Annotated in this window: 49 protein-coding genes and 4 pseudogenes (2 of these 53 cut by a window edge); 26 read left to right on the top strand and 27 right to left on the bottom strand. The window is 71.9% G+C overall.

The window, feature by feature from the left end; translation table 11 throughout:
* Both ABZ948_RS01020 and ABZ948_RS01015 read right to left on the bottom strand, forming a co-directional pair.
* Positions 1-990 carry the 5' portion of a 3-deoxy-7-phosphoheptulonate synthase gene (locus tag ABZ948_RS01020; protein WP_359756073.1) on the bottom strand. Its footprint begins 183 nt before the window's first position, so the window shows 990 of its 1173 coding nt (coding positions 1-990); its start codon is at positions 988-990; its stop codon lies beyond the left edge, outside the window.
* Between the two features lie 29 nt (positions 991-1019).
* On the bottom strand, positions 1020-1508 hold the full coding sequence (locus ABZ948_RS01015) for a PhzA/PhzB family protein (protein ID WP_359756072.1): 489 nt from the start codon (positions 1506-1508) through the stop codon (positions 1020-1022).
* Positions 1509-1878: 370 nt separating this feature from the next.
* On the opposite strand from ABZ948_RS01015, the gene ABZ948_RS01010 reads away from it, so the two are divergent.
* The 5 genes from ABZ948_RS01010 to ABZ948_RS00990 all read left to right on the top strand — a co-directional run bounded on the left by ABZ948_RS01010 (position 1879) and on the right by ABZ948_RS00990 (position 6104).
* Positions 1879-2361, top strand: coding sequence for a helix-turn-helix domain-containing protein (locus tag ABZ948_RS01010; protein WP_359756071.1), 483 nt, complete (start codon positions 1879-1881; stop codon positions 2359-2361).
* On the top strand, positions 2358-2870 hold the full coding sequence (locus ABZ948_RS01005) for an ImmA/IrrE family metallo-endopeptidase (protein WP_359756069.1): 513 nt from the start codon (positions 2358-2360) through the stop codon (positions 2868-2870). Before ABZ948_RS01010 ends, ABZ948_RS01005 begins: the two co-directional genes overlap by 4 nt.
* On the top strand, positions 2867-4099 hold the full coding sequence (locus tag ABZ948_RS01000; protein WP_359756068.1) for an MAB_1171c family putative transporter: 1233 nt from the start codon (positions 2867-2869) through the stop codon (positions 4097-4099). Before ABZ948_RS01005 ends, ABZ948_RS01000 begins: the two co-directional genes overlap by 4 nt.
* A 128-nt stretch (positions 4100-4227) precedes the next feature.
* A complete protein-coding gene (locus ABZ948_RS00995; RefSeq protein WP_359756067.1) occupies positions 4228-5091 on the top strand; it encodes a hypothetical protein in 864 nt (287 codons plus the stop codon).
* A 260-nt stretch (positions 5092-5351) separates the two neighbouring features.
* Positions 5352-6104, top strand: coding sequence for a response regulator (locus ABZ948_RS00990; protein ID WP_359756065.1), 753 nt, complete (start codon positions 5352-5354; stop codon positions 6102-6104).
* A 2-nt stretch (positions 6105-6106) separates the two neighbouring features.
* Here ABZ948_RS00990 and ABZ948_RS00985 read toward each other — a convergent pair whose 3' ends face one another.
* The gene (locus tag ABZ948_RS00985; protein ID WP_435857439.1) at positions 6107-8683 is read right to left on the bottom strand and encodes an AMP-binding protein; all 2577 of its coding nucleotides are present in this window, start codon (positions 8681-8683) and stop codon (positions 6107-6109) included.
* A gap of 221 nt (positions 8684-8904) precedes the next feature.
* Between ABZ948_RS00985 and ABZ948_RS00980 the strand changes: the two genes are divergently transcribed.
* The 3 genes from ABZ948_RS00980 to ABZ948_RS00970 are packed head-to-tail and all read left to right on the top strand — an operon-like array spanning position 8905 to position 12635.
* On the top strand, positions 8905-9951 hold the full coding sequence (locus tag ABZ948_RS00980) for an iron ABC transporter substrate-binding protein (protein WP_359756062.1): 1047 nt from the start codon (positions 8905-8907) through the stop codon (positions 9949-9951).
* A 33-nt stretch (positions 9952-9984) separates the two neighbouring features.
* Positions 9985-11586 (top strand): ABC transporter permease, encoded by a 1602-nt coding sequence (locus ABZ948_RS00975; RefSeq protein ID WP_359756061.1) that lies wholly within the window; start codon positions 9985-9987, stop codon positions 11584-11586.
* Positions 11583-12635 carry an ABC transporter ATP-binding protein gene (locus ABZ948_RS00970; RefSeq protein ID WP_359756059.1) on the top strand — a complete coding sequence of 351 codons (1053 nt, stop codon included), beginning with the start codon at positions 11583-11585 and terminating at the stop codon, positions 12633-12635. Before ABZ948_RS00975 ends, ABZ948_RS00970 begins: the two co-directional genes overlap by 4 nt.
* Before the next feature lie 12 nt (positions 12636-12647).
* Here the strand turns inward: ABZ948_RS00970 and ABZ948_RS00965 are convergent, their stop codons facing one another.
* Both ABZ948_RS00965 and ABZ948_RS00960 read right to left on the bottom strand, forming a co-directional pair.
* On the bottom strand, positions 12648-12884 hold the full coding sequence (locus tag ABZ948_RS00965) for a hypothetical protein (protein WP_359756057.1): 237 nt from the start codon (positions 12882-12884) through the stop codon (positions 12648-12650).
* 10 nt (positions 12885-12894) lie between these two features.
* The gene (locus ABZ948_RS00960) at positions 12895-13860 is read right to left on the bottom strand and encodes a TerC family protein (protein WP_359756056.1); all 966 of its coding nucleotides are present in this window, start codon (positions 13858-13860) and stop codon (positions 12895-12897) included.
* A gap of 221 nt (positions 13861-14081) precedes the next feature.
* Here ABZ948_RS00960 and ABZ948_RS00955 point away from each other — a divergent pair, with 221 nt between their 5' ends.
* Positions 14082-16421 (top strand): bifunctional serine/threonine-protein kinase/ABC transporter substrate-binding protein, encoded by a 2340-nt coding sequence (locus tag ABZ948_RS00955; protein ID WP_359756055.1) that lies wholly within the window; start codon positions 14082-14084, stop codon positions 16419-16421.
* A 30-nt stretch (positions 16422-16451) separates the two neighbouring features.
* On the opposite strand, the gene ABZ948_RS00950 is transcribed toward ABZ948_RS00955, so the two are convergent.
* Together ABZ948_RS00950 and ABZ948_RS00945 are read right to left on the bottom strand one after the other, a co-directional pair.
* Positions 16452-17000 (bottom strand): DUF1360 domain-containing protein, encoded by a 549-nt coding sequence (locus ABZ948_RS00950; RefSeq protein ID WP_359756053.1) that lies wholly within the window; start codon positions 16998-17000, stop codon positions 16452-16454.
* On the bottom strand, positions 16978-17958 hold the full coding sequence (locus ABZ948_RS00945; RefSeq protein WP_359756052.1) for a Rieske (2Fe-2S) protein: 981 nt from the start codon (positions 17956-17958) through the stop codon (positions 16978-16980). Before ABZ948_RS00945 ends, ABZ948_RS00950 begins: the two co-directional genes overlap by 23 nt.
* 269 nt (positions 17959-18227) lie before the next feature.
* On the opposite strand from ABZ948_RS00945, the pseudogene ABZ948_RS00940 reads away from it, so the two are divergent.
* Positions 18228-19940: pseudogene (locus tag ABZ948_RS00940) on the top strand (ATP-binding cassette domain-containing protein); the annotation flags it as partial.
* A 60-nt stretch (positions 19941-20000) separates the two neighbouring features.
* Here the strand turns inward: ABZ948_RS00940 and ABZ948_RS00935 are convergent.
* Positions 20001-20300, bottom strand: a pseudogene (locus ABZ948_RS00935) (hypothetical protein); the annotation flags it as partial.
* Here ABZ948_RS00935 and ABZ948_RS00930 point away from each other — a divergent pair.
* A complete protein-coding gene (locus tag ABZ948_RS00930) occupies positions 20190-20423 on the top strand; it encodes a hypothetical protein (RefSeq protein ID WP_359756051.1) in 234 nt (77 codons plus the stop codon). The pseudogene ABZ948_RS00935 and the gene ABZ948_RS00930 sit on opposite strands and share 111 nt — an antisense overlap.
* 194 nt (positions 20424-20617) lie before the next feature.
* Here the strand turns inward: ABZ948_RS00930 and ABZ948_RS00925 are convergent, their stop codons facing one another.
* Positions 20618-21943, bottom strand: coding sequence for a phosphatase PAP2 family protein (locus ABZ948_RS00925; protein ID WP_435857442.1), 1326 nt, complete (start codon positions 21941-21943; stop codon positions 20618-20620).
* Between the two features lie 160 nt (positions 21944-22103).
* Positions 22104-22340: pseudogene (locus ABZ948_RS00920) on the bottom strand (LysR family transcriptional regulator); the annotation flags it as partial.
* On the opposite strand from ABZ948_RS00920, the pseudogene ABZ948_RS00915 reads away from it, so the two are divergent.
* Positions 22329-22589 (top strand): annotated as a pseudogene (locus ABZ948_RS00915) (EamA family transporter); the annotation flags it as partial. The pseudogenes ABZ948_RS00920 and ABZ948_RS00915 sit on opposite strands and share 12 nt — an antisense overlap.
* 98 nt (positions 22590-22687) lie before the next feature.
* Here ABZ948_RS00915 and ABZ948_RS00910 read toward each other — a convergent pair.
* Both ABZ948_RS00910 and ABZ948_RS00905 read right to left on the bottom strand, forming a co-directional pair.
* Positions 22688-23761, bottom strand: coding sequence for a LacI family DNA-binding transcriptional regulator (locus tag ABZ948_RS00910; protein WP_359756047.1), 1074 nt, complete (start codon positions 23759-23761; stop codon positions 22688-22690).
* 101 nt (positions 23762-23862) lie between these two features.
* Entirely contained in the window at positions 23863-24420 is a 558-nt protein-coding gene (locus ABZ948_RS00905) for an AAA family ATPase (RefSeq protein WP_359756046.1), read from the bottom strand.
* Between the two features lie 261 nt (positions 24421-24681).
* Between ABZ948_RS00905 and ABZ948_RS00900 the strand changes: the two genes are divergently transcribed.
* A complete protein-coding gene (locus tag ABZ948_RS00900; protein WP_359756044.1) occupies positions 24682-26178 on the top strand; it encodes a vanadium-dependent haloperoxidase in 1497 nt (498 codons plus the stop codon).
* Between the two features lie 51 nt (positions 26179-26229).
* On the opposite strand, the gene ABZ948_RS00895 is transcribed toward ABZ948_RS00900, so the two are convergent.
* On the bottom strand, positions 26230-26880 hold the full coding sequence (locus ABZ948_RS00895) for a peroxiredoxin-like family protein (protein ID WP_359756042.1): 651 nt from the start codon (positions 26878-26880) through the stop codon (positions 26230-26232).
* A gap of 151 nt (positions 26881-27031) precedes the next feature.
* Between ABZ948_RS00895 and ABZ948_RS00890 the strand changes: the two genes are divergently transcribed.
* Both ABZ948_RS00890 and ABZ948_RS00885 read left to right on the top strand, forming a co-directional pair.
* Positions 27032-27631, top strand: coding sequence for a TetR/AcrR family transcriptional regulator (locus tag ABZ948_RS00890; protein WP_359756116.1), 600 nt, complete (start codon positions 27032-27034; stop codon positions 27629-27631).
* Between the two features lie 209 nt (positions 27632-27840).
* Complete coding sequence (locus ABZ948_RS00885; protein WP_359756041.1) at positions 27841-28965, top strand: alpha/beta hydrolase; 1125 nt, start codon at positions 27841-27843, stop codon at positions 28963-28965.
* Between the two features lie 45 nt (positions 28966-29010).
* Here the strand turns inward: ABZ948_RS00885 and ABZ948_RS00880 are convergent, their stop codons facing one another.
* The 4 genes from ABZ948_RS00880 to ABZ948_RS00865 all read right to left on the bottom strand — a co-directional run bounded on the left by ABZ948_RS00880 (position 29011) and on the right by ABZ948_RS00865 (position 36189).
* Positions 29011-29751: a class I SAM-dependent methyltransferase gene (locus ABZ948_RS00880; protein WP_359756039.1), complete on the bottom strand. Its 741-nt coding sequence runs from the start codon at positions 29749-29751 to the stop codon at positions 29011-29013.
* 41 nt (positions 29752-29792) lie between these two features.
* Positions 29793-31136, bottom strand: coding sequence for a M1 family metallopeptidase (locus tag ABZ948_RS00875; protein ID WP_359756038.1), 1344 nt, complete (start codon positions 31134-31136; stop codon positions 29793-29795).
* 77 nt (positions 31137-31213) lie between these two features.
* Positions 31214-35068 (bottom strand): Pls/PosA family non-ribosomal peptide synthetase, encoded by a 3855-nt coding sequence (locus ABZ948_RS00870; RefSeq protein WP_359756036.1) that lies wholly within the window; start codon positions 35066-35068, stop codon positions 31214-31216.
* Positions 35069-35322: 254 nt separating this feature from the next.
* Positions 35323-36189, bottom strand: a complete 867-nt coding sequence (locus ABZ948_RS00865; protein ID WP_359756035.1) for a GyrI-like domain-containing protein — start codon at positions 36187-36189, stop codon at positions 35323-35325.
* Positions 36190-36336: 147 nt separating this feature from the next.
* On the opposite strand from ABZ948_RS00865, the gene ABZ948_RS00860 reads away from it, so the two are divergent.
* Positions 36337-36720 (top strand): VOC family protein, encoded by a 384-nt coding sequence (locus ABZ948_RS00860; RefSeq protein WP_359756033.1) that lies wholly within the window; start codon positions 36337-36339, stop codon positions 36718-36720.
* A 60-nt stretch (positions 36721-36780) separates the two neighbouring features.
* Here the strand turns inward: ABZ948_RS00860 and ABZ948_RS00855 are convergent, their stop codons facing one another.
* From ABZ948_RS00855 to ABZ948_RS00825, 7 genes are all read right to left on the bottom strand, one after another.
* On the bottom strand, positions 36781-37659 hold the full coding sequence (locus ABZ948_RS00855; protein ID WP_359756032.1) for a helix-turn-helix transcriptional regulator: 879 nt from the start codon (positions 37657-37659) through the stop codon (positions 36781-36783).
* Positions 37660-37704: 45 nt separating this feature from the next.
* Positions 37705-38544 (bottom strand): DNA alkylation repair protein, encoded by an 840-nt coding sequence (locus ABZ948_RS00850; RefSeq protein ID WP_359756031.1) that lies wholly within the window; start codon positions 38542-38544, stop codon positions 37705-37707.
* A 75-nt stretch (positions 38545-38619) separates the two neighbouring features.
* The gene (locus tag ABZ948_RS00845) at positions 38620-38868 is read right to left on the bottom strand and encodes a hypothetical protein (protein WP_359756029.1); all 249 of its coding nucleotides are present in this window, start codon (positions 38866-38868) and stop codon (positions 38620-38622) included.
* 145 nt (positions 38869-39013) lie between these two features.
* Positions 39014-40132, bottom strand: a complete 1119-nt coding sequence (locus ABZ948_RS00840) for an LLM class flavin-dependent oxidoreductase (RefSeq protein ID WP_359756027.1) — start codon at positions 40130-40132, stop codon at positions 39014-39016.
* Positions 40132-40656 (bottom strand): SRPBCC family protein, encoded by a 525-nt coding sequence (locus tag ABZ948_RS00835; RefSeq protein WP_359756026.1) that lies wholly within the window; start codon positions 40654-40656, stop codon positions 40132-40134. Before ABZ948_RS00835 ends, ABZ948_RS00840 begins: the two co-directional genes overlap by 1 nt.
* 114 nt (positions 40657-40770) lie before the next feature.
* Positions 40771-41268, bottom strand: coding sequence for a winged helix-turn-helix transcriptional regulator (locus tag ABZ948_RS00830; RefSeq protein WP_359756025.1), 498 nt, complete (start codon positions 41266-41268; stop codon positions 40771-40773).
* 85 nt (positions 41269-41353) lie between these two features.
* Complete coding sequence (locus tag ABZ948_RS00825) at positions 41354-41749, bottom strand: RidA family protein (protein WP_359756115.1); 396 nt, start codon at positions 41747-41749, stop codon at positions 41354-41356.
* Between the two features lie 96 nt (positions 41750-41845).
* Between ABZ948_RS00825 and ABZ948_RS00820 the strand changes: the two genes are divergently transcribed.
* Both ABZ948_RS00820 and ABZ948_RS00815 read left to right on the top strand, forming a co-directional pair.
* A complete protein-coding gene (locus ABZ948_RS00820) occupies positions 41846-42859 on the top strand; it encodes a helix-turn-helix transcriptional regulator (RefSeq protein WP_359756024.1) in 1014 nt (337 codons plus the stop codon).
* A 91-nt stretch (positions 42860-42950) separates the two neighbouring features.
* Positions 42951-43712, top strand: coding sequence for a DUF899 family protein (locus ABZ948_RS00815; RefSeq protein ID WP_359756022.1), 762 nt, complete (start codon positions 42951-42953; stop codon positions 43710-43712).
* A gap of 90 nt (positions 43713-43802) precedes the next feature.
* On the opposite strand, the gene ABZ948_RS00810 is transcribed toward ABZ948_RS00815, so the two are convergent.
* Complete coding sequence (locus ABZ948_RS00810) at positions 43803-44363, bottom strand: peptidoglycan-binding domain-containing protein (RefSeq protein ID WP_359756020.1); 561 nt, start codon at positions 44361-44363, stop codon at positions 43803-43805.
* Between the two features lie 204 nt (positions 44364-44567).
* Positions 44568-46013: a GH1 family beta-glucosidase gene (locus ABZ948_RS00805; RefSeq protein WP_359756018.1), complete on the bottom strand. Its 1446-nt coding sequence runs from the start codon at positions 46011-46013 to the stop codon at positions 44568-44570.
* 191 nt (positions 46014-46204) lie between these two features.
* On the opposite strand from ABZ948_RS00805, the gene ABZ948_RS00800 reads away from it, so the two are divergent.
* The 4 genes from ABZ948_RS00800 (at position 46205) to ABZ948_RS00785 (ending at position 51263) form a co-directional block, all read left to right on the top strand.
* The gene (locus tag ABZ948_RS00800) at positions 46205-47761 is read left to right on the top strand and encodes a glycoside hydrolase family 43 protein (protein WP_359756017.1); all 1557 of its coding nucleotides are present in this window, start codon (positions 46205-46207) and stop codon (positions 47759-47761) included.
* Between the two features lie 233 nt (positions 47762-47994).
* Positions 47995-49290 (top strand): MFS transporter, encoded by a 1296-nt coding sequence (locus ABZ948_RS00795; RefSeq protein ID WP_359756016.1) that lies wholly within the window; start codon positions 47995-47997, stop codon positions 49288-49290.
* Between the two features lie 48 nt (positions 49291-49338).
* Entirely contained in the window at positions 49339-50337 is a 999-nt protein-coding gene (locus ABZ948_RS00790; RefSeq protein ID WP_359756014.1) for an aldo/keto reductase family protein, read from the top strand.
* A gap of 65 nt (positions 50338-50402) precedes the next feature.
* Positions 50403-51263: an aldo/keto reductase gene (locus tag ABZ948_RS00785; RefSeq protein WP_435857436.1), complete on the top strand. Its 861-nt coding sequence runs from the start codon at positions 50403-50405 to the stop codon at positions 51261-51263.
* A 51-nt stretch (positions 51264-51314) separates the two neighbouring features.
* On the opposite strand, the gene ABZ948_RS00780 is transcribed toward ABZ948_RS00785, so the two are convergent.
* Entirely contained in the window at positions 51315-52331 is a 1017-nt protein-coding gene (locus ABZ948_RS00780) for a LacI family DNA-binding transcriptional regulator (protein ID WP_359756012.1), read from the bottom strand.
* Between the two features lie 138 nt (positions 52332-52469).
* Between ABZ948_RS00780 and ABZ948_RS00775 the strand changes: the two genes are divergently transcribed.
* The 4 genes from ABZ948_RS00775 to ABZ948_RS00760 all read left to right on the top strand — a co-directional run.
* Positions 52470-53381, top strand: a complete 912-nt coding sequence (locus ABZ948_RS00775; RefSeq protein WP_359756010.1) for a LysR family transcriptional regulator — start codon at positions 52470-52472, stop codon at positions 53379-53381.
* Between the two features lie 139 nt (positions 53382-53520).
* Positions 53521-54690 (top strand): CaiB/BaiF CoA transferase family protein, encoded by a 1170-nt coding sequence (locus ABZ948_RS00770; RefSeq protein WP_359756009.1) that lies wholly within the window; start codon positions 53521-53523, stop codon positions 54688-54690.
* Positions 54691-54709: 19 nt separating this feature from the next.
* Positions 54710-55486 (top strand): crotonase/enoyl-CoA hydratase family protein, encoded by a 777-nt coding sequence (locus ABZ948_RS00765; RefSeq protein WP_359756008.1) that lies wholly within the window; start codon positions 54710-54712, stop codon positions 55484-55486.
* Positions 55487-55493: 7 nt separating this feature from the next.
* Positions 55494-56093, top strand: the 5' portion of a protein-coding gene (locus ABZ948_RS00760; RefSeq protein WP_359756007.1) for an acetoacetate decarboxylase. 147 nt of this gene lie beyond the right edge of the window; 600 of the gene's 747 nt are visible here — the first part of the coding sequence; the start codon lies at positions 55494-55496; its stop codon lies beyond the right edge, outside the window.

Below are 56093 nucleotides of genomic sequence, written 5' to 3'. Positions count from 1 at the left end.
CTCCTGGAAGCGCGCCACTTCCTCCGAGATCGCCGTGACCCGGCGGGTCTTGGTGCCGCCCGGCGCCGTGACCGTGTTGCCGTGCATGGGATCGGTGAGCCAGATGACGGGGTGTCCCGCGCCGCGCACGGCTGCCACGAGGGGAGGCAGGCACGCGGCGACCCGGTCGGATCCCATGCGTGCGATGAGGGTGAGCCGGCCCGGCTCGCGCAGCGGATCGAGCCGTCGGCACAGGGCGAGGAGTTCGTCCGGGGTGGTGCGGGGCCCGACCTTGCACGCCACCGGGTTGATCACGCGGGAGAGCAGGGCGACGTGGGCACCGTCGACCTGGCGGGTGCGTTCTCCGATCCAGGGCCAGTGGGTGGAGCCGAGGAACAGGCGGCCCTCGTCGTCCTCGCGGAGCAGGGGCAGTTCGTAGTCGAGCAGGAGTGCCTCGTGGCTCGTCCAGACCGGCGGCGCCATGAGGGGGTCCTCGGCGGGCCGCCGCCAGCCGAGGTGTCCCATGATCTCCTCGGCGGCCCGGTAGCCGGCCAGGAGACGGCGCGGGTCGGGGCGCCTCGCGTCCGGATCGGGTTCGGGGGCGTTGACCAGGTGGCCGCGGTAGGAGGTGACCTCCCAGCCGTTCAGGGTCTCGGTGGGGCGGGAGCGGGGCTTCGCGAACTGGCCGGCGATGCGCCCGGCCCGCACGACGGGCTTGGCCGTGCTCAGCCGCAGGGTCCCGGCCAGCACCTCCAGGAGGGCCGCCTTGCGCGCGACGTCGCCGTGCGTGCGTTCGCCGGGGTCTTCGGCGCAGTCTCCGGCCTGCACCACCAGGGCCTCCCCGGCGGCGACCCGGGCGAGCAGTGCGCGCAGGGTGAGGAGGTCTGCGGGGCGTACGAGTGGGGGGCGGCCGGCCAGTTCCGACCGTGTGCGGTCCGCTTCCAGGGGGTCGGGCCACTCGGGCTGCTGTAACGCCTCGAGGCCGCGGATGTCACTCAGGACTTCCTGCACAGGGGTCTCCAGACAGCGACGGGACGAGGTCAGGTGGGGATGCCCGCGCGCTTGATCTCCGGTACGGGGATACCGAGTGCGCGCAGCTGCTCGAACGGGTTCATGAACTCGCGCTGCCGTTTGATCTTCCCGTCCGCCAGCTCGAAGGAGTGCAGGAAGTGGTTCTCGTAGTAGCCCTCGGGATAGCCGTCGAAGAGGATCTTCCCGTGCCCGTCGCACTCCACCCACAGGTGGTTGGGGTCCTGCGTCTCGAAGATCTGGACGTTGTACCACTCCCAGTCGGGGAAGCACCGCAGGGACCACACCGCGTGCTCGGCGAGCCTGTCGCGGCCGGTGATGGCGATGGGCGCCCCGGTGTCGGTGGTCCACAGACCGCCGACGCCGTCCTCCGTGAACAACAGGTGCCGCTCCAGCCGGTCCTTGCCCTTGGTGTTCATGTACCGCTCGACCGTCGCCCGGTTGAGCCGGCGGAGTTCTTGCCGGTCGGTGAAGCCCTGGGACTGCGCGACGTCCGACATACGTGTCCTCCAACGGGTGAGGGGAAAGGAATGCGGGGGTGGCGCCGTGCACTAGAGGTGCGGAGGGACGGGACGGCCCGACCGGCGGCGGAGGAGCGTCGACGGCCACACTCGTGTGGCTGGGCCACAGCCGCTGATCTGCTGCGCTGTGGCTCACCGACCTCGCCCCACCGGCCGATACACCTGGCCCTTGGTACGACTTGAGGGCCACGAGGCTGTCCAACTCGCTGACGCTGAACGCTAGGAGAGCCGCCGAGGCGTTGTCAACTGACATGGACAGCGATCAACTTGGGTCTCCACACTAGTGGAGAGCTATGCTGGCAGCCATTGCGGGGGAAGGGCCGAGGACCAAGAGAAGAGAGGGGCAGCCATGACTGACACGGCTCCCGACACCGCTCCCACCTTCGCCGACCGGCTGAACCACCTGTTCCGCACGGTCGCACCCGCCGGGCGAGGGCCGTACAGCACGGACGAGGTCGCCCGTGTCATCTCGGCCAGTGGCGTATCGATCTCCAGCAGCTACATCTGGCTGCTCCGCAACGGACAGCGGAACAACCCGACGCTGCGTCACATCGGCGCTCTGGCCAAGTTCTTCGGCGTGCCGCCGGCGTACTTCTTCGACGACCAAGTGGCCGAAGAGGTCGACGCCGAGCTCGAATACCTGGTTTCCCTCCGCGATGCCGGCGTCCAGCGGATCGCGCTGCGGGCGGCCGGACTGTCACCCGAGAGCCTTCAGTCGATCAGTGACATCATCGAGCGGATCAGGGACCTCGAAGGCCTTCCGAAGGACGCCGGCGGCGACGGCGACAGCGACAAAAGTCTGCGTAAACCCCCCACGGAAGAGCTTGAATGAACCTGCGTCGACGTTGCGAGAAGATAGTTCGTAGTATCGACATATCCGAGCCGCTCCCTATCGCAGATCTCTGCAGAAAAGTCAGCGAACAGACCGGTCGCCCGATCTTATTACAGGAGATGTCCCTTCCTGCGGGCTCCCCCAGCGGCTTATGGCTGTCGACAGGGAAAATCGACTACATCTTCCATGACAGCCGCGCGAGTCAATTGCACAAGGACCATGTCATCGCACATGAACTGGGACACATCCTGTGCGACCACCGGTGCGACAACGACATCGCGGAACTGACCTCCCGATTGATGCCGAATCTCGCGCCGGAGATGATTCTGCGCGTACTGCACCGGTCCCGTTATGACGCGGTGGAGGAGCAGGAAGCCGAGATCATCGCTTCGCTCCTGATGTACCGGACGAAGCGCCGCCGGGACGAGGCCGGCAGAACCGACACCCCGGTCCACATGATCAGGCGCATCGAGAGGACTCTCCTCCGGAACCGGCGGACCTCGTCGTGATCACCTTTCTGCACGTGTTCTGCAGCGTCGCGGCGTGGATCGGCTTCTGCTACATGCTGAATTCCTACCGCCGCAACAGGGACGATCCGGCGCTCCGCTACCTCTGCGTCACGTTCGCACTGTCCGGGACGAGCTTCACGCTTCTGATCCCCGCGGTCTGGATACGCCTGGACTCCTTGATCGGCGTTCCCAACATCACCGCCCTGCTGGCCTCGAGCGGCGTCACCTGCCTCGTCTTCGGCCAGCAGATCACCCTCCAGTACTGGAACCATCCGCCGGCCGTCGCCCGCAGGAAGGCCCGGACCCGGATCGCCCTGTGCGGTCTCACACTGGCGGCGACGACGATCCTCTTCGCCAACCTCGAACCGTCGATCCGGCATCCCGAGGACTTCAGCGTCTACGAGGGCCACTCCGCCTACTACTTCACCTACCTGCTGATCTACATAGGCGTCTACACGAGCGGCGAGGTCATCATCGCCCGTACGTCGTGGAAAAGCGCCAAGGAGACGGAGAACCCGCACCTGAGGGCCGGCCTCCAATTCCTCGCGGCAGGCGCAACCCTGACACTCGGATACAGCGCGATCCGATTGGGAAACCTCTTCGGATCACTGTTCGGGCTCGATTTCCCGCACCGCAACGAGTTGTCCTGGCTGTTCGGAAACACCGGGGCGTTCCTCACCATCGTGGGTTTCACCTTCCCCGGCTGGGCGCCCCGCCTGCAGTCCGCGTACGACTGGTGCGTGCGGTTCCTCGCCTATCACCGCCTCTACTCGCTGTGGGCGACGATGCACCGGGCCGTGCCGGAGATCGCGCTCTCGCCGCCCGGTCGCAGGATCCACGACTTCACGACCGTCAGGGAGCTGGAGTACCGCCTCTACCGACGCGTGATCGAGATCAGGGACGGGCAACTCGCCCTGCTTCCGCACGCCGATTGCACCGCGGTCCTCCGGGCGGAGGCGTTCGCCCGGAAGTCCGGCCTGAGCGAGGGCGCCGTCCGGTCCGTCACGGCCGCCGTCGCCATCAGTACGGCCCTGGACCGCCTGCCGACGGAGCAGCCCTCCTGTTCCGACTTGCGGCTGCCTGGAACCACGGGTTCCGCCGATTCGGACCTGGACAGCGAAGTCGCGGAATTGCTCGCCACGTGGTGTGAGTTGCGGTTGCTGATCCCCTCCGGCGGCGGGCGCGGGACATCCGGTCCCGCACGGCCGCTCGATCGCACCCACCACTGATTGAATTGCCAACGGCTGCGCAGCATTGGCGTTCATTCCCGTGGCGGAAGATACTGGAGACAGCACGCTCACTCAAAGGCGCCGGTGCCTCGTTCGAATTGACATCCGCAGTCAATTGAAACCGGAAAATGACCATGATCGATCTCGGCTTCGTGGGCCCCAGCCGGCCTGCCAACGATTACGCGTTCGTGGATGTCACCGACGGCGACACCCCGAAGATAGAAATGGCGATCCGCATGGTCTCCATCGAGACCCCGGAAAGCGAGTTCGGCGGTTCGCCCGCCACCGCCCAGGCCGCTCTGGAGCGCACCAAGGCGCGCCTGCTGGACGGCACCTACGACGCGCTGCCGCAGGACCTGCGGGACTATCTCGTCTCCCGGATCACCCCCGACGCCGCGCAGCGGCACCAGGCGGCGGGCGAGGCGGCGACGCGGGCGCACGAGGACATGGTGGCCACGCGCCTGACCCGCCCCGACGGCTCGCAGCGCAAGATGGCCGTGATCGCGACCGGCGAGCTCGTCGAGAGGAACGGACGTCTGCTGGCCTACACCGCGCCCTGGTTCAGCGGCAGCGCGACCGATCCGCTGCCGCCGCGCGACGACCCGCGCCGGCGCACGTTCAACCTGGACATGGTGGCGCTGGGCTGGGCGGCCACCTTCGTCATCTACCCCTCCATCCCGCCCACCTCCGACCTCAACCTGCTGCTGGACGAGGCGGAGGCGGCGTGGACACAGCAGCTCGGCGCCTGGGCGCAGTTCGGAGAGGACCTGCTGCTGGGATACGAGTACCGGGCCTGCATCAAGCTCGGTGCCCGAGAGGTGCCCGATCCGGCCAAGACGATCGGACAGGCCTACCAGCGGGTGTGCGTGGACCTGCGGAACCTGACCGAAGTGGGCCTGTACGGCTACCACCGCGTGCCGCCCCACCAGCGGCTGTGGATCTGGGAGGACGACCTGGAGCAGGCGCGCAAGGACCTTCCGATCACACCGTGAGCGCAAAGAGCTTTGCGTCCTGAATGAGCTCAACTGTTCAGTGACGGCGGCGCGGCGGAACCATGGGTGCATCGCCTGGACCACCCGCCCGGTTTCCCGGACAGCACCGGGGCGGGTGCGTCCGGGCCTCGCCGTCCGCCGTGTGGGGATTTCGCGCTTATTGCGCCCGGGGCCGGCTCTTGCCGGGGGCGAGTTTCGCCGCCTACGGTCGTCCGGGCCGCCGCCTGCCGGTCGGTTCACCGGCGAACGATGGGGATCCCATGCTGACACTGGACGTACTGGTGGTGGACGACGACTACCGGGTGGCCCAGATCAACGCGGCCTACGTCAGCAGGGTCCCGGGCTTCCGGGTCGCGGGCCGGGCGCACACGGCCGCGCAGGCGCAGAGCTTCCTCGAACACCCCGGAGAACAGACCGAAGGACGGACCGAAGGACGGACCGGGGCGGGCATCGACCTCGTCCTGCTGGACCACTACCTGCCGGACGGGTCCGGACTGTCGCTGGTGCGGCGGCTGCGGGAACGCGGGCTGCACACGGACGTGATCATGGTGACGGCGGCGCGGGACGTCGCCACCGTCCAGGCGGCGATGCGCCACGGCGCGCTGCAGTACCTGGTCAAGCCGTTCGCCTTCGCCGGGCTGCGCGCCAAGCTCGAGGGTTACGCCGCACTGCGCCGCGCCCTCGCCGACGGCGGCCAGGCCGAACAGCACGAGGTGGACCGCATCTTCGGCGCGTTCGGCGCCGCCACGGCGGACGCGTCCCCGCTGCCGAAGGGCCACTCCGCGCCCACCGCCGACCTGGTGCGGGAGGTGCTGCGGGCGGCCGGGGGCCCGCTGGCGGCGCACGACGTGGCGGCGCGGGCCGGCGTCAGCCGCCAGACGGCGCGCCGCTACCTGAAGCTGATGGAGCGCGCGGGCCGGGTCCGCATGAGCCTGCGCTACGGCGAGAAGGGCCGCCCCGAGCACCTGTACAGCTGGACGGCCCCGCAAGGGCAGCCCGCTCGGACCGACTGACCTCACCCCGGGCGCCGACGACGGGAAAGGAGCCTGCTCGTCAGGCGCGTCGCCACCGCGCCGTACGCCACACCGAAGACGAGGGAGGCCAGCAGGGCCAGCGCCGGGGAGTGGTCCCGCAGGTGCGGGTAGACGTGGAAGTGCGTCAGGTAGATGTACAGCGAGCTGCCCGCCAGGATGCCCGCGAGCCGGTTGAGCGGACGGAGGCCCGGCAGGGACGGGACCCACATCAGCAGGGCCAGTCCGCCCACGACGATCGCGGTGCGCAGGGTCTGCCCGTCGGGGAACAGCCCCGGCAGGGCGGCCGCCAGGACGCCGGTCAGCAGCAGCCGCTGCCCCGCTGTGCGGGCCCGTGCGGCCGCCCAGCCCAGGGCGAACAGGAAGAACACGACGGTGGGGCTGAGGTGGTAGCGGACGTGGGCGAGGTTCCAGGGGTCGTACCGCCCGACGAGCCCCAGGGCCACCAGTGCCAGGGCGAAGCCGAAGGGGCTGCGCCGTTCCGCGCGGTCGAGCAGCGGGATCGCCAGCAGGACCGCCAGTGCGCTCAGGAAGTAGACCAGCGCCTCGACGAACCAGTAACGCCACTCCGGGTCGGAACCGTCCTGTGCGAAGAGGCTGTTGGCCAGCACGAGGTTGGCCGGGTCGTAGTCGCTGGTGAGCAGCAGCATGAAGGCCAGCCACACCACGCTCGGTAGCGCGATGCGGGCGATGCCGCGCCACAGTCTGCGCAGGCGCTCCCGGCGCTCGTGCGCGGAGAGCTGGAAGCGGGCGAAGTTGAACCCGGCGACACCGAGCAGGACATGGGCGCCTCCCTGGACGGTGAGGACGGGGATGTGCGAGCTGACGATGAGGACGATGCCGATCGCCCGCAGGGCGATGCCGGTCTCCAGGTCGTGCCGGAGCCCGCGCCGCGGCCCGGCGCTCCCGGCCGGGTGCCGCGCCGCGGCGTGGCGGCGCAGCTCCCGGATCGGCGTGGTGTGCCAGTCGGGGGGCAGCGTGCCCAGTGCCTGCTCCAGCCGCAGCGACATCTCGACGTAGGAGAGGGAGTCGCCGCCCAGGCTCACGAAGCTGCTGTCCCCGGTGACGTCGGCGCGGTCGAGAATCAGGGCGTAGAGGGAGCGGAGGTCGTCGGTGCCGGTGTCGGGCAGCGGCACCTGTGCCTCGCGCGCCTGCCGTCGTACGGCCGCGTAGTCGGGTTTGCCCGTGGCGAGCCGCGGGAGTTCGGGCACCGTCCGCACGCGTATCGCGTGGGGCGGGAGACCGCAGCCGTCGGCCACCAGACGCCGGATCCCCGTCGCGTCGACGCCGTCGGTGGGGGCCGCGAGCACGGCCAGCGCGTCGTCGTCCCCGGCGCACAGGGCGGGGACGCCGTGTGCGTCCAGGATCGCCTCGACGCGCTGCGGGTCTATGCGTAGTCCCAGGATCTTGGTGAACCGGCTGCGGCGCCCCACGATCTCGTACAGCCCGTCGGGCGCGCGGCGGGCGATGTCCCCGGTGTGCAGCTCCTCCATCGTGCGCCCGAGGGCCAGGTCGGCCGGGCTCTCGGCGTAGCCGAGCATGACGTTGGGTCCCGAGTAGACCAGTTCGCCGACGCCCGGCTCGTCGATGCCGTCCACCGGGCTGATGCGGAAGGAGCCGCCGGGGATCGGCACGCCGACGGCCTGCGGGCGCTCCGCCGCGAGCGCCGGGGGGAGGTACGCCATGCGGGCCGTCGCCTCGGTCTGCCCGTACATGACGAACAGCTCCCAGCCCGCGCGGCGGCCCGACTCGGCGTACCGGGCGACCCGTTCGGGGGGCAGGCGGCCTCCCGCCTGCGTCACGTACCGCAGGTGGGGCAGCCGCATCTGTTCGAAGCCGACCCGGTCGAGCAGGTCGAAGGTGTACGGCACGCCGGCGAGGGAGGTGCCGCGGGCGGCGCGGAACTCGTCCCAGAAGGCGGCGTCGGACACCGACCGTTCGGTGAGCAGCAGCCCGGCTCCGCGCAGCAGGTGACTGTGGATGACGGACAGGCCGTAGCAGTAGTGCATGGGGAGGGTGGTGGCCGCGCGGTCGGCCGCGGAGATGCCCAGGTAGGTGGCGATGGACTCGGCGTTGGCCTGGAGGTTGTCGTGGGAGAGCCGGACCAGTTTGGGTGAGCCGGTCGATCCGGAGGTGCTGAGCAGCAGCGCGAGATCCGGGTGGAGGGTGTGGGCGCTCTCGCGTCGGCGTTCGTCGAGCGGGCAGGCGCCGTGGCCGTCCGGCCGCGCGACGACGTCCGGGTCGTAGGCGGCGGTCAGGGCGTCGACGGTGCCGTCGCTGTCGCCGGGGACGAGCAGGACCGGGTGGCCGGCTACGAGAGCGGCGAGGTGGACGACCAGGGCCTCGGCCCGGTTGGCCCCGGCCAGCAGGACCAGGCGGCGTGTGGGGCCGAGGCGTTCGGCGGTGGCGGCGACGCGTTCGGCGAGCGCGCGGTAGGTGACCTCGCCCGATGGCGTGATCATTGCGGTGCGGTCGCCGTGGGACGCGAGGTGACGCGCGAACGGAACTCCTCGCCGCCGTACGGGCGGTGGCGGGAACGTGACCGGTGCGGTGGGTGCCATGTGCGCGGTGAACTGGGCAGAGAGGGGCCGGGAAGGGTCGATCACGGGCGCATGACCTTTCTGCGGCAGCGTCCGCACTGAACACAGGCACCTTGACGGTTAGGCAAGCTTTACCTTATTCATAGCATGTTCACAGTTGGCTGGAAAGCATCGCTTCGCCGCTCGCCGCCCGACGACGCGACCCGCGGCGTACCGGCGAGCCACGCAGGAAGGCACACCACATGCGACGCCCCTCGGCTCGCCGGATCACCGCGCTCGTCACGGCCGGCCTGCTCCTCCCCGTCCTCGCCGCCTGCGGCTCCGGGAACGACAAGGGCGGTTCCCCGGAGGCCGGCGACTCCGCCCTCGTCATCTACTCCGGCCGCAACGAGAAGCTCGTCAAGCCGATCCTCGACAAGCTGGAGAAGGCCGTCGGCGCCAAGGTCGAGGTGCGCTACGGCGACAGCGCCGAACTCGCCGCGCAGCTCCTGGAGGAGGGGGAGCGCACCAAGGCGGGGCTGTTCTTCTCGCAGGACGCCGGTGCCCTCGGTGCCCTGTCCAAGGAGGGCATGCTGGCCAAGCTGCCCTCCTCCAGCCTCGACGCGGTCGACGAGGCGTACCGCGGGGGTGCGGGCGACTGGGTGGGCCTGTCCGGACGCGTCCGCGTCATCGCCTACAACCCGGACAAGGTCGCCGAGGACGAGGCCCCGGACAGCGTCCACGACGTGGTCCGGCCCGAGTGGAAGGGCAAGGTCGGCTTCGCCCCGACCAACGCCTCCTTCCAGGCGTTCGTCACCGGCATGCGCGTCCTGGAGGGCGACGACGCCACCCGCGAGTGGCTCAAGGGCCTGAAGGCCAACGGCAGGACCTACGCCAACAACCTCGCCACCCTCGACGCCGTGGAGTCCGGCGAGGTCGAACTCGGCCTGGTCAACCACTACTACTGGTACGAGCGGGTCGCCGAGAAGGGCGAGGACGAGGTCAACGCCAAGCTCAACTTCCTGCCCGGCAAGGACCCCGGCGCACTGATCAATGTGGCCGGCGTCGGCATCCTCAAGGACAGCGACCAGGCCGGGACCGCCCAGAAGGCCGTCGACTACCTGCTGTCCGAGGAGGCGCAGACCTACTTCGCCGACAAGACCAAGGAGTACCCGCTGGCCGCGGGTGTCACCAGCGACGTCGAGGGCCTGCCGCCGTTCGACTCCCTCCAGTCCCCCGACATCGACCTCGGCAAGCTCGACTCCCTCCAGGAGACGCTGGCCATGCTCCAGGACGTCGGACTGGTCTGAGGACATGAGCCCGACGGACACCGTGAGCCCGACGTGACCCCGACGGAATCCGCGGCCCGCCCGGCCGGAGCGCCCGCTCCCGCCGGGCGCCGGCGCTTCCGCCCCGCGCTCGGGACGCCCGCCGGCCCCGGCCGCAGACCCTCTCCGGTCCTGCTCGTCCCGGCCTGCGTCGCCGCTCTGTTCGCCCTGCTGCCCCTCGGCTACCTCGCTGTCCGCGCCCTCGAACGCGGCCCGGGCTACGCCTGGGAGGTCGTCGCCGACGAACGCACCCTGCACCTCCTCGCCCGCAGTCTCGGCCTGACGGCGGCGGTCGTGGCGGCGTGCCTGGTCCTCGGCGTCTCCCTGGCCTGGCTGACCGTGCGGACCGACCTGCCGGGAGCGCGCGCGTGGTCGGTGCTGGCCACCCTGCCGCTGGCCGTGCCCAGTTACGTCGCCGCGTTCGCCTGGCTGGCCGCCGTACCGGAGAGCGGCGGCTTCACGGGGGCCGCGCTCGCCCTCACCCTGGTCAGCTTCCCCTACGTCCATCTGCCGGTCGCCGCCGCGCTGCGCGGCATCGACCCGGCGCAGGAGGAGGCCGCCCGTTCCCTCGGCCACGGCCCCGTGCGGACGTTCCTGCGCGTGACGCTCCCGCAGGTGCGCCCGGCCGCCGCGGGCGGCGCGCTGCTCGTCGCCCTGTACGTGCTCTCCGACTTCGGCGCGGTGTCGCTGATGCGGTACGACACGTTCACCCGGGCCATCCACACCTCCTACCGCGCCTCCTTCGACCGCACCCCGGCCGCCGCGCTGAGTGTCGTGCTGGTGGTGATGACGGTGACGCTGGTCGCCGCCGAGGCCCGCACCCGGGGACGCGCCGGGCACTCCAGGACGGGCGGCGGCACGGCCCGCCCGGCCGTCCGGCTGCCACTGGGCCGCCTGCGGATCCCCGCCCTCGCCTGGTGCGCGGCGGTGGTGGCCGTCGCCGTGGCCTTTCCGCTGGGGACCCTCGGCTACTGGCTGGCCGTCGGCAGTTCGGCGACGTGGGACCTCGCCACGCTCGCCGGGGCCGCCTGGGCGACGCTCGGGGTCGCCGCGGCCGGCGCCGCCCTGACCACGCTCCTGGCGCTGCCCGTCGGGGTGATCGCCGCGCGGTACCGGGGGCGCGGCCCGCGGCTGCTGGAACAGGCCGCCTACGCGGGCCACGCCCTGCCCGGCATCACCGTCGCGCTGTCCCTGGTCTTCTTCGCGGTGCGCTACGCCTACCCCCTCTACCAGCGGCTCCCCCTGCTCATCGGCGCCTACGTCGTGCTGTTCCTGCCGGTCGCGGTGGCCGCGACCCGGGCCGCCGTCCTTCAGGCACCGCCCGTACTGGAGGACGTGGCCCGCTCCTTGGGCAGGTCGCCCCTGCGTGTGCTGCGCGAGGTGACCGTGCCGCTGGCCGCGCCGGGTGTGGCGGCCGGCGCCGCACTGACCTTCGTGGTCTGCATGAAGGAACTGCCGGCCACGCTGCTGTTGCGCCCCACCGGCATGGACACCCTGGCCACGCGGCTGTGGACCGAGACCGGAGCGGGGTCCTTCGCGGCCGCCGCGCCCTACGCCGCCGCGCTCATCGTCCTCGCCGCCGTCCCCTCCTACCTCCTGGGCAGGCACCGCACATGAACGACCGCCACAACGACCTGCGCGTCGAAGGGCTGGCCAAGTCCTACGGGCCCGAAGCCCCGGTCCTGCGCGGCCTGGACCTCACCGTGCCGGGCGGGGCGCTGGCCGCCGTGCTCGGACCCTCGGGCTGCGGCAAGACCACCCTGCTGCGCGTCGTCGCCGGGTTCCTGCGCGCCGACGCGGGCACGGTCGCGCTGGGCGGACGCACCCTCGTCGGCCCAGGGGTCCAACTGCCGCCGGAGCGGCGTCGCATCGGGATCGTGCCGCAGGAGGGTGCGCTCTTCCCGCATCTGAGCGTGGCCCGCAACGTCGCCTTCGGGCTGACGGGGACGGACCGGGACGAGCGGCGCCGCAGGACGGAGGAGATGCTCGACCTCGTCGGGCTCTCCGGATACGGCGACCGCATGCCCCACGAGCTGTCGGGGGGACAGCAGCAGCGCGTCGCACTGGCCAGGGCCCTCGCCCCACGCCCCGGGCTCGTCCTGCTCGACGAACCGTTCAACGCCCTCGACAGCGCGCTGCGCGCCGGGATCCGGGCGGATGTCCGGGCCGCGCTGCGGGCGACCGGGGCCACGGCGCTGCTGGTCACCCACGACCAGCAGGAGGCGCTCTCCACCGCCGACGTCGTCGCCGTCGTACGGCAGGGCCGCATCGCCCAGTGCGACACCCCGCAGGATCTGTACCGGCGCCCGGCCGATCCCTGGGTCGCCGGTTTCGTCGGCGACGCCGTCCTCCTGCCCGGCACGGTCGGCGACGGCGGTGCCACGGCCACCACCCCGCTGGGCACCGTGGCGTTGACCGCACCGGCCGACCCGGGACGCACCGGCACGCTGGTGCTGCGCCCCGAGCAACTGCGGCTGACCGACGCCGGGGCGGCGGTGCGGGCCACGGTGACCGACGTCTGCTTCTACGGCCACGACGCCAAGGTCACCGTGACCGTCGAGGGCCTCGACACCCCGGTGGACGTCCGCGTCACGGGACCACTGCCCGTCGGACCCGGCCGGCGGACCGGGATCCACGTCACCGGCGAGGCAACGCTCCACCCGTAGGCGAAGCCGTGGTCAGTCGTGCTTCCAGCCGGTGAGGTGCTGCCAGGTCGCGCCGCGCACCGACGTGACCGGCACCCGTTCCGGTACGTAGTGCTCGCACCGCTGGTTGTGGCAGGGGCCCGCGACCCAGACGGGGACGAAGACGCCCATGGTCTTGTGCCGTTCCATCACGGCGTCCACCGGCTGCTTGCACGAGCGGCAGACGTACCGGGGACGGGAGGCCGCTCTCCGCTCCTTCTCGCTGCTCATGGCCGCTATTTTAATCCTGCTTTAGGGGTATTTGGGAGTCCTTTGACGGCGGGCGCAGCATGCTGAGCGCGATGGAGACGGCCAGGACCGTGGCGATGACGGCGAGGCTGATCGGCGAGGGGATCTCGGGCACGTCGGAGCTGATGATCTCGTGGGACGCCTGCAGGATGAGCTTGACGCCGATGAAGGACAGGATCAGCGCGAGGCCCTTGCTGAGGTAGTGGAAGCGGTCCAGCAGGCCGGCGAGCATGAAGTACAGCGCCCGCAGGCCGAGGATGGCGAAGGCGTTGCTGGTGTAGACGATGAAGGCGTCACTGCTGACGGCCAGCACCGCGGGCACGCTGTCCACGGCGAAGACGAGGTCGGCGGCCTCGATCGCGGCGACCACGGCGAGCAGCGGGGTGGCGACGCGTCTGCCGGCCTCCCGTACGAAGAAGTGGGTGCCGGCGTACTCGTCCCGTACGGGGATGACCTTGCGCAGCAGGCGTACGGCGATGCTCTTGCCGGGGTCGAAGCTCTCGTCCTCCTCCTTGAGGATCTTGTACGTGCTGTAGAAGAGGATGGCGGCGAAGACGAACAGGACGGCGGTGAAGCGGCTGACCACCGCCACCCCGGCGGCGAGGAAGAGCCCCCGGAAGACGAGGGCGCCGAGGACCCCGAGGAAGAGCACCCGGTGCTGGTAGGCGCGGGGCACCCGGAAGTAGCCGAAGATCAGGGCGAAGACGAAGAGGTTGTCCACCGACAGGCTCTTCTCCAGCAGCCACGCGGTGGTGTACTCGACACCGGCGGTGGTGCCCACCACGAGGAAGACGACGGCGCCGAAGAGGATCGCCAGCCCCACCCACACCCCGCTCCAGGCGGCGGCCTCCTTGAATCCGATGACGTGGGCCTGCCGGTGCGCCAGCAGATCGACGGCCAGCGACACCAGCACGGTGACGGCGAACACCAGCCACAGCCACAACGGCACATCATGCACAGCCCGCCCTCGCAGACCCGGTCGACCGGAAGACGCTTGCTCCTCCTTCGAGTCTGGAGGGCGCGGCAGCGGTTGTCTCCTCGGCCGCACGCGGGACGGCGTACACGCGCCGCGGGCCTCGCACCGGCCGGCCCGTGCCGCTTCACCTGAAGGTGTGCTGATCGGGGCCGGACGCCGAGAAGGCGGGAACCGGGAGCCGTCGGCGCCGCTACGTTGGCGAGGTGCGGCGGATCGGGGAGTTCACCGTGGAACGGCGCCTCGGCGCCGGCGGGATGGGAGTGGTGTACCTCGCGCGCACCCCCGCCGGGCGGCGCGTGGCGCTGAAGGTGATCCGGCCGGAGTACGCGGACGAGCCGCACTTCCGTGCCCGGTTCCGGCGCGAGGTGGCGGCGGCCCGCAAGGTCAGCGGGGCCTTCACGGCGCCCGTGGTGGACGCCGACCCGGACGGTGACCCGCCCTGGCTGGCCACCCAGTACGTCGCCGGGGACTCCCTGGAGGCCCGGGTGCGCTCCGGCGGGCCGCTGCCCGTGGCCGACGTGGTCCGGCTGGCGGGGCAGCTGGCGGAGGCGCTGCGCGACATCCACCGGCAGGGGATCGTGCACCGGGACCTGAAACCGGCGAACGTCCTGCTCGCCGACGACGGCGTCCGGGTCATCGACTTCGGCATCGCCCGTTCCGTCGTCCAGAGCCGTGCGCTGACCCGCAGCGGCGCGATGGTGGGCACCCCGGCCTTCATGGCGCCCGAGCAGCTGATCGCGGCCCAGGCGGTCTCCCCTGCGACGGACGTGTTCGCGCTCGGTGGCGTGCTGGCCTTCGCCGCGTCGGGCCGGAGCCCCTTCGAGGACCCCGAGGCGGCGGGCCTGGAGCCGATCGCGGTCGCCTTCGCGGTGGTGCACCAGGAGCCGGACCTGACCGGCGTCCCCGGCCTGCTGCGCGCGCTGGTGTCGCGCTGTCTGGCCAAGGACCCCGCCCGGCGGCCCGGCCTGGAGGACGTGCTCCGCCTGGCGGCCGGGGCCGAGCAGGGCCTCGGTGAGGCCGACAGCGTGCGCACACGGCCGCGCCGGCGGACCGGGCGCGCGATGGCCGCCGCGCTGGCTCTGCTGACCGCCCTGTTCCTCGCGGGTGACGTGCCCCCGTCGACGCCGTCGGCCGCGCTGCCCTGCGCCGAGGGCCTGACCGCCCTCGGTGAGGGCCGGATGCGCAGGTGCGTGGGTCTGCTGGACGCGGAGGCGTCACCCGCGCGGCTGCGTTCCTCGTCGAGCGGGGCCGTCTCACCGGTGCTGGAGCGGATCGCCGCGGAGAACCGGCGGGTCGTCGCGGCCGCCGCGAAGCCGGGCGGGCGGCCGTTCGTGTCGATGGTGTACCTGACGCCCATCACCCAGGAGTTCGACGGCAGCGGCGCGATGGAGGCGGTCCGGCGCGATCTGGAGGGCGCGCACCTCGCCCAGCTCAGGACCAACGGCAGACTCGGCGTCCGGCAGGACGGCGCCGCGGTGCGGCTGCTGTTCGGCCACACCGGCGGCACCGCCGAGCAGCGCAACCACGCGGTCGGGCAGGTGCTCGGAGCCCGGCGCGCCCAGCGGATCGTGGCGGCGCTCGGCCTGGGCGGCAGCACCGCCTCCAGCCAGGACATGGTGGAGGAGCTGACGGCGGGCGGCCTCCCCGCGTTCGGCTCGGTCCTCACGGCCGACTCCTGGGCCGCCGTTCCCGGGCTGGCCCGCGTCGCGCCCACCAACGCCGACCAGGCGGCGGCCGCCGTACAGCATCTGTCGGCCGGTGAACTCGCCGACGCGCGGATCCTGTTCGTGCAGGACGTGGCCCCCGGTGACCAGTACACGAGCACCCTCGCCCAGCAGTTCCGCGCCCGGATACCGGCGGACCGGCTCGTCCGGGCGGAACCGACGCTGTTCGACTCCTCGCGGTCCGGCGCGGGCGACTTCCGCGCCCGGCTCGCGGATGTGTGCGCGGTGCGGCCGGACGTCGTCTACTTCGCCGGCCGCGGCACGACGCTGCCGCGGCTCCTCACGGTCCTCGCCGCGCGGTCGTGCAAGGGCCACAGGATCACCGTGATGTCGGGTGACGACACCATGATGATCAGGCACACGAACGGCTTCGGCGCGCGGGATCTGGCCGACGTGCTCGGCAAGGGGCGCATCGACCTGCTCCACACCGGGCTCGCCCACCCCCGCGCGTGGGAGGCGACACCGCAGGCCTTCGACCTGAAACTCGCCGCGCCCTTCCGCGACGGCACGTTCACCGACACGTTCGGGCACGGCGACCTGGAGGACGGCCGGGCCGTCATGATGTACGACGCCCTGCTGACGGCGGCCCGGGCGGTCCGGGAGACTCCCGCGGTGCCGCATCCGACGGTCACCGACGTCCACCGGACCCTCGCCCGGCTGCGGGAGAAGGGTCCGCTGCCGGGCGCGAGCGGCTGGATCGCCCTCGGCAGCGACGGCGCCCCCAGGGACAAGGCCATCCCCGTCCTCCGCATCGCCCCGGACGGCCGCACGACCGCCGTCACGGTCACCTCGGCCGACGGCAGGCCGACCCGCGGCTGAGCAGAACACCGACCGGCACCGGGCCGGCGGTCAGTCGCGGGTCGTCCGGTCCATCAGCGCCCCGTACGCCAGCTGCAGCGCGTCCGCACCGGCGAGGGCGGTGAGCGTGCCCATGGCGGTGCGTGTCGCGCGGGGCCAGAGCAGCCGGCCGGCGGTCAGCGCCGACGCCACCCAGACGCTCATGCAGAACGGGCAGGTGGCGAGTTCGCCGACGGTGTGCCTGCCCTGCTCGGGCCGGGCCTCCTCGTGGAGCTCGGCGGGTCCCTGCGGGCCGGCGTACCGCGTGAAGGGGGCGCGCAGCGGGCTGGTCACGGCTGCCTTGCTCAGCAGCCGGCTGAGCCGGAAGGTGGCCACCGAGGTCAGCACGACGTCCCACGGCTCGGGCCGCTCGGGCAGCGGGCGCCCGCTCAGCCGTACCGCCGTGCCCCAGGCCGCCGTGAACGTCGCGAAGCCCGCCAGGGCCGCGAGATAGCCGCCCAGCGGCCGGTCGTGCCCGGCCGAGTAGCTCCGCTCGGTGCGCCGGAGCAGCCCGCGCAGCCGCCGTGCCCGGCCGCTGTCAGCCACGGGCGTCGTGTCCATGAGCAGCACCAGATCCCGTTCCGCTCCCCAGCCCGGCCAGGTCCCGGCCCTTCCCCGCCCGCTCTCCCCCGTCCTGGTGGCGCAGGCGCACCTCGACCTCGCCGCCCGTGATCCGGGTGTCGAAGGAGGGCTGCGGGGCGGTGGCGGGGCCGCGTACGTTCCAGCCGTCGGAGAGACGGAAGACGCTGCCGTGCCACGGGCACTGGACGCATCCGTCGGCGACGGTGCCCTCGGCGAGCGGTCCCGCGAGGTGGCTGCACCGCTCGGCCAGCGCGTGGATCTCCCCGCCGCTCTCGCGCACGACCAGCACCGGCACGTCGTCCACGCTGCGCCGCACCGGCTGCCCGGCCGGGAACTCGTCCACGGTTCCGATCCGGTGCCAGCCCTCCGAGACGACGTGCGGAACCTCCTCGGCGTGGTTGGCGCCGGAGGCCTGCCGGTAGGCCAGGTGGCCGCCGAGCAGGCCGCCGATCCCCACCGCCGTGAGCCCCAGGAAGCCGTAGGCCCGGCCCGCGGTCTCGCGTCCCCTGGCACGGCTGGCGAGCGAGGCGGCGTAGAGGCCGACGGCCGCCGTGTTGGACAGGGCGTGCACCAGCCCGACGCGCTGCTGCTGGGGGTGCAGGTCGGCCCAGTCGACCCAGCCGGCCAGGGCCGTGGGAGCGACGGCGGCCAGCCCGACGCCGACCAGCACGCCCGACTCGCGGGAGTGGCCGGGCCGCAGGTCGAGGACGGCCGCCGACAGCCAGCTGCCGATCGGCACCTGCACCATCAGCGGGTGCACGGGATGCCCCAGCCACCGGCCGTGCAGCAGGTCCCGGCCGCGCCCGAGCGGCAGGGCGCGCACGCCCTTGCGCAGCGTGTCGATCACCGCGTCGGCCCTGGGCTCGCGCTCCAGGCGGTCCAGCAGCCACAGGACCCGGTTCTGCCGCAGCAGGCGGCGGCGTGCCATCACGTTCATGCCCGCCCGGGTCCCCACCAGCGAAGACGGCAAACGGCAGGGCGGGGAAACCTCATCCGCCCCACCGGTTTCGAGCATCCGCGATTCGGCCAACCCCGCGGTGCCCGGGACCGGCCTCAGCAGGGTGCCGCGTCCGCCGGTCCCTTGCGCGGCAAGGGTCTCAGCACGTCCGGAATCGACCGCGTTCGATTCCGGCACCGTGTCGTTAGGCCGTGCACCGCCGGGCCGTCCGGGCGCGGCACGGACCTCCAGGAGGGACGCAGGTGACTGTGACCGACGCCTCGACCGCTGACGAGAAGACGCCACCCCCTCCCCCGCCCGCGACCCTCGCCTTCGGGGGGAAGCACGGCGAGAACCCGCTGGCAGGAGCCAGTTTCGGCGCCATGTGCCGGCGTCTGCCGTCGGTGCTCGGGCACACCGCACGGATGGCGTGGGCCGTCGACCGGCGCGGTGTGCTGCTGCTTCTGGTGTGCCAGCTCCTCACCGGCATCGCGGCTGCCGTCGTCCTCGCGTTCACCGCCGAGGCCATGACGCACGTCCTCGGCGGCGGCTCCGTTCCCGAACGTCTGCACGGCGCGCTGCCCGCCCTGATCGTGGTGACGGCGGCCGCGGCCGTCGGCCGGGTCAGCGGTGCTCTGTCCTCGTACGCCGACGGCCGGATCACCCCGCTGCTGACGACCGAGGCGGACATCGCCCTGGTCGCCGCCGTCTGCCGGGTGGAGACCTCCGCCTACGGCGAGGACGGCTTCGCCGACCGGCAGGAAGCCGCCGAGGTGGGTGTCACGCGCACCCGGCTGATGGTCCAGGACGCCCAGCGGTTCATGTCCGCGCTGATCCGCATGATCGCCGCGAGCGGGGTCATCACCGCTCTGCACCCGCTGATGCTGCCCCTGCTCCTCCTGGCCGTCCTGCCGGCCGGTGCCGGAGCCGTGCTGTCCGCGCGGGTCGACTACGAGACGCACTACCTCAACGTCGGCGACCGCAATGTGCGGTCGATGATGCGCTGGTGGGCCACCTACTCCCGCTTCGGCGACGAGGTCCGCGCCAACGGCATGACCGGCTACCTCGTCTACTGGTACCGCGCGCTGTCCGACCGCATCGACCGGCGCACCCTCACCGCCGCTCCGCGCCGGCTGCGCATCGTCCTGACGACCAGCGCCCTGGGCGGGGTCTTCCTGCTGTGCACCTGGGCCACCCTCGCCTGGCTGGCGGCCGGCGGCCGGGTCGCGCTGCCGGTCGCCGCCACCGCCGTCGTCGCCGTGCAGACCACGCTCGGGGCGCTCGGCCAGTTCGTCATCCACGGCGCGGCGATGTTCCACACCTCGCTCTACCTGGCGGACATGCGGGCGTTCCTCGACATGGCCGCCGAACGCGCCCCGCGGCGGGGGCGTTCGACCATTCCGGAGCGCGTGGACGAGATCCGTCTGGACGAGGTCGTGTACCAGTACCCGGGCAAGGAGGAGCCGGCCGTCGCGGGCGTGTCGCTCACCCTGCGCCGGGGGGAGATCCTGGCGATCGTCGGCGAGAACGGCTCGGGCAAGTCCACCCTCGCCAAGCTCATCACCGGCATCCTCCTCGCCGACAAGGGGCGTGTGCTGTGGGACGGCGTCGACCTCGCCCAGGCCGACCCGGACGCCGTGTGGAAGCGGACCGCGCTCGTCCCGCAGAACTTCGCGTGCTGGCCGCTGCGCACCCGGGAGAACATCACGCTGGGGCAGCCGAAGACCTTCGACGACGGGCCGGTGTGGGACGTCGTCGACGCCGTCGGCATGCGGGAGGCGATCGAGAAGCTGCCCCAGCAGCTCGACACCCTGCTCGCCAAGGAGTTGTGGGGCGGTGCGGAACTCTCCGGCGGGCAGTGGCAGCGCCTGGTGTGCGGGCGGGCCCTGTACCGCCGGACGCCGCTGCTGATCCTGGACGAGCCGACCTCGCAGATGGACGCCCGCGGTGAGCACGGGATCTTCCTGGAGATCAAGAGGATCCGGTGCCAGGCGGAACAGCGCGTAGCTGAACAGCGGTCCACGGGCCAGGTCCATGGGCCGGTCGAGATCGGCGGAGATCCACGCGCGGGCGGCCGCCTCCGGGTCGGGTTCGTCGCCGACGTCGACGATCGGGAGGGACCAGGCGAGCCGGCGCTCCAGCAGCTGCACGGGGCCGTCCTCGCCGGGCACCGGCCGCACCCGTAACGCGTCGGTCTCGGCCACGACCCGGCGCAGCGACGCCTCGAAGAGGTGCGGATCGAGGGGTCCGCGGATGTCCAGGTACTCCCCCAGGCGCAGGGCCGGGCCCAGGTCCGGGGAGTGCTGCTCGGCGAGCCAGACCTCGCGCTGGCCCGCGGTCACGGGGAGGGTCTCGACCGGCGCATCGGCTGCGCGGTCCGGGGTCTGCGCGGGGTCACCGGCATGCTGTGCGGGAAGCTGACGACGAGACAACGAGGAACCTCCTGTGCGGCCGGCGCCCCCTGATCACGACCGGCCTTCGCCAGATCACCCATCGTGCCAGTTACCAGGGCATTCTCCGCGTCCGGAGCAAAAGAGCCACCCGAAGGAATGACGCGGGGCCGCGCGCCACGGAAAAGGGGCGCCGGAACCGGCGGGATACCGGTCGGGCGCCCCTCTCGGGGAGGTGCGGCCGTGGCCCACCTGGATCGCCTGATGGCCTATGGGACGGCCGTCAGTTCGGGCTGCGACGACGGGCGCTGCGCCGCCGCGGCTTCCGGTTCCCATGTCCGGGTGGTGCGCAGGTAGCCGTAGACGACGGAGGCCATCGCGAGGATGAGGAGCGGCCCGAACAGCCACGGGTACGTGGCCATTTCCAGGGACGCGTAGCGGTAGCAGAGCAGGAGCGCCGCGAAGACGGTGGTGCCGTAGGCGACCAGTTGGATCCCGGACCGGTCCCAGCCGCGGTCGAGCATGCGCATGGCCGCCTCGATGGTGTACGCGAACACGACGCCGGCGACGAGGTCCACGCCGTAGTGGTAGCCGAATCCCAGGGTCGCGGTGAGCGTGGCGATCAGCCAGAACGTGCCGGCGAAGCGCAGCGCCCGCGGGCCCTTGCGGGAGTGGATGAAGATGGCGGTGGCCCATGCCGTGTGCAGGCTGGGCATGCAGTTGCGCGGGGTGATCTCGTCGAACGGCATGGCGTGCGGGGTGGCGATCGACGGGGGCGTGTCCGGCCACAGGTTGGCCAGCGCCCAGTGCCCGCCGTCGGCGCCGAAGGCGAAGATCGGCCCGACCACGGGGAAGATCATGTAGATGCCCGGCCCGAGGAGGCCGATCACCAGGAAGGTGCGCACGATGTGGTGGCCCGGGAAACGGCGTTCGACCGCCACGTTCCGCAGCTGGTACAGCGCGACGACGACCGCGGCCACCGCGAGCTGGGCGTAGACGTAGTCGAGGAGATGGGCGCCGACCGGGCCGGTTGCCCTGACCATCCGGCCCACCAGCCAGGACGGGTTGCCCAGTGCGTGGTCGGCGTTCGCCAGGTACTGGTCGAGCACCGTCACCCGGGTCTCCGAGGTGATGAGCAGCCAGGTGTCGCCGGTCTTGCGGCCGGTCACCAGCAGCAGGCCCAGCCCGACGCCCTTCAGCAGCAACAGGCGTTCCCGGCCGGTGCGGCGCGTGACGGCGAACACCGCGACGCCGAGGATGACCCACAGCGCGCCGTTGCCGAAGGGGTGTCCGCCGTTCAGGTCGGCACCGACCGCCCACCGCACCAGCAGGAACACCGCGTCGATGCCGACGGCGGCGCCGACCGCGATCCAGCGCTGCCGCCAGTCGAGCACGACCATCATCAACGCCATGCTGGCGTACAGCAGGAAGCCCGACTTGGGCGCGACGATCACTTCCTGCGCCTGATGGACCATCGGCCCCGGCAGGCCGTAGCGGCGGGCGGTGATCTCCAGCGCGATGAGGAATCCGAGAGTCACCACCCCCGCGGCGCTCCACAGCACCGCCCGTGGCCGTTGCCGGACGACGAGCGGGATTCTGCATCTTATGCGCGAGGATATCCGCGATGATTTAGATATCAAGTCTTCTGCCGATTTGTTAGTTTTTCAGTTTGATCATCTGTTCGAGCATGTTATCGGAGTGGTACCAGCGGATTTCGATTCTCGCCAGATCGACGTGATGGGCGGGCCGTTGGCGTCAGCCGTCGCGATAGAGCGCGGTGAGCAGTTCGATCGCCGACTGGGCGGCCGGGTGGGGATCGTCCCGCCACCAGGCGAGGCGTACGGCGACGGGTTCCGCGTCGCGCACCGGGCGGTAGACGATGCCGGGGCGCCGGTACTGATGGGCGGTGGACTCCGCGGTCATGCCGACGCAGCGGCCCGTGGCGATCACGGTGAGCCAGTCGTCGACGCCGTGCGTCTCCTCGTCCTCCGGCAGCCGCCGACCGCGCAGGCCGTCGGCTGTGCCGTCGCCGCGGGTGTCCTGTCCTCCGCCGTGCCGTACCTGGCGGACCTGTTCACCCTGCGTACCGTGCCGCCCCAGGCGTTCGGGCTCTTCATGAGCGTCGACCCCGTGCTCGCCGCTCTGGTGGGCTGGATCGGCCTCGGCCAGGACCTGGGCCGGACGGAGTGGGCGAGCATCGCCGCCATCGTGCTCGCCAACGCGCTCAGCGTCCTCGTGCGGGGTGACCGGCCCGGCCGGGCCACGGGACCGGCTTGCGGTCCTGCGAGCCGTCGGCGGACGCGCGCTGCGGGATCGGTGGCGCTCCCCGGTGGCGCCGGTCAGGAGGACCCCGGTGTCCTTGAGGGACTCGAACTCGCGGCAGCCGTCGGAGGTGCGGTGGAGGCGCGGACGACGAGTTCGACCGGCGGATCGTTCGCCGGCGCCGGCTCGGCGTCCGGTTTCTCGACGGCCTGCAGCAGGAGCCGGAGCCCTTCCCTCGCCACGGCGTCGAACGGCTGGCGCACGGTGGTCAGCGGCGGTGTGACGTAGGCGGCGACGGGGATGTCGTCGAAGCCGACCACGCTCACGTCGTCCGGCACGCGCAGCCCGGCCTCCGTCAGCGCGCGGATCACGCCGATGGCCATGTCGTCGTTGGCGGCGAAGACCGCGGTGCAGTCACCCCTGGACGCCAGCTCGCGGCCCGCCGCCCAGCCGGACGCGGCCGACCAGTCGCCGCGGAGCACGGGCGGCTGCCGCCTGCCGCGCGCCGACAGCGCCGCACGCCAGCCCTCCAGACGGTCCCGGGCGGCGAACCACCGTTGCGGGCCGGCGAGGTGATGGACCGTGGCATGCCCGAGGTCCAGCAGGTGCTCGGTCGCCGCCCGGGCCAGCGGCTCCGCCCCGACCCCTGCGGACACGGCCCGGGGGCCGCCGAACGCCGCGGGCGCGCCGAGGACGAGGACCGGCACGTGGACGTCGAGACCGGCCGCTCCCTCGTCGATCGGCTCGGAGACGACGATGCCGTCCACGCCCTGTTCGAGGAGCGACTCGACGGCGCCGGCGACGCCGCCCGGGTCGCCCTCCAGCGTGTTGACCACCCGGAGCGCGTAGCCGGCGTCCCGGGCGGCCCGCTCGACGCCGATGAGCAGCGAGGCCGGCCCGTACAGGGCGGTTCCGAGCGTGACGACGCCGATGGTGCGGGTGCGGCCCGAGGCCAGGGCCCGGGCCGCGCTGTTCAGCCGGTAACCGAGCTGTTCCGCGGCGTCGAGCACCCGGCGGCGTACGTCGGCGGAGACGTACGGTTCGCCGTTGAAGACCCGGGAGACCGTCTTCTGGGAGACGCCGGCCAGCCGTGCCACGTCCACGGCGCGCGGCGCGGCGGTCTTGCCGCCCTGTGCTCCGCCTCGCGTCATCGGTGTCTCCCTGTGGTCCGCCCCGCCTGTCTGACAGCGCTGTCATCTCTACGCAGTGGATCTGCGTGTGTCAAGTCCGTCCGGCGGCCACCGGCCGGGCTTCAGCTGCTGGATCCCCCGCATCGTGCGCGCGCCTCCCGGATGATCCGGTCGGCGGTCTCCTCGGGGGTGAGGGCCGAGGTGTCGAACCACCAGCCGGCGTCGCCGAGCTCGCGCTTCATGGCGGCTTCCAGGTCTTCGTAGCCGTCGAAGTAGAACCGCTCGCGTGGATCCCGGAGGGTGTTGCGGTACCGGCAGACCTCGATGCCCGGTGCGAGAACGACGAACAACACCTGTCGGGCCGGGAGGAGGGAGAGGAAGAAGTCCAGCTGCCGGCGGTCGGGGATCACCCAGTCGATCACGGGCGTGAAGCCGGCGTCGGAGAAGTTGTTCGCCAGCGTGCACAGATTGCGGTTGCACAAGTCCACCTGCCGCGCCGCCTCGTCGGCGGGCTCCCCCAGGGCCCCGACGCGGCCGCCGACGACCAGCCTGCTGACGAAGTCGCCGTCGAGCCGGGCGGAGCGCGGCAGGCGCTCGGCGACGAGCCTCGTCACCGTCGACTTCCCGGCCCCCGGCATCCCCGTCACGATCAGGCAGTCCGCGTTCTCCGCAGTGATCATGCCGGCCATCGTGGCAGCGCGTCCGGACCCCCGGCAATCGCATTTCGGTTCCGCGTCTCGTCGAGCACCGTCCTGACCGCCGATCGTGTCTCGGATTCCGCACAGGAGTGGAATCTTCCATTCTGCGATGATTCGGAATCCCGATTCATAAATGTGCAGATCTTCGTGGTTGCTCGTTTTCTCCGGAACAGGCCTGCGGTCCCAGTCGTCTCATGGGGTGTGGCGCGCTGAGCGCCTTCACCGGAAACACGGGGGATTCACATGAGCGATCGTCGATTTGCCGCGCGCGAGGCACGGACCCGGGCCGCCGAGGTCGAGTTCGAGCGCGACATCGCGTTACCGGCCGCCAACGGGGAGGAGTCGGACCACCCGTTCGTGGCCAACTACTCCAAGGCCCTGCCGCACAACAAGTTCGGCGAGGTCGACCCGGCCGCCTACCACCTGCTGCGCCGCGCGCTGGCCACCGGCAGTTACGAGGACTTCGAGCGGATCCCGCTCGGCGACAAGCGCAAGCTGGTCAACCCGCAGGCCGGCGCCTCCTTCGACCTCCAGGGCCCGGACGCCCAGGCGCTGACCATCGCACCGGCACCGCGCATCGACAGCGCGGAGCATTCCGCCGAGGCGGTCGAGCTGTACTGGATGGCCCTGTGCCGTGACGTGCTGTTCACCCGGTTCGGCGACAGCGAACTGGTCGCCGAGGCGGCCACCGAACTCAGCGGCCTGTCGGACTTCCGGGCGCCCAAGCAGAACGGCCGGGTCACGCCCCAGACCGTCTTCCGCGGCGACACCCGGGGCGACCTGGCCGGGCCGTACGTCTCGCAGTTCCTGCTCAAGGACATCCCGTACGGCACGCTGCTGATCCCGCAGCGCCAGGACACCCTGGTCCGCCCGGTGGACCACCTGACCACCTGGGGCGACTGGCTGGAGGTGCAGAACGGGTCCGAGCCCGAGCCGGACGAGCGTGACTTCACCCGGCGGCGCTACATCCAGACGCCCCGCGACCTGGCGCACTACGTCCACTTCGACGCGCTGTACGAGGCGTACCTCAACGCCGCACTCATCCTGCTCGGCGCGAACGCGCCGGTGGACCCGGGCAATCCGTACAACTTCTCCCGCAACCAGATCGGCTTCGGCACGTACGGCGGCCCCCACATCCTCTCGCTCGTCACCGAGGTCGCCACCCGTGCCCTGAAGGCGGTCTGGTTCCAGAAGTGGTACGTGCACCGGCGGCTCCGGCCGGAGGAGTTCGGCGGCCGGGTCCACCAGCAACTGCGCGGACAGCGTGAGTACCCCATCGACTCCGAGGTGCTGGACTCCGTCGCGGTGAAGCGGGTCTTCGAGCAGTACGGCAGCTACCTGCTGCCGCAGGCGTTCCCCGAGGGCAGCCCCACCCACCCCGCCTACGGCTCCGGACACGCCACGGTGGCGGGGGCGTGCGTGACGATCCTCAAGGCGTGGTTCGACGAGTCGCACGTCCTGCCCGACCCGGTGGTGCCCAGCACCGACGGCACCGCCCTGGAGCCCTACGCCGGCCCGGACGCCGACCGGCTCACCGTCGGCGGCGAGCTCGACAAGGTCGCCGCCAACATCGCCACCGGCCGCAACATGGCCGGCGTGCACTGGCGCACCGACTTCACCCAGGCGGTGCGGCTGGGCGAGGAGATCGCCATCGGCCTGCTGCGCGAGGCCAAGGAAGTCACCCTGGAGCAGGCGGTGTTCACCCTCAGCCGGTTCGACGGCACCACCATCACCGTCTGACGCCTCGGACCTCGCCGCCACGGGACGCCCGCGAAGGCGGCCGACGGGCGATCAGCCCAGCGCGTCGAGAGACCGCAGGATGTCGGCCGGTTCGGCGCGGGTGGTGTAGTCGGTGGAGACGAAGGCCCAGCGGATCACGCCGTCGCGGTCGATGACGTAGCTGGCCGGCAGCGGCAGGGTGCGCGGGTGGCCGGCGTTGACGCGCTGGAGGTCGAAGCCGAGCTTGTCGTAGACGGCGGCGAGGTCGTCGGGGAGGTCGAAGGCGAGGCCGTACTGCTTGGCGGTGTCGGAGCCGAGGTCGCTGAGGACGTCGAAGGCGAGGTCGTGCTTCTCGGTCAGGGTGAGGGACTCGTCGGGGATCTGCGGCGAGACGGCCACCAGGCGAGCGCCGCGTGCGGTGATCGCCCCGTGGTGCTGCTGGAGGTGGCGCAGGGCGATGTTGCAGTACGGGCACCAGGCGCCGCGGTAGAAGGTCAGGACCACCGGGCCCTCGGCGAGCAGGGCGTCCAGCGACAGGGTCTGCCCGGTCGCGGAGGGGAGGTTGAAGCGTGGGGCCTTGCCGCCCACGGTCAGGGCGCGGTCGGCCTGACCGGAGTCGGCGAGTTCCCGGCCGGCCCGCCGCATGATCTCCCGGATCTCGGCGGGGATCTGCTGCTGACGTGCTGCGTAGAAGGTGCGCAGTTCGGCGTTGAGGGTGGTCATGGTGCTCGCTCCTCCTGATGGGCGACTGGACCGCGACCGGACGCGACGAAGCGCCCGAGTGGTACCCGCGAGCAGATCTTGAAACGGTCGTTCCAAGATAAGCGAAAGGAGAGTATCTTGGAATCCCTATTTCAAGATGGCAGGGGTGACCATGCCGGACATCAAGCACTTCGACCCGGACGCCACCTTGGAGACCGTGGTGCGACTGTTCTGGCGGCAGGGCGTGGCCTCGACCGGGATCCAGGACGTGGTGACCGCCACGGGACTCAACCGTTCCAGCCTGTACGCCACGTTCGGCGGTAAGCAGGAGCTCTACCTCGCCGCGCTGCGCCGGTACCTGGAGCGGCGGTCCCAGCCGATGTTCCGGCGCCTGGCCGAGGACGAGCGGGGCCTGCCCGCGATCTCCGAGTTCTTCGGCAACCTGATCGAAGCACGTTGTTCGGGTGAGTACGCCCGTTGGGGCTGCATGGTCTCCAACGCGCACGCCGGGGCTGAGAACGGCGATCCCGAGGTACGTGCCGTCCTGGACCAGCACCACCGCGAGCTGCGCGAGGCGATGTACGCCGCCCTCGTCACCGCCGGCCGCGAGGGACAGCTCGCCCCCGGCGCCGATCCCGGAGCCGCCGCGGAGCTGCTGGCACTGCTCGCCTACGGCGTCAACCTGCGCTCCCGTGCCGGTGCGGATGCCGCGACGCTGAGCAGGACGGTGACCGCCGCCCTGGACTCGATCGGCGTCCGGGCGACGGCGTAGCGGCGTCGACGGTGCGGCCTTTCCCCTTCCGTGCCCCCGCCGAGAACGTACAGGCTGAAAACCCACCCGTGGGGTGGGGGTTGAGCTTGTACCCCCCATAAACCCGACCTGCCGCCCCTGACGCAGAGGCGGTTTCCTGGGATCGCGCCTCGGTCACGACAGCAACGACCGTCGCCCCTTTCCCACCGATCGAATATGGGGTCCACTCCATGGAACGTCGCACAGCACTCGGACTGATCGCCGGCACCGGCGCCGCCACCGCCGCCGCCTCCTTCGCGGCTCTGCCCGCCTTCGGTGAGGAGAACGGCCGCGCCGCGGGCGCCACAGGTCGGGGCGAGGCCAAGGGCGGCTACACCTTCGCACTGGACAAGAACGTCAAGCGGGCCTCGGTACGGTTCAAGAACCGCTACGGCATCGAGGTCGCCGGGGACCTCTACGTGCCGAGGAACGCCCGGGGCAGGCTGCCCGCCCTGGCGCTCAGCGGCCCGTTCGGCGCGGTCAAGGAACAGTCCTCGGGGCTCTACGCCAACGAGTTCGCCCGCCGCGGCTACGTCGCCCTCGCCTTCGACCCGTCCTTCACCGGGGAGAGCGGCGGCACGGTGCGCGACGTGGGCTCGCCCGACGTCTACACCGAGGACTTCAGCGCCGCCGTCGACTTCCTCGGCCTGCACAAGCTCGTCGACCGTGAGCGGATCGGCGTGCAGGCCATCTGCGGTCTCAGCGGCATGGCGCTCACCGCGGCGGCCGCGGACAGCCGCATCAAGGCGGTCGCCACGGCCTCGATGTACGACATGTCGCGCAGCATGTCCCGCGGCCACGAGGACTTCTACACGCGTGAGCAGCGCCAGAAGGTCGTGGACCACCTCAGCCGGCAGCGCTGGACCGACGCCGAGAAGGGCACCTTCGCGCGGGGATCCCACGAGGTGCCCTTCGACGAGAACGGCGATGTCGCTCCGTCGAACCGCGTCCTGCCCAAGACCCTCCCGGCGGACGCCGACCCGATCACGAAGATCTTCTTCGACTACTACCGCACCGAACGCGGCTACCACCCGCGCTCGATCAACTCCACGACCGCGTGGACCGCGACCACGCCGATGTCGTTCTTCGCCTTCCGGCAGATGACGAACATCGACCTGCTGGCGCCCCGCAAGGCCCTCCTGGTGGCCGGCGCGGACGCGCACTCCCTCTACTACTCCGAGGACGTGCGGAAGACGGCCCCCGACGCCGTCGACCTCGTGGTCGTCCCGGGCGCGGACCACGTCGACCTGTACGACCGCAAGGACCTCATCCCGTTCGACAGGCTCGACGAGTTCTTCACCAAGAACCTCGCCTGACCGGAAGCGAGCCCTTGGTCCCGTCCATGATCAGCCGGACAGGCCTTACGGTTTGTGGGTGACCCAGAGCAGTTCCGCCGGCCAGCGGTGTGCCCAGTCGGGTGGGTCCGTTTCGTTGTAGCCATTGGGTGTTCCGCGTTCGGGCCGCGGCTCGATGAGGTCGTCGATGACGAGCCCCGCGCCGCGCAGGACCCTGACCCAGTCGCCGTAGGTGAGCTGATAGCTGGTCGCGCCGTCGTCTTCGGCGATGGTGTGCAGCCCGAAGTAGTCCTGTTGCAGCGTCGTGGTCACGCGTGCGGCGGCCTCGTCGTAGCACGCTTCGAACCAGGGGCTGGCGACGTTGAACACCAGGCGCCCGCCTCGGCGCAAGACGCGTGCGGCCTGCGGCACGGCCAGGTGCGGCGGTGCCCAGCTGAGCCCACCGAAGTCGCAGAACACCAGGTCGAAGCTGTCGGCGGCGAAGGGGAGTTGTTCGGCGGCGCCCTGCACCAGGGGGTAGCGGGCCGCTCCCATCGCGCGGGTGGCTGCGGCGAGTTGGGCTTCGGACAGGTCGAGCCCGACCACGGTGGCGCCCTCGGCGGCGAGCGCCCTGGACCACTGGCCGGCGCCGCAGCCGAGTTCGAGGACGCGCTTGCCGGTGACGTCGCCCAGGGCGCGCAGGTGCGCGTCGGGGATGGAGTACATGCCCCACAGCCGGGGTGTGGCGCCGATGCGCGGGTCGTGCTCGTGCTGGTAGGCGCTGCTGATCCGGTTCCAGAACCGCCGGTTGGCGGGGATGCTGTCCACGGGCCGACTCCAGCACTGCCTGCCGGGGGCGGTCAACACGATTAGCCCGCCGTCCGCGTCCCGGCGCCGGGCAGCGGCGGCAGCGCCGTCTCCTCCACCCACGCCCGCACCAGCTCGTCCACCGGCTCGGTCGCGAAGCGGGCCACGTGGGAGGCGAAGGCCGCGGTCGTCACCGTGCCGCCCCGGTGCAGTTGCCCCCAGCCGCGCAGCATGCGGAAGAAGGCGATGTCGCCGAGCGCGCAGCGCACCGCGTGCAGGGCCAGCCCGCCGCGTTCGTAGAGCCGGTCGTCGAACATCGACTTGCGGCCCGGGTCCGCCAGCCGCAGGTCCTGCGGCAGCGACGACAGCGACCGGTGGGCGGCAGCCGCGTGCTGCTGCGCGGTACGCCCGCCCGAGCGCTCCGACCACAGCCACTCCGCGTACTTGGCGAACCCCTCGTTCAGCCAGATGTGCCGCCAGTCCGCGATGGTCACGCTGTTGCCGAACCACTGGTGCGCCAGCTCGTGCGCCACGAGCCGCTCCGAACCCCGCGCCCCGTCCACGTGGTTGGCGCCGAACAGCGACAGCCCCTGTGCCTCGACGGGCACATCGAGTTCCTCCTCGGTCACCACGACCGCGTACTCGTCGAACGGGTACGGCCCGAACAGCTCCTGGAACACCTCCATCATCTGCGGCTGGCGGGCGAAGTCACGTGAGAAGTCGCCCAGCAGACGGGCCGGGATGTGCCCGTGCTGCGGTACGCCGCCCGGCCCCGGATCGCCCAGCAGCACCGTCTGGTACTTGCCGATCGCCAGCCCGACCAGGTAGCTCGACGTCGGCGCGGACTGCTCGTACACCCAGGTGGTCGTGCTCGCCTTCGTCGTCCGGGTCAGCAGCCGTCCGCCCGCCACCACCGCGTACGCCGACGGCGTGGTGACGGAGATCTGGTACGACGCCTTGTCGGCGGGCCGGTCGTTGCACGGGTACCAGGACGGCGCCCCGATCGGCTGGCTGGCCACCAGCGCCCCGTCCTCCAGTTCCTCCCAGCCGAGCCCGCCCCAGGGGCTGTCGACCGGCTCGGGGTTGCCCGACCAGTTCACCTCGACCGTGAAGGCCGCCCCGGCACGGACCGGCTTGGCGGGGCGGACGCGCAGCCTGCCGCCGCGGTGCGTGTAGTGCGGCTGCCGTCCGTCGACCCGCACCCGTCCGATCTTGTAGTCGGCCAGGTTCAGCACGAACTCGGTGAGCGGTGCCCGTCCCGCGATGGCGTTGATGCGGGCCGTCCCGGACAGCCGGTTCGGGGCCGGGCGGTAGTCCAGCGCGAGCTCGTACCGGTGCACCCGGTACCGGGGGTCGCCGTGCTCCGGGAAGTACGGGTCCGCGCCCGCCACCTGCTGGACTGCCACTGCCGTCTGTGCTCCCTGCGCTGTGCCGCTGCCACTGTCCGCCGGTCCGTCGTCCTCCGGCTCCGAGTGGCCGGCGCTCAGGGGCGCCATGCCTCGATCGGGTTGCCGAGCCAGCGGGTGTCGTCGGGGACGGACTCCGCGGCCATGACGAGCGACGCGGGACCCAGGGTCGTACGGGCCCCGATCGTGCTGCCGGGCAGGACGATCCCGCCAGGACCCAGCGTCGCGCCCTCACGGAGGACCACAGTATCCGTCCGCAAGATCCGGTCGTGGAAGAGGTGCGTCTGGAGCACGCAGCCGCGGTTCACGGTCGCCGCGTCCCCGAGCGTCACCAGGTCCGTCTCCGGCAGCCAGTAGCTCTCCACCCACACGCCCCGGCCGATCCGCGCGCCGAGCCCGCGCAGCCACGCCGTCGTCACCGGTGTGCCCGGCACCGCACCGGCCAGCCACGGCACGGCGAGCACCTCGACGAAGGTGTCCGCCAGCTCGTTGCGCCACACGAAGGCGGACCACAGGGGATGCTCCCCGCTGCGGTGCCGCCCCACGAGCGTCCACTTGGCGACGATCGACACGAGGGCCGCGACCGCTCCCGCCGCGAGCAGCACGAGCCCCGACAGCAGCGGCGCCCAGGCCCCCAGCGCGCACAGCGCCGCCACGGTCAGCACGGCCAGCCCCGCCGAGCAGCACACCGGCACGATCCGGCACAGCTCCACGAGGGCGCGCGCCCACAGCAGCCGGGCCGGCGGTTCGTAGGTGCGGCTGCGGTCGCCGTCGGCCGCGGCGCGGGGCAGCCTGACCGGCGGCAGCCCCAGGTAGGAGCTGCCCTTCTTCGCCTTCTTCGGCGTCGCCGACAGCACCCCGACCAGGCCGCCGTCGGGCACGGACCGGCCGGGCGCGGTCATCCCCGAGTTCCCGAGGAAGGCCCGCCGCCCGATCTCGGCCCGCCCGATCCGCATCCAGCCACCGCCGAGCTCGTAGGGCGCGGTCAGCGTGTCGTCGGCGAGGAACGCGCCCTCGCCGACCGTGGTGAGGCTGGGCAGGGCGAGCACGGTCGACACCTCGGCGCCCCGCCCGATCCGCATCCCGAGCAGCCTGAGCCACACCGGCGTGGCCAGCCCGGCGTACAGCGGGAACAGCGTCTCCCGCGAGCGGTCCATCAGCTGGGTGACCGTCCAGGCCTGCCAGCCGATCCTGCTGTGCGTGGGGTGCGTGCCCTCGCGCAGCCCCAGACTCAGCAGCCGTACGGCCATCAGGATCAGCAGGGCGTACGCCAGCCCGTAGGCGAGCGTCGCCGGAACGAGGGCGAGCGCGACACCGCGCACGGTCACGTCCGGCGTGATGAAGGCGTGGGCCACGAGGAGCGCCGCCCCGCCCGCGAGCACCGGCAGGGCGCTCAGCGCGAAGCCCGTCACGCCGTACATCGCACGCCAGGACGTGCCCCGCGCCGGCCGTTGTTTCGGCCGGTTGCGCTTGGCCCTGCCCAGCTTGACCGCGGGGGCGCCCGCCCACCGCTGCCCGGTGGGGATCTGGCCGGTGACCGCCGAACCGGGCGCCACCTCGGCCCGCTTGCCGACCCGGGCGCCGGGGAAGAGCGTGCTGCGCGTGCCGACGACGGCGTGCGCGCCGACCTTGACCGGGCCGATCTCCAGCCGGTCGCCGTCCAGCCAGTACCCGGACAGGTCCACCTCGGACTCGACGGCCGCGCCCCGCCCCAGTTTGAGCATGCCGGTGACCGGCGGCAGCGAGTGCAGGTCCACCTCGGGGCCGACCTTGGCGCCCAGCGCCCGCGCGTACCGCTCCAGCCAGGACCCGGTCAGCGAGGTCGCCCCGCTCAACTCCGCGAGCCGTTCGGCGGCCCACAGCCGCAGGTGCACGCTGCCGCCGCGCGGGTACCGGCCCGGCTGCACGCCGCGCAGCAGCAGCCGCGCCCCGCCCGCCGCGAGGGCGAGCCGCCCGGGCGGGCTGAACAGCAGCACCGCGCAGGCCGCGACGAGCCACCAGGGGGCGGTCGGCAGCCAGGAGTAGGCGGGCAGCAGGTTCCCGAGCGCGGCGAGCGCCACGGTCCAGCGCAGTCCGAGCAGGGTGAACAGGGGGATCAGGGCGAGGAGCTGGATCGCCTGGGCGCGGACCGGAACGGGGGCGACGACCCGTGCGGCCCCGTCATCCTGCGCCGACTCCTCCAGCCGCCGGGCCAGTCTGCGCAGGCCGGGGTGCTGGTAGATGTCCAGGACGGCGGCGCTCGGGTAACGGGTGCGCAGCCGCGTGGTGAGCTGGGCGGCGGCGAGGCTGCCGCCGCCGATCGCGAAGAAGTCGTCCCGCGCGCTGGTCACGGGAATGCCGAGCACCTCGCTCCACTGCTCGGCGAGCCAGGCCTCGGTGCCGTACAGCTCCTCGACCGGGCCGGCGCTCTCCAGCCCCTCCAGCGGCCACGGCAGGGCGGCCCGGTCCACCTTGCCGCTGGTGCGGGTCGGCAGCTCGTCGACCGGCGCGAGCAACGGCACGAGCGCGGCGGGCAGTTCGGCCCGGAGTTTCCCGACGGCCGCCGCGTGGTCCCAGCCGTCCTGGGTGACGACGTACCCGACGAGCAGCTGGTTGCCGCTGCGGGCGGTCCGTACGGCGGCCGCGGCTCCGGCGACTCCCGGCAGCGCCTGCAACGCGGCGTCCACCTCGCCGAGTTCGATGCGCCGCCCGCCGAGCTTGATCTGCTCGTCGGCCCGCCCGAGGAAGACCAGCCCCTCGGGCTCCGCCTTGACGAGGTCGCCGCTGCGGTACGCCCGCGGCCAGCCCAGGGACTGAAGGGGCGCGTACTTCTCCGCGTCCTTCTCGGCGTCGAGGTAGCGGGCGAGCCCGACGCCGCCGATCACCAACTGGCCGCTGCCGCCCATCGGTACGGGTTCTCCGGCCTCGTCGACGACGGCCAGCTCCCAGCCGTCCAGGGGCAGGCCGATCCTGATCGGCTCCTCGCCGGTCATCAGCGAGGCGCAGGCCACCACGGTCGCCTCGGTCGGCCCGTAGGTGTTCCAGACCTCGCGCCCCTCGGTGACCAGCCGCTGGGCCAGTTCGGGCGGGCAGGCCTCGCCGCCGAAGATCAGCAGTCGTACGTCGTTGAGGGTCTCGGGCTCCCACAGCGCGGCCAGCGTCGGCACGGTGGACACGACCGTGATCTCCTGCTCGACGAGCCACGGCCCGAGATCGGCACCGCTCCTGACCTGCGCCCGCGGCACGGGCACCAGACAGGCGCCGTACCGCCAGGCGAGCCACATCTCCTCGCAGGAGGCGTCGAACGCCACCGACAGCCCCGCCATGACCCGGTCCCCGGGCCCGATCGGCTCCTCGGTGAGGAACAGGGCGGCCTCGGCGTCCACGAACGCGGCGGCGCTGCGGTGCGAGACGGCGACGCCCTTGGGCCTGCCGGTGGACCCGGACGTGAAGATGATCCACGCGTCGTGCTCGACGCCGGGACGCGCGGCGGCGGTGCCGGAGGTGCCGTGCGCGACGATCTCGTGCCCGGCGCCGATGACGGCCCGTACGTCCGCCTCACCGAACACCAACTCGGCGCGCTCGTCCGGGTCCTCGGCGTCGACGGGGACGTAGGCGGCACCGGCCGCGAGCACGGCGAGGATCGCGACGTAGAGCGCGTTGGTGCCGGACGGGACGCGTACGCCCACCCGGTCCCCGAGCCCGACCCCGGCCGCGTCGAGCCTGCGCCGCAGCCGCTCGACCTCGACGGCCAGCGCACGGTAGGTGAGGGCGGCCGTGCCGTCGTCCAGGGCGGGCTCGTCGGGGTACGAGCGCACGGACGCCTCGAAGACGTCGACGAGCGTGCGCGGGGAGGCCGCCGGGCCGCCGGAAAAGCGGGCCGTGTCGCCGAACTTGTCGCGGATCTCCTCGTCGAGCAGGCCGAGAGCGCTGCCCTCGTGTATGGCTGCCATCCGGTCCTCGCGTCTCGAACCCGGATGCCTCCGGGGCGCCGGCGGGTCCGCAGGTCTGCCTGGGGTTGTCCGGTCCAGCTCCTCAACAAGCCGGAAATCTTAGTACGAGGGGGATTTGGGCGCTTCGATACGCCGCTCCGGACGAGCCGTCCGGCCGTGACAGGGGGCCGGCAGACCGGCGTTGACCTGGTGATCTTCCGGGGAGCGAGACTTCCCCCACACCGTGCCGTTTCGTGCAGTTCAGTGCCGTTCCGTCAGCCGTGCTCGGGCTCCACGGGGAGCCACAGTTCGGCGTCGGCCTCGGCGGTGCCCGGCGACAGGCGGGTGCGCAGGATCTCGGGGCCGGTGCGGCTGCGGTACGGGTTCGACGGGAACCACTCGGTGAAGACGTCCCGCCACAGCTCCTGGATGGCCTGCGGCGCCGGACCGGAGGTCGTGAAGACCGCCCAGGTACCGGCCGGGACGGCCAGCGTGGTCGTGCCCTCGGGCGGGGCGGCTGAGGTGATCACGCCGTGGTGGTAGTCGAGTTCGGTGCCCTCGGCACGGCTGGGGTCCAGGTCGTCGCAGACCGCGAGGATGCCGTGCGGCTCCTGGTCCGACAGCTTCTCCAGGCGTTCCCGGGTCCGCGGGTCGATCCCGCGGACGAAGTCGATGATCGCCTGGTTCGGGCCCGTGTGCACCAGCGGTACCCGGGCCCTGAACCCGACGACGGTGAAGTCCGCCTTGTCCACGACGCGGTATCGCATGTCGCTGCTCCCTTCGATGGTGAGGCGGAAGGCCATCCGGGACTGGGAGCTGAGCGCGGCGCCGGTACGGCGGGCCTCGCCCGGTCCGATGCCGTGCATGGCGCGGAACGCCCGCGCGAACGCCTCGCCGGAGCCGTAGCCGTAGCGCACCGCGATCTCCAGCAGCGTCTCGCGTCCGGCGAGTACCTCGGCGCCCGCCAGGGTGAGCCGCCGGCGGCGGACGTACTCCGACAGCGGCATGCCCGCGAGCGCCGAGAACATCCGTCGCAGGTGGTACTCGGAGGTGGCCGCGACGCGTGCCAGCTCGGCGACGTCGAGGTCCTGGTCGAGATGGTCCTCGATGTGGTCCATGGCCTGGTTCAGCCGCTCCAGCATGCCCGGTCCCCTTCCTTCGGCGATCAGCACGCTACGCGGCACCCGCCCTGCCGGACCCGACATCCTGTGCCCGGTCCGGTCGGGTGCGGGGTGGCGGCCGTGGCAACCCGGTGGCGTCCGGCGGGGAAGTCGGGGAGGCTGGCGCTCATGGTTTCGGTGGTGCAGAACGTGGCGATCGACTGTGCGGATGCCTACGAGCTGGCCCGGTTCTGGAGCAGGGTGACCGGCCGGCCGCTGGATCCGGACGCCGAGCCGGGTGATCGGGAGACTCAGGTGCTGCTGTCCGAGGGGCCCGTGCTCTACTTCAACCAGGTGCCCGAGCCGAAGACGGTCAAGAACCGGATCCACCTGTGTCTGCGTCCCGAGACCTCGCGTGACGAGGAGGTGGAGCGTCTGCTGGGCATCGGCGCCACCTTCGTCGCCGATCACCGGAATCCCGACGGCTCGGGCTGGGCGGTCCTCGCCGACCCGGAAGGCAATGAATTCTGCGTCCTGCGCGGCGAGTCCGACCGGGCCGCGACGCGTTCCTGACGCCGCGCGGGCGACCGTGGTGCTGCGCAGGGCAGGCCGCGGAACGGGTCGCATCCGGCGTCAGTGCTCGGTGTCGGACCGCGCGGCATCCTCGGCCTGGTTCTGGGTGGCGGTCCAGCTGGCCAGGAGCTTGAGCGCGTCCGCGGCCGGGGTGCCGGGATCCGCGCTGTAGACGGTGATGGACAGTCCGTCGTCGCCGGGCAGGCCGAGGCTCTCGTGGACCAGTTCCAGATCGCCCACCACCGGGTGCCGGAACCGCTTGGTCCCCTCGGTGTAGACGTGCACGTCGTGCGCGCCCCACAGGGTGCGGAAGACGTCACTGCGGGTGGACAGCTCACCGATCAGGTCGTGCAGCTCGCGGTCGTAGGGGTTCTTGGCGGCTGCGACCCGCAGCACCCCGACCCCGTCGCGGGCCACGCGCTCCCAGTCGCGGTAGAACACCTGCGCCCGGGGGTCCAGGAAGACGAACCGGCAGGGGTTGACCGGCTCGTACTCGAACGCCTGGCAGTGCAGGGCGCGGGCGAGGGGGTTGGCCGCCAGGATGTCCATGCGGTTGTTGCGCACGTAGGCCGGCTGGTCGTGCAGGCCCTCGATGATGCGCAGCACGCTGGGCCGTACGGTGACCTTCCTGGGGCGGTGCCGGCCCCGGGCGGGCCCCTTGTTGGCCAGGCGGGCCAGATCGTACAAGTGGTCCCGTTCGGTGTCGTCCAGCCGCAGGGTCCGGGCGAGCGCGTCCAGGACGCTGTCGGAGACTCCGCCGAGGTTGCCCCGTTCCAGGCGGGTGTAGTACTCGACGCTGACTCCCGCCAGCATCGCGACCTCGCCGCGGCGCAGCCCGGGCACCCGCCGCTGCCCGTACACCGGCAGACCCGCCTGCTCAGGCGTGATCTTGTCCCGGCGGGACTTCAGGAATGCGCTGACTTCGGCCCGATTGTCCATGATTCCAGCGTAGGGAGCCGGGACGGCCGGTGGGGGTCCCTGTCATTACCCCTCACGGCGGGGACCCGGGCGCGGGGCCGGGGTCGTCGCACTACGCCCGGGGGTGTCCGGGCGGGCCAGTTCGAAGTCGGCGCGGGCTGATTCGACGCCGTTGATCTGCAGCGAGATCGAGTGTGTTCCGGGGTGGTAGCGGCGGGTCGTGACCGGGCGGAAGGAGTGCTCCCGGGCCACCTGGACCTGCTCGCCCGGCGCGAGGGTGCGGGTGGTGAGTTTGAAGGTCTTGCCGCTCTGGCCGCCGTTGGCCTTGCGGTGGTGCACGATGTAGTCGATCGCCAGGCGCGCCTCGGTGTCACCGGTGTTGCGGATCGAGGCGGTGAACCGGACGGTGCCGCCGAACGGAACGGTGTGGTGATCCAGATGAGGTCCGTCGACCTCCACGGCCGCCTCGGCGAAGCCGAGCAGTTCCAGAGCGCCGGGATGGCCGCGCTTGACGAGGGTGCGCAGCCCGTGGCGCACGAGGCGTTCGGTGGCCCGGTCGGGGTCGTCCAGCCAGCGGCGGGCCGTGCCGATGACGAGGTCGGGGTGGTCGCGGCTGAGGTCGTTGAGGTGGTTGGCGACCGAGCGGCGTACATAGTCGCTCTCGTCCCGGTAGAGGGCGTCGAGGAGGGGCACGGTCGCTCCGGGGCGGGCCATGAGGTCCGGCACCCGTACCGCCCAGGGCAGGTAGGGGCGGGTGCCTTCGGAGGCGAGTCTGCGCACGTGGGCGTCCGCCGAGCCGGTCCAGCCGCTGACGACGCCGAGGGCCCGGTCGAGGTCGTGGCGCAGCAGGGTCCTGAGGGCGAACTCGGAGGTGAGACGCCCGGTGAGGTCGGCGAGGAGCGCCATCGCATCGTCGAAGGCCGCGGTACTGCCTTCCTGGACCGCGCGGGTGGCCAGCGCACTGGTGACCGGCCAGATCAGCTATCCGGTGAAGTCCGGGTCGTTGTCCCGGGCGGAACGTACGGCCGCGGCCAGGGCGGCGTAGCCGTCGGGCAGGTCGGCCAGCAGGGCGTCCCGCAGCAGGTCGGCGCGTTCCCGGAGGGACAGCGGGGCGATCTGCCGTGGCGCTGCGCGCAGTGCCGTGAGGTCGGCGTCCGGGGCGGCCGTCCGCATGGCGCGCAGGAGGCCGTCAACGGTGTGGTGGCCGATGAGTTCGTCGGCGGAAGGCATGTGCTCTCTCTCGTCAGTGCGTGGGCGTCCCGTCCTGGCCGCACTCCCCGCCCGGCGGAGCAGGGGTTCAGCATGGCAACCGGCAAGATCGACGGCAAGGGCCTGATCATCACGGCCCCGGGGCACTGACCCGGCGGCGCGCCGGTCAGGTGTACCGGTGCCCCGAGGTGCCGCCCGTCTCGCCGGGGGGTGCGTCCGCTGCCGCCTGCCGTTCCGCCTCACGCTCCATGTCGCGCACCAGGTCGATCGCCCGGCCGAGGGTGGTGAGGCGCGCGTCCAGGGTGTCGCCGGCGGGGTAGAGGCGGACGGTGTCGACCCCGGCGTCGCGCCACACCCGCAGGCGTGCCCGCACCATCTCCTCGGTGCCGATCAGTGTCGTGGCCAGCACCATGTCGTCGGTGACGAGACCGGCCGCGCCGTCGCGGTCTCCGGACTGCCAGCGGTCCCGGACCTGAGCCGCCGTCTCGGCCCAACCCTGGCGGCTGTAGGCGTCGTTGTAGAAGTTCGTGGTGCCGGAGCCCATGCCGCCGAGGCTGAACGCCAGTTCCTTCTTGCGGCCGGCCACCATCGCGCGCAGCGCCTCCTCGTCCTCGGCGAAGGCCACTTCGGCGCCCTGGCAGACGTCGAAGCCGGCGCGTGAACGCCCCGAGGCGGCGAGCCCGGCGTCCAGGTGGTCGAAGTACGCCTCCTTGGCGCCTTCGGGCACGAAGCTGGTGCCGAGCCAGCCGTCGGCGATCTCGCCGGTCAGGCGCAGCATCTTGGGCGAGAGGGTCGCCAGGTGGATCGGGATGTCGTGTTCGGCGCGCATCGACAGCCGCATCGGCCTGCCCTCTCCGCCCGGCAGCGGGATCCGGAACTCCCGCCCGGAGTAGGAGATCTTCTCCCCCGTGGCGGCCTGCCGTACGACCTCCACCGTCTCCCGCATGCGCGTCAGGGGCCGGGCGAACGGCACGCCGTGCAGGCCTTCGATCACCTGCGGCCCCGAAGGGCCCAGCCCCAGCAGGAAGCGCCCCTCGGAGATGTTCGACAGGGTGATCGCCGCCCTGGCGATGGCCATCGGGGTGCGGGTGGCGAGCTGGATGATCGCGGAGCCGAGGAGCATGCGCTCCGTGCGCGCGGCCAGGTACCCGAGCGGTGACGGCGCCTCGGCACCCCAGGCCTCGGCCACCCAGCAGATGTCCATGCCGAGCTTCTCCGCCTCGGTGACGAACTCCACCGTCTCCGGCCAGCCCGTGGACGCCTCGATCGTGGTCGACGTACGCATCACGCCCCCGCCTTTCCGCAGCCCTCGGCCAGCTTCCTGATCGCCTCCAGGGTGGCGCCGATGTTCCGCTCGAACTCACGCATGCGCACGAAGACGATCTTCTGTTCCTTCTCCGGCATCCGGTCGATGGCGAAGGAGAGGCCCGAACGGGCCGGCCCCATCTGCATCCACTCCCGCAGCAGCGTGCCGCCGTCCCGCGGTTCGAGCGTGAAGCGCCAGACGGCCGTGGGGTGGCCGGGATCCTCGACCGCCCAGGCGAAGGTCCTGAGGGGTTCGTACTCGACGACGTGGGACGTGGTGGCCCACTCCCCCAGCGCCTCGTGCCTGCTCCTGCCCACGAAACGGGCCCCGACCGCGGGTCGCGACGTCCCGTCCAGCCACTCCACCGACTGCAGTTCGGGGCTCAGGCTCGGCATGAGTCCGATGTCGGAGACCAGTTCCCACACGCGTTCCGGCGGGGCGGCGATCCAGATCGGCACCTCGACCGTCGGCTTGTCCGCATAGGGCGCGCCCGTCCATTCCACGGCCCGGCCCTCCTCCACAGTACGACAGATCTGCGGGACATGCGCCCCTGACCACCAAAGTTGTTCATTAAGACTCACTTGTCAAGAAGCGCCGCGGCCTCCGGGGCGCTCGACTCAGCGGTTGAACCGCTCCTGTACATCCGGCCGTTCGGCCAGGCGCGGCGGATAGCCCGGCCCCAGCCGGGCGCGGGTGTTGTCGGCGGTCATCGGCTCACCGCAGGCGGCGCACACCACCTCGGCGTGGCTCTCCTGCCCGCAGACGTCGTGGTGGATCACCACCGGCGGGCCCTCCTCGCCGGCCAGCCAGCGGTCCCCCCACCGGTTCATCGCCAGCAGCACCTGGTGGAAGTCCCGCCCCTTCTCGGTGAGGACGTAGTCGTACCGCACCGGCTCGGTCTGGTAGGGCCGCTTCTCCATCAGCCCCTCGTCCACGAGCCGCCGCAGCCGGTCGGCCAGCGTGTTGCGCGCGATCCCGAGCGACTCCTGGAACTCGTCGAAGCGCTTGATCCCGTAGCCGGCCTCCCGGAGTACGAGCGGCGTCCACCAGTCGCCCAGCAGGTCCATGGTGCGGGCGATCGAGCACGGCCACTGCGCGAAGGAGGTACGCCTCATGCGGTCCAGCATACGGGCCGGTCTCGGAAAGAGACCCAGCAGATGATCCCCGCAGGCGTGACCGCACAAGGCGCGTCGGGCCACCTCACGCGACGGCGGTCCCCTCCAGCTCGACCAGCTGGCCGGGGACCGCCAGCCGGGTCACCCCGAGCATCGTGGTGGCCGGTGCCACCCCGGCGGCGCCCAACCGTGACGCCAGCACCCCGTAGTGCGGGAACAGCAGGTCGACGTCGGTGGTGTAGACGTTGAGCCGGACGAGGTTCGCGAGGGACATGCCGGCCTCGCCGAGCACGGCCTCCAGGTTGTCGAGGCTCAGCGCGAGCTGAGCGGCCATGTCGCCCTCGTGCCGGGGCCTGCCGTCACCGTCCATCGCGGTCTGTCCGGAGCAGTACAGGGTCCGGGTGTGTCCGGAGACGACCTCACCCTGGTTGAACCCCATCTCCACCGACCACGACACCGGGTTGACCGCCGTTCGTTCCACTGCCACTGCAACTCCCTTGGCTGCGTCGGGATCACGTACGAGGAGCCTTTCAACGAATCACGACACCCTCGGTCACGTATTCGATAAGGTCCCCGCATGCGCGCCGATCGGCTGGTCTCGCTGGTGCTGCTGCTGCGGCAGCGCGGTCGGCTGACCGCCGGCACCCTGGCCCGCGAGCTGGAGGTGTCCACCCGTACCGTGCTGCGCGACATCGAGGCGCTGTCCGCGGCCGGCGTCCCGGTCTACGCCGAACGCGGCCGGCACGGCGGGTTCTCCCTGCTGCCCGGCTTCCGCACGGAACTCACCGGACTGAACCACGACGAGGCCCTCGCCCTGCTGACCGCCGGATCCGGGCGCGGCGAGCAGGCGTTCGGCCTCGGCTCGGCGCTCGCCTCGGCCATGCGCAAGGTGGTCGACGCCCTGCCCGAGAGCCATCGGGCCACGGCGAGCGACGGGGCTCGGCGGATCCTCGTCGAGCCGGAGACCGACCTGCTCTCACGCCGGACGGTCACCGAGGAAGTGCCCGGCACGACGATGACCGAGATCCGGCGCGCGGTGCTCGCCGGACACAGACTGCGCATCCACTACGCGGCCGCGGACCAGGCACCGCGGTGGCGCACGGTCGACCCGATCGGCCTGGTCACCGTACGCGACCGGGGCTACCTGCTGGCCACGAGGTCGGGGGCCGACCGCACCTACCGTCTGTCGCGGGTGTCGGCGGCGGAGGAACTGCCCGAACCGGCGCAGCGGCCGGGCCAGGTCGACCTGGACCGGATCTGGCGGGAACGCTGCGCGCGGTTCCTGTCCAGCGGCCATATCGCCGTGCTGGTCCGGCTGGCCCCCGAGCGGCGGGAAGACCTGCTGAGCACCGCCGTGGCCGTCCGCGCCGCGGAACCCGAGGCGGACGGACGGCTGCGGCTGGAGGCGACGTTCCAGGACCTGCGGCACGCCGAGTGGGCGCTGTGGCAACTCGGCACGGACGCGGAAGCCCTGTCCCCGGAGTCGTTGCGCACGATCCTGCGCGACCGCGCCGCGGCGCTGGCCACCCGGTACGGCGCTGTCCCCGGCAGCCGGGCCCGGGTGCCGTCCCCGACGGCCAAGCCCGCGTGACCGGCGCGCCGTTGCCGCGGCAGGCGCGGCACTCCGGTCCGGGATCCACCGATGACCGATGAGTTCTCGCGGGCCGCCGGGTCAGACGGACATGACTGATGAGAACAAGCCGCCGGTCGTCTCCCGTCGGGAGTGGCTGGCCGCGATCGACACCCTGCGCGTCCGGGAGAAGGCGCACACCCGCGAGGGCGACGCGATCGCCGCCGCACGGCGACGGCTGCCCATGACCGAGGTGGACCCGTCGACTCCGCTCACCGGCGGCAAGGGAGAGGTCCCCCTGATCGACGTCTTCGAGGGCCGCACCCAGCTGTTCGTGTCGTACCACATGTGGCACGACGGCCGTGCCGCCGCCGACCAGTGCGAGGGCTGCACGTTCTTCACCGGCCAGGTCCTCGAACTGTCCTACCTGCACCAGCGTGACGTCACCTTCGCCGTCTTCTGCCAGGGCCCGTACGAGGAGTCCGACCGCTACCGCCGCTTCATGGGCTGGGACATGCCCTGGTACTCCGTCCCCGCCGCGTCACGTGAACGGCTCGTCGCCGGCCGCCACTTCGGCATGAAGGCGATCTACCTCCGCGACGAGGACCGGGTCTTCGAGACGTACTGGACCACCGGACGCGGCGTCGAACCCATGGCGCCCTCGTACGGCATCCTCGACATGACCGTCTACGGACGGCAGGAGGCCTGGGAGGACTCCCCGCCCGGCTGGCCACAGCCGTACGAGCCCTCCGGCGCGCAGTTCCGCGAGAACGGACGGCCGACCGCGCAATGGGCACGGATCGCGGCCGGGCACGACGACGACCTCCACGGCGTCCGGCCCGGCCCGGGCGGCGGCTCGGGCTGCTGCTCGTGAAACCGCGGCGCCGCGCCGCTTTCGGATGACGTTTCCGGGCCGGCCGAGCACCCCGCTCGACCGGCCCGACGCGATGCGCGGGGTCCGCTGTCAGCAGCCCGTGGCGTTGTAATTCCAGAACGCGGCCCTGGTCTGCGGTCCGGCGATCCCGTCCGGGGTGCCGGCGTTTTCGCCCACGTTGTTCAAGAACTTCTGCAGCGCCGTGATCGTGTTGGGGCCGACGATCCCGTCCTCGGTACCGGCGTTGTAGCCCCAGGCGTTGAGCATCCGCTGCGCCGCCTTCCAGCTGTTGGTGCCCAGCTGCCCGTCCTCGGTACCGGCGTTGAAGCCCCAGGCGTTCAGGCAGCTCTGCCAGTTCTTGGCCCGTTCCGTGTTCAGGCCGAGGTTGTTCACCGCGAGGGGGGAGAGCTGTCCGCTGCTGACCGCGGGATGGGCTGCCTGGGGGGCCGCCACGCTCGCGCTCGCACCCGCGAGAGAGCCGACGGCGATGCCGACGACGGCACCCGCGGTGACGAATACCCTGGCCAGAGAAGATCGCATTTCTTCCTCTTTCCGGTCGACGGTGAGAGTTTCGGCGTGACTGCGCCCCACGGCCGTCTGCGCCGCCCCAAGCGTGCCAGGAAGGTGCGAGCGGATCTCGAGAAAATGCATTCTGATATTTCGCCTAGCCCTCTTCAGGCCACAAACCGAGCAAGTGCCGCAGAATATTTCGCCAAAGCGCCAGTGAATTCCGGCCATTGCCCGTGCGGAAAGCACCGCGAGAAGGACAGCACGCTCACGCCCCGCCGGCCGTCGTACCCCTCGTCCCCCCCGAACCGGGTGCCTTCCCTCCAGTCCTTTCGGGCCTGGACGATGTCATCGTGGAAGTGCGGGCGGCGGGATGCTGCCCGTCCGGGCCAGTTCCCGGTACCACAGGGCGCTGTCCTTCGGCGTGCGGCGCTGGGTCTCGTAGTCGACGTGGACGATGCCGAAGCGCTTGGCGTACCCGTAGCCCCATTCGAAGTTGTCCATCAGCGACCACACGAAGTACCCGCGCAGGTCGACGCCCGCGGCGAGGGCCCGGTGGGCGGCGCGGAGGTGGCGGTGGAGGTAGTCGACGCGCTCGGGGTCGTGGACGGCGTACGTGCCGTCCGGGCGGGCGGAGACCTGGTCGTCGAAGGCCGCGCCGTTCTCGGTGATGACGAGGGGCTGGCCCGGGAACTGCCGGTGGAGGTCGAGGAGGAGTTCCTCCAGGCCGTCGGGGTCGATGTTCCAGCCCATGGCGGTGTGCGGGCCCGGCTGTTCGAGGAACTCGACGTTCGGTGAGCCCGGCCAGGGTGAGCCGCCCACGTCCTTGTGGCCGTCGTGCTGCTGGCGCGGGGTCGTGCCGTCCCACAGGCGGACGGCGGTGGTGGCGTAGTAGTTGACGCCGAGCAGGTCCAGGGGCTGGTGGATCCGGGCGAGATCGCCGTCCTGGACGAACGCCCAGTCGGTGACGTCGGCGGTGTCCTCGATGAGGTCCTGCGGGTAACGGCCGCGCAGCAGCGGGTCGGTGAAGGAACGGTTGGCCAGCGCGTCGATGCGCCGCACGGCCTCCTCGGCACCGTGGCCCCTGCCCCTGAGGACATGGAAGTTGAGGGTGATGGAGTACTGCGGCTGGTTGGTGGTGACCGTCCTGAGCTGCTCGACCGCCAGGCCGTGGGCGAGGTTGAGATGGTGCACCGCCGTCAGCGCCGCGGCCCCGTCGGTGCGGCCGGGTGCGTGGGCACCGGATCCGTAGCCGAGGTAGGCGGAGCACCACGGCTCGTTGAGGGTGGTCCAGACGGCGACGCGATCGCCGAGGGCCTCGCCGACGACACGGGCGTAGTCGGCGAAGGCGAAGGCGGTGGCGCGGTTCGTCCAGCCGCCCTCGTCCTCGAGGGCCTGGGGCAGGTCCCAGTGGTAGAGGGTGGCCACGGGGGTGATGCCCCGGTCGAGCAGGCCGTCGACCAGACGGCTGTAGAAGTCCAGGCCCTTGGGGTTGGCCGGGCCCCGGCCGGTGGGCTGGATGCGCGGCCAGGCGATCGAGAACCGGTACGCCCGCAGGCCCAGCGAGGCCATGAGGTCGAGGTCTTCGTCGAGGCGGTGGTAGTGGTCGGCGGCCACGTCCCCGGTGTCGCCGTTCCACGTCCGGCCCGGGGTGCGGGAGAACGTGTCCCAGATGGAGGGGCCGCGGCCGTCCTCGTCGGCGGCGCCTTCGATCTGGTAGGCGGCCGTCGCGGAACCGAGGACGAAGTGCGCGGGGAAGGTCATGGGCTCGACGGGTTCCTGGGCTTTCGGCATGCACCGCTTCTCTCTGTGAGTCGTGACGGACCGGGCCGGCCCTTCAGCCCTGCGGCCGGGAGTCCGCGCGCCGATGGCTCCGCGCGCTCGGACGTTGCTCGGAACAACGGTGATGTTAACGTTAACAAGCTGTCAAGGCCTCGTCCCGCCGAACCCGCTCCCGCCCCCACACCGTCTCGGAGTGCGTCCCTGTGCCGACCTTCGCCAATCCCGTTCTCGCCGGCAGTCATCCGGACCCGTCGGTCTGCCGGGCCGGGGAGGACTTCTACCTGGTCACGTCGTCGTTCGCGTACTATCCCGGGATTCCGGTCTTCCACAGCCGCGATCTGGTGAACTGGAGACCGCTCGGGCATGTGGTGCACCGGTCGCCCCGGGTTCCGCTGGCCGGGCTGGACGTCTCCGACGGCCTGTGGGCCGCCACCATCCGGCACCATCGGGGCACCTTCTACGTGGTCGCGACCCTCGCGCGGGACCGTCGGGGCAGCGTGACGTTCCTGTGCACCGCCTCCGACCCCGCCGGCCCCTGGTCGGACCCGATCGTGCTGGACGCCGAGGGCATCGACCCGTCACTCTTCTTCGACGACGGCCGCTGCTGGTTCACCGCCTGCCGTGATGCCGTCCAGCCGGACGCGGGCGGTCCCGGGGAGCTGTGGATGCGTGAACTCGACCTCGACGCCCTGGCGTTGACCGGCCCGACGCATGTCCTGTGGCACGGCGCGATGCGCGGCGCCTGGGTCGAGGCGCCGCACCTGTACAAGCGGGACGGCGTGTACCACCTGATCGCCGCGGAGGGCGGCACGGAACACCATCACGCCGTGACCGCGGCCCGTTCCGACGCCGTCACGGGCCCCTACACGACCGACCCGAGAAGCCCGTTGCTCACCCACCGCCACCGCGGTGCGGCGGAGCCGGTGCACAACGTCGGACACGTCGACCTCGTCGACACCCCCGCCGGTGAGACCTGGGCCGTCGCCCTGGGCGTGCGGCCGGTCGACGGCACGCACACGCTGGGCCGCGAGGTGTTCCTCGTCCCCGTCGCGTGGACTGCCCGGGGTCCCGTCTTCGCACCGGACACCGGCCGGGTGGGACTGTCGGAACGGCTGCCCGCGGGAGCCACGGCGGCGTCCGTGCAGCCGGCGCCCGAGGGGCCGGTCCGGTACGGGTTCGGCGGCCCGCTCGGCCCGGAGTGGAACAGCCTGCGCGGACCGGTGGACGACCTCGTATCGCCCACCCCCGAAGGCGGCCTGACCATCCGTCTCTCCCCCGAGCCCCTCACCTCGACCGGCACTCCGGCGTTCATCGCACGCCGCCAGCAGCACCTGCACGCGCGCACCGCCACCCGGATCCGCTTCGCCGCCGCGGCGCCGGCCCAGGAAGCGGGTCTGGCCGTCTTCCAGAACCAGGACCAGCACGCCACGCTGGGCCTCACCGTCGACGCCTCCGGCACACCTCGGGTCGTCCTCACGGCCCGTGAGGCGGGCGCCGCGACCCGCCTCGCGGCGGTCGCCGTGGCGGGCACCGAGGTCGTCCTCGCCGTCGACAGCGACGCGTCCGGCTACACCTTCCACGTCGAGGACGACGGCACCCGGACGACCCTGGGAAGCATCGAACGGCCCTTCTTCAGCACGGAACGGGCCGGCGGGTTCGTCGGCGTCCACATCGGCCTGTACGGCACCGGCGACGCCGGGGGCGACGCGGCCGAGGCGTACGTGGAGTGGTTCGAGTACGCCGGCCGTGACCGGTCATGACCATCGGCGAAGGGCCATGACGTGACGCGCCGTGTGCCGGTCGCGTTCCCGGCACGAGGGGGTCCCTGCTGTTACCCCTCACAGGCGTGACTGCCTGCCAGGGCCGGCAGCTGGTTCCGTGGAATGCGGCGGGCCTGAAGGGCCCCGTCCGCACCACCTCGGCGCGCAGGCCGCTTCGGCGGAACGCCTTCGGATGACCGGGGCCCGCGCCGGCTCTCCCGGAAGGATCGTCAGTGAGTCCCCCCTCGTCCACCAAGCCGGACACCCGGTCCACCAAGCCGGACACCTCGTCCACGCAGCCGGACACCTCGTCCGCCGCACCGCTCGCAGGTGACGACGGCACGGCAGTGCCTGCCGGGAAGGTGAAGCTGCCGCCGGTGGTGTGGCTGCTGGGTGCCGTCGCCTTCATCATGGGCACCAGCGAGTTCGTCGTCTCCGGCCTGCTGCCGGAGATCTCCGGCACGCTCGGTGTCAGCGTCTCCGGCGCCGGAACGCTGATCACCGCCTTCGCCGTCGGCATGATGATCGGCGCGCCGGTGATGTCCATGGCGACCCAGCGCCTGCCGCGCCGCTCGGTGCTGATCGCCGCGCTCCTGGTCTTCGCCGCAGGGCACGTCGTCGGCGCGCTCAGCCCCGGCCTGGGGCTCGCGCTCGTCGGCCGGTTCGCCGCCGCGCTGGGCAACGGCACGTTCTGGGCCGTGGGCGCGGTGGTGGCGACCGCCGCCGCGGGACCGGCCGCCGGCACCCGCGCCATGGGGGTGATGGTCGGCGGCATCACCCTGGCCAACATCGTGGGCGTCCCGCTGGGTACGGCGGCCGGACAGGTGGGTGGCTGGCAGGCCCCCTTCTGGGTGCTCGCCGCTCTCGCCGTGGCGGCCGCCGCCGTGGTGGCCCGCCAACTGCCCGCCGCCACCTCGCGTGCCGACAGTTCCCTGCGCGCCGAGACGGCCGCGCTCAGGTATCCGCGCCTGTGGCTGGTCTACCTGGCCATCGCGCTCATCCAGGCCGGCATCATGGCCGCGTACAGCTACGTCGCCCCGCTGCTGACCGACCGCGCTCACCTCGCGCCCGCGGTGGTGCCGCTGGCGATGCTCGGCTTCGGCGTCGGCGCCCTGGCCGGGACCACGGTCGGCGGGCGCCTCGGTGACCGGCGGCCCTACGGCACGCTCATCCCGGCCACCGCTCTGACCGCCGCGCTGCTGGCCGCCGTCACCGTGTGGGCGACCGACAGCGTCGTGGCCGTGGTCCTGGTCGTGCTGCTCGGCGCGGCCGGCTTCGCCAACAACCCCGTCGTGGTGGGCGAGGTCGTCCGCATCGCAGGAGCAGGCCGGTCGCTGCCCATGGCCCTGGCCACCTCCGCGTTCCAGGTCGGCATCGCCGCCGGCTCCTGGCTCGGCGGCATCGCCCTGACCTCGAGCCTGGGCCTCAAGGGCCCGTCGCTGGCGGGCTTCGCCTTCGCCCTGGCAGCCCTGCTGCCGCTGGGGCTGCTGGCCGCTTCGCACCGCAGGGCGGAAGCAGCGCGCCGCTGACACGGCCGGTACGGCCGAACCGCACACCCGCACTCCAGAGGAGCACTCATGCGATACCGCGCACTCGGCAGCTCGGACCTGAGGGTTTCCGAGATCTCCCTCGGCTCCTGGCTGACCTACTCCGGCGGCATCGAGGCCGACCGGACCCGGGCCTGTACCGAGGCGGCCTTCGACGCCGGGATCAACTTCTTCGACACGGCCAACGTCTACGGCCGGGGAGCCGCCGAGACCGCCTGGGGCGAGATCCTCTCGGCGCACCCGCGCGACTCCTACGTCCTGGCCACCAAGGTCCACTTCCCGATGTCGGACGACCCGGCCGACCAGGGACTGTCTCCCGCACAGATCGCGAAGCAGATCGACGCTTCCCTCACCCGCCTGAGGACCGACTACGTCGATCTCTACCAGGCGCACCGCTTCGACCCCACCGTGCCGATCGAGGACACCGTCGAGGCGTTCCAGAAGGTCGTCGAGCAGGGCAAGGCCCGCTACATCGGCTTCAGCGAGTGGACCCCGGAACAGATCCAGGCCGGCGTCGACATCGCCGGCCCCGACCTGTTCGTCTCCTCCCAGCCGCAGTACTCCCTGCTCTGGCAGGCCCCCGAGGCCGAGGTCTTCGGCCTGTGCGCCGCGAACGGGATCTCCCAGGTCGTCTGGTCCCCGCTCGCCCAGGGCGTCCTGACCGGCAAGTACCAGCCCGGACAGCCCGTCCCCGAAGGCAGCCGGTTCGCCTCCGCGGATATGGCGGTCTCCAAGGACCTCGTCTACAGCGAGGCCACCCTGGAGGCGGTCCAGCGCCTCGTCCCCCTCGCCGAACAGGCCGGGATGAGCATGCCCACCCTGGCGCTGGCCTGGGTCCTGCGCCGCACCGAGGTGGCCTCCGCGATCACCGGCGCCTCCCGCCCCGAACAGGTCCACGCCAACGCCGCCGCCTCCGGCGTGCGGCTCTCCGACGATCTGCTCGCGGCCGTCGACCAGGCGCTCGGCGACGTCCCCGTCACCGGCCCCACCCCCGCACCCGGCGCCCAGCCCGGCATCCTGCACCGCTGACCACCACACCCCTTGCCCGGCCCCCGGAAAGAGACCCGGCCCCCGGAAAGAGAAAGGCCCCGACCATGACCGTGAAGATTCCCCACGTCACCCTCAACAACGGCGTCCGGATGCCGCTCCTCGGCTTCGGCGTCTACCAGATCCCCGAAGAGCAGACCCAGCAGGCCGTCGAGGACGCGCTCGAAGCCGGCTACCGCCTCATCGACACCGCCGCGGCCTACGAGAACGAGCGAGCCGTCGGCCGGGCCATCGCCGCCGCCGGCATCCCCCGCGACGAACTGTTCATCACCACCAAGCTGTGGATCCAGGACTACGGCCGGGACAGTGCCGAGCGCGCCTTCGACCGCTCGCTCGACCGCCTCGGCCTCGACCACCTCGACCTGTACCTGCTCCACCAGCCCTACGGGGACTACTACGGCGCCTGGCGGGCCCTGGAGGACCTCAACCGGGACGGCCGCGCCCGGGCGATCGGGGTCAGCAACTTCTACCCCGACCGGCTCGCCGACCTGATCACCCACAACGAGGTCGTCCCCGCGGCCAACCAGATCGAGACGCACGTCCTCTTCCAGCGCACCGCCGACCAGGACCTGATGCGCCGCCACGGCGTCCAGCACGAGTCCTGGGGACCGCTCGCCCAAGGCGGCCAGGACTTCTTCGACAACCCCGTGCTCGTCGACATCGCCCGGGCCCACGACAGGTCCGTCGCCCAGATCGCCCTCCGCTGGCTGGTCCAGCGCGAGATCGTCGTCATCCCGAAGTCGGTGCGGCCCGCACGCATGGCGGAGAACCTCGACCTCTTCGACTTCCGGCTCACGGACGACGAGATGGCACGCATCGCCGAGCTGGACACAGGCCGCAGCCCCGTCTTCGACCACCACGACCCCGACAACGTCACGTGGCTCGGCGGAGTGCGGTTCGACACCTGATGCCGCACCGCGCGGCACTCCCGGGCCCGGGCAGGTCCCGCTGCGCGGGTCTCAGTAATCGGCCCGGGGCACGGCGGTGCTGCGCCGTACGACGAGTTCCGGCGCGAGCTTGTGCCGTTGCGCCTGCTCCCCGCCCAGCATCCGCACCAGCAACTCGATGGCGCTGCTGCCGAGGTGGACGAAGTCCTGCCGGACCGTGGTCAGGGCCGGCACGAGGTATCCGGCGCCCTTCATGTCGTCGAACCCGACGACGGACACGTCCTGCGGCACCCTCACGCCGCGCTCGGCGAACGCCGCCAGCACGCCCATCGCCATCTGGTCGTTCCCCGCGAAGACCGCGGTGGGCAGGCCGGCGTCGTCCGCGCACAGCCGCTGGGCGAGGCGGTATCCGCTCTCCGCGCCGAAGTCGCCCTCCAGCACGGCTCCTTGTGCTCCCCCGGCGGCGAGTTCGGCGCGCCATCCCTCGACACGGGCCCGGGCGTCGAAGGTCCGCAGGGCGCCCGTCAGATGGGCGATGTTCCGGTGCCCCAGGTCGAGCAGGTGACGCACCGCCAGCCGGGCGCCGAGTTCCTGGTCGACCTGGACGAAGCTCAGGTCGGGGTGGGGCGCGCTGCCCGACATCACCACCGCCACCGGCACTCCGAAGGCGAGGCCGGAGAGCGCCTCCACGGCGACGGGCCGGTCGGTGACGACCGCGATGGCCTCCACCGACTGGTCGGTGAGCCGCCGCAGGGTCTCCACGAGGTCGTCGGTGGTGCTCTCGCCCTGCCGGCTCGCCAGGTTGACCCAGTAACCGGCCTGCTTGGCGGCCGTCTCCACGCCCAGCAGGATGCGGGGCAGCTCGAACAGGTCCGACCCGACGATCACCACGCCGATCGTCGAGGAGCGGCGGCTCTTGAGGGCCCTGGCCACGCTGTTGCGGCGATAGCCCAGCTTGCTGATCGCCGCCTCGACGCGGGCCCGGGTCTCCGGCCGTACCGACGGGTGGCCGTTGATGACCCGGGAGACGGTGATGTGCGAGACGCCGGCCTCCCGTGCCACGTCCATCATTCCTGGTGGCCGGTTCATCCCACTCGTTCCTCTGCCTCGACCCCGGCACGCGGCCCCGCCCCTGCGCCGATACTGTCACAGGCCTCGGACCAGGGCCCGGGCACCGCCCGCAAGGCGCGCCCGGGCCCTTCCGCGGCACCCCTTAGGGTGGGCGCCGTGGAGCTCCTACACCTGCGTTATTTCGTCGCCGTCGCCCAGGAACTGAACTTCTCCACCGCGGCCCGCAAACTGCACATGGCGGCGTCCCCGCTGAGCCGGCGGATCAAGGACCTCGAGAACGAACTCGGACACCGGCTGTTCGACCGCGACACCCACCACGTGCGGCTCACCCCGGCCGGCGGTGCGCTGCTGCCGATCGCGCGCGGTGTCCTGGACCAGGTCGACTCCATCCAGTGGCGGCTGGACGAGACGGCCCGGCCGCGGCGGACCACGGTGCTGCTCGGCATCCCCGGCGGCATCCACCCGGATCTGCGCGAGCGGGTCGACGCCCTCGCCGAGCGGGTGCGCGACCGGTTCGAGATCAAGCGCTGGCCGGGTGCCAGCGAGCGTCTGGTGGAGGCGGTGTGCGACGGCAGACTGGCGCTGACCCTGGCCCGGCTCCCGGTCGGCGGTGACCCGGCGCTGGAGCAGCTGCCGGTGATGTCGGAGCGGCTCGGCGCGGTCGTCCCCGGGGACCGGTTCGCCGACCGCGAGTCGGTCGCCCTCGCCGAGCTGACCGATCTCGCCTACGCGGGCTCTCCCGCCGCCGCGACCACCGCGTATTTCCGCGGCCTCGACCAGCAGCTGTCCGATCGCGGTATCAAAAAACGCATCAGACTGAGCAGCGTCACTTTCGACGGAGTTTCCGAAATAGTCGCCAGTGGCCTGGCATTCTCCGTTTCGATGCTGGACCCGAGAAGCCCCATGCAGAATTACCGACTGGAGAATGTGACCGTCCTTCCGTTCTCCGATTTCCAGCCCCGCCTCGAAACCGGGCTGCTGTGGCGCAAGGACCGTGTCGACGGCGGTGACCTGGAAGAAGTCGCCGCGGCCGCTCGCGAGGTCTTCGCCGAGCCACTGCGACTCTGACCCCGGACAGTACACGATAAAGCGGTATGACCTCTGCGGTCATACCGCTTTTCGCCATATGGTCATTCCGTCTCCAGCCTCCCCTTGTTAGCTTAGTTGGCAGATACACAGATCTGCCGAAGCGGGAGTGAGAGAAACAATGACGGATAAGACGAACACCATCGCCGGTCCCCTGGACGGCGTGCGGGTGATCGACCTCTCGACCGTCGTGATGGGTCCCTACGCGGCACAGATCCTCGGCGATCTGGGCGCCGACGTGATCAAGATCGAGTCGCCCGCCGACACCGTCCGGGTGGGCCACTACCGCACCACGCCGGGCATGACCCCGCTGAACCTCAACGTCAACCGCAACAAGCGCAGCGTCGCCCTCAACCTCAAGGACGACACCGACCGCGAGCGGGCGCTGCGGCTGATCGACACCGCGGACGTGCTGATCACCAACATGCGGCCCGGCGCCCTGCACCGCCTGGGCCTGTCCTACGACGACATCGCCGAGCGCAACCCCGGGCTCGTCTACGCGCACGCCCAGGGCTTCCGCGGCGACTCGGACCGGGCCGGCAACGCCGCCTACGACGAGACCGTGCAGGCCGCGTCCGGGCTGGTGGACATCGCCGACCGGGCACTGGGCGAGCCCGTCTACCTGCCGACCATCATCGGCGACAAGGTCTCCTCGCTGACCATCGCCTACAGCGTGCTCGCCGCCCTGCTGCACCGGGAGAGGACCGGCCAGGGCCAGCTCGTCGAGATCCCGATGACGGACACGCTGATCGCGTTCAACCTGGTCGAGCACCTCGCGGGGCACACGCACGTGCCCGAGACGGGTCCCACCGGGTTCCCGCTGTCGATGCTCAAGGGCCACAAGGCGGTGCGCACCAAGGACGGCCTGGCCTGCGTCATCCCCTACAACCCGCGCAACTACCGGGACTTCTTCACGGCCGCCGGCCGCCCGGACCTCGCCGAGGACCCGCGGGTGAACGGCGAGGCCATCGACAGCGCCGACCACGAGGACCTGGCCGCGCTCCTGGAGGCCTGCGCCCCCGCGCTGACCACCGAGGAGTGGGCGGAGGTATGCGCCAAGCACAGCATCCCGATGGCCCCGGTGCTGGAACTCGACCGTGCCCACGAGGACCCCTACGTCCGCGACGGACACCTGCTCGACACCGTCGAGCACCCGACCGAGGGCACCGTCCGCACCATCGGGATCCCGCTGCGCTTCTCCGCCACCCCCGGCTCGATCCGCCGCCTGGCCCCGGTCGCCGGCCAGGACACCGAGGACGTCCTCGCCGAACTCGACGCCGCCGCCCGCTGACCACCACAGGAGGATCACCATGAGCACCCCGGAAACCCCGGTGGTACGCACCGAACGGATCGGCTCCACCCTGCTGATCACCCTGGACCGTCCCGAGGCCCGCAACGCCGTGAACGCCGCGGTCGCCACCGCCCTGGCCGGCGCACTCGACGCACTGGAGGCCGACCCCACCGTGCGGGCCGGCGTCCTGACCGGTGAGGGCGGCACGTTCAGCGCCGGCATGGACCTCAAGGCGGCGCTGCGCGGCGAGTCACCCGAGATCGAGGGCCACGGCTTCGGCGGCCTGACCGAGGCCGACCCGGCCAAGCCGCTGATCGCCGCGGTGGAGGGCCACGCCATGGGCGGCGGCTTCGAACTGGCCCTGGCCTGCGACCTGATCGTCACGGCCGAGGACGCCCGGTTCGGTCTGCCCGAGGTCAAGCGCGGGCTGATCGCCGCGGGCGGTGGCGTGATCCGGCTGCCCAAGCGGATCCCGCACCACCTGGCCATGGAGCTCCTGCTGACCGGCGAGCCCGTCGACGGCCGCCGCGCCGGCGAACTGGGCCTGGCCAACCGGGTCACCGCCACCGGCCGGGCCGCCGAGGAGGCACTCCGCCTGGCCGAACGGCTCGCGGAGAACGCCCCGCTCGCGCTGGCGGCCGTCAAGCGGGTCGCCCGCGCCGCCGACGGTGCCCCCGAGGCCGCCGCCTTCGCCTTCCAACGCGAGGAGATGCGCGGCCTGATGGCCTCGGCCGACGTCCGCGAGGGCATGACCGCCTTCGCCGAGCGCCGCCCGGCGCGGTGGGCGGGACGGTGAGGCCGGCATGAAGGCAGAGGACGTACGACAGCACCTCACCACCCCGCTCGGCAGCCCGGCGTACGCGCCGACCGTCCCGCGGTTCACCGACCGCGAGTACCTCAACGTCGTCTACCGCACCGACCCCGACGCGCTGCAGGCCGTCGTCCCCGAACCGCTGCGGATCGACGAGCCGCTGGTCCGGTTCGAGGTCATGAAGATGGGCGACGTCAGCGGCTACGGCCCCTACACCGAGGCCGGCCAGGCGATCCCCGTCCGCTTCGACGGTGAACGGGGCGAGTACCTGCACGCGATGCACCTCGACAGCTTCCCGGCCACCGCCTCCGGCCGCGAGGTCTCCGCCTACCCGAAGGTCATCGGCTCGCCGTCGCTGTACGTCGACTCGGGCGCGCTCGTCGGCACCCTCGACCACGGCACCCTGCGGGTCGCCACCGCGACCATGGGCTACAAGCACCACGAGCTGGACCGGCGCGAGGCCGAGGCGCAGATCACCGTGCCGACGTTCATGCTCAAGACGGTCCCCGGCTACGACGGACTGCCCCGTGTGCAGGAACTCGTCCGCACCCGCATCACCGACGTCACGGTCAAGGGGGCCTGGACCGGGCCC

Source organism: Streptomyces olindensis, from assembly GCF_040645895.1.
Lineage (GTDB): Bacteria > Actinomycetota > Actinomycetes > Streptomycetales > Streptomycetaceae > Streptomyces > Streptomyces olindensis.
This window is presented reverse-complemented; position numbering and strand designations above follow the sequence as displayed.

Excerpts from the sequence above, each read along its gene's own strand:
- ABZ948_RS00910 (WP_359756047.1), bottom strand. The coding sequence starts at position 23,761 with ATGACGCGAGGCGGAGCACAGGGCGGCAAGACCGCCGCGCCGCGCGCC.
- ABZ948_RS00965 (WP_359756057.1), bottom strand. The coding sequence starts at position 12,884 with ATGAGCAGCGAGAAGGAGCGGAGAGCGGCCTCCCGTCCCCGGTACGTC.
- ABZ948_RS00970 (WP_359756059.1), top strand. The coding sequence starts at position 11,583 with ATGAACGACCGCCACAACGACCTGCGCGTCGAAGGGCTGGCCAAGTCC.
- ABZ948_RS00790 (WP_359756014.1), top strand. The coding sequence starts at position 49,339 with ATGCGATACCGCGCACTCGGCAGCTCGGACCTGAGGGTTTCCGAGATC.
- ABZ948_RS00895 (WP_359756042.1), bottom strand. The coding sequence starts at position 26,880 with ATGACCACCCTCAACGCCGAACTGCGCACCTTCTACGCAGCACGTCAG.
- ABZ948_RS00990 (WP_359756065.1), top strand. The coding sequence starts at position 5,352 with ATGCTGACACTGGACGTACTGGTGGTGGACGACGACTACCGGGTGGCC.
- ABZ948_RS01010 (WP_359756071.1), top strand. The coding sequence starts at position 1,879 with ATGACTGACACGGCTCCCGACACCGCTCCCACCTTCGCCGACCGGCTG.
- ABZ948_RS01015 (WP_359756072.1), bottom strand. The coding sequence starts at position 1,508 with ATGTCGGACGTCGCGCAGTCCCAGGGCTTCACCGACCGGCAAGAACTC.
- ABZ948_RS00905 (WP_359756046.1), bottom strand. The coding sequence starts at position 24,420 with ATGATCACTGCGGAGAACGCGGACTGCCTGATCGTGACGGGGATGCCG.
- ABZ948_RS00945 (WP_359756052.1), bottom strand. The coding sequence starts at position 17,958 with ATGAACGTGATGGCACGCCGCCGCCTGCTGCGGCAGAACCGGGTCCTG.
- ABZ948_RS00820 (WP_359756024.1), top strand. The coding sequence starts at position 41,846 with ATGCGCGCCGATCGGCTGGTCTCGCTGGTGCTGCTGCTGCGGCAGCGC.
- ABZ948_RS00985 (WP_435857439.1), bottom strand. The coding sequence starts at position 8,683 with ATGGCACCCACCGCACCGGTCACGTTCCCGCCACCGCCCGTACGGCGG.
- ABZ948_RS00890 (WP_359756116.1), top strand. The coding sequence starts at position 27,032 with ATGCCGGACATCAAGCACTTCGACCCGGACGCCACCTTGGAGACCGTG.
- ABZ948_RS00980 (WP_359756062.1), top strand. The coding sequence starts at position 8,905 with ATGCGACGCCCCTCGGCTCGCCGGATCACCGCGCTCGTCACGGCCGGC.
- ABZ948_RS00950 (WP_359756053.1), bottom strand. The coding sequence starts at position 17,000 with ATGGACACGACGCCCGTGGCTGACAGCGGCCGGGCACGGCGGCTGCGC.
- ABZ948_RS00995 (WP_359756067.1), top strand. The coding sequence starts at position 4,228 with ATGACCATGATCGATCTCGGCTTCGTGGGCCCCAGCCGGCCTGCCAAC.
- ABZ948_RS00845 (WP_359756029.1), bottom strand. The coding sequence starts at position 38,868 with ATGCCTTCCGCCGACGAACTCATCGGCCACCACACCGTTGACGGCCTC.
- ABZ948_RS00855 (WP_359756032.1), bottom strand. The coding sequence starts at position 37,659 with ATGGACAATCGGGCCGAAGTCAGCGCATTCCTGAAGTCCCGCCGGGAC.
- ABZ948_RS00810 (WP_359756020.1), bottom strand. The coding sequence starts at position 44,363 with ATGCATTTTCTCGAGATCCGCTCGCACCTTCCTGGCACGCTTGGGGCG.
- ABZ948_RS00830 (WP_359756025.1), bottom strand. The coding sequence starts at position 41,268 with ATGAGGCGTACCTCCTTCGCGCAGTGGCCGTGCTCGATCGCCCGCACC.
- ABZ948_RS00780 (WP_359756012.1), bottom strand. The coding sequence starts at position 52,331 with ATGAACCGGCCACCAGGAATGATGGACGTGGCACGGGAGGCCGGCGTC.
- ABZ948_RS00785 (WP_435857436.1), top strand. The coding sequence starts at position 50,403 with ATGACCGTGAAGATTCCCCACGTCACCCTCAACAACGGCGTCCGGATG.
- ABZ948_RS01005 (WP_359756069.1), top strand. The coding sequence starts at position 2,358 with ATGAACCTGCGTCGACGTTGCGAGAAGATAGTTCGTAGTATCGACATA.
- ABZ948_RS00860 (WP_359756033.1), top strand. The coding sequence starts at position 36,337 with ATGGTTTCGGTGGTGCAGAACGTGGCGATCGACTGTGCGGATGCCTAC.
- ABZ948_RS00765 (WP_359756008.1), top strand. The coding sequence starts at position 54,710 with ATGAGCACCCCGGAAACCCCGGTGGTACGCACCGAACGGATCGGCTCC.
- ABZ948_RS00805 (WP_359756018.1), bottom strand. The coding sequence starts at position 46,013 with ATGCCGAAAGCCCAGGAACCCGTCGAGCCCATGACCTTCCCCGCGCAC.
- ABZ948_RS00850 (WP_359756031.1), bottom strand. The coding sequence starts at position 38,544 with ATGGCGCTCCTCGCCGACCTCACCGGGCGTCTCACCTCCGAGTTCGCC.
- ABZ948_RS00770 (WP_359756009.1), top strand. The coding sequence starts at position 53,521 with ATGACGGATAAGACGAACACCATCGCCGGTCCCCTGGACGGCGTGCGG.
- ABZ948_RS00885 (WP_359756041.1), top strand. The coding sequence starts at position 27,841 with ATGGAACGTCGCACAGCACTCGGACTGATCGCCGGCACCGGCGCCGCC.
- ABZ948_RS00870 (WP_359756036.1), bottom strand. The coding sequence starts at position 35,068 with ATGGCAGCCATACACGAGGGCAGCGCTCTCGGCCTGCTCGACGAGGAG.
- ABZ948_RS00900 (WP_359756044.1), top strand. The coding sequence starts at position 24,682 with ATGAGCGATCGTCGATTTGCCGCGCGCGAGGCACGGACCCGGGCCGCC.
- ABZ948_RS00840 (WP_359756027.1), bottom strand. The coding sequence starts at position 40,132 with ATGCGTACGTCGACCACGATCGAGGCGTCCACGGGCTGGCCGGAGACG.
- ABZ948_RS00815 (WP_359756022.1), top strand. The coding sequence starts at position 42,951 with ATGACTGATGAGAACAAGCCGCCGGTCGTCTCCCGTCGGGAGTGGCTG.
- ABZ948_RS00865 (WP_359756035.1), bottom strand. The coding sequence starts at position 36,189 with ATGCTGGAGCGGCTGAACCAGGCCATGGACCACATCGAGGACCATCTC.